53 protein-coding genes (1 of these 53 running past the window's edge) are annotated in these 57,671 nt (G+C 53.9%); 22 read left to right on the top strand and 31 right to left on the bottom strand.

Features of this window, described 5'->3' with window-relative positions:
• The 14 genes from GXP52_02015 to GXP52_01950 form a co-directional block, all read left to right on the top strand.
• Positions 1-1,296 carry the final stretch of an insulinase family protein gene (locus tag GXP52_02015; GenBank protein ID NOY86063.1) on the top strand. The gene continues 1,395 nt to the left of window position 1, outside the view, so 1,296 of the gene's 2,691 nt are visible here — the last part of the coding sequence; the start codon falls outside the window, past its left edge; the stop codon is at positions 1,294-1,296.
• A 116-nt stretch (positions 1,297-1,412) separates the two neighbouring features.
• Entirely contained in the window at positions 1,413-1,790 is a 378-nt protein-coding gene (locus GXP52_02010) for a cytochrome c3 family protein (protein NOY86062.1), read from the top strand.
• 88 nt (positions 1,791-1,878) lie between these two features.
• The gene (locus tag GXP52_02005) at positions 1,879-3,327 is read left to right on the top strand and encodes a cytochrome c biogenesis protein ResB (GenBank protein NOY86061.1); all 1,449 of its coding nucleotides are present in this window, start codon (positions 1,879-1,881) and stop codon (positions 3,325-3,327) included.
• A complete protein-coding gene (gene ccsB / locus GXP52_02000; GenBank protein NOY86060.1) occupies positions 3,324-4,160 on the top strand; it encodes a c-type cytochrome biogenesis protein CcsB in 837 nt (278 codons plus the stop codon). Before GXP52_02005 ends, ccsB begins: the two co-directional genes overlap by 4 nt.
• 502 nt (positions 4,161-4,662) lie before the next feature.
• Entirely contained in the window at positions 4,663-5,961 is a 1,299-nt protein-coding gene (locus GXP52_01995) for a cytochrome C (GenBank protein ID NOY86059.1), read from the top strand.
• 24 nt (positions 5,962-5,985) lie between these two features.
• A complete protein-coding gene (locus GXP52_01990) occupies positions 5,986-7,014 on the top strand; it encodes a tetratricopeptide repeat protein (GenBank protein ID NOY86058.1) in 1,029 nt (342 codons plus the stop codon).
• Positions 7,015-7,201: 187 nt separating this feature from the next.
• Positions 7,202-7,717, top strand: a complete 516-nt coding sequence (locus GXP52_01985; GenBank protein ID NOY86057.1) for a hypothetical protein — start codon at positions 7,202-7,204, stop codon at positions 7,715-7,717.
• A gap of 32 nt (positions 7,718-7,749) precedes the next feature.
• Positions 7,750-8,967, top strand: coding sequence for a redoxin domain-containing protein (locus GXP52_01980; protein ID NOY86056.1), 1,218 nt, complete (start codon positions 7,750-7,752; stop codon positions 8,965-8,967).
• Between the two features lie 420 nt (positions 8,968-9,387).
• Positions 9,388-10,917, top strand: a complete 1,530-nt coding sequence (locus GXP52_01975) for a HAMP domain-containing protein (protein ID NOY86055.1) — start codon at positions 9,388-9,390, stop codon at positions 10,915-10,917.
• 118 nt (positions 10,918-11,035) lie between these two features.
• Positions 11,036-12,388 (top strand): sigma-54-dependent Fis family transcriptional regulator, encoded by a 1,353-nt coding sequence (locus GXP52_01970; protein ID NOY86054.1) that lies wholly within the window; start codon positions 11,036-11,038, stop codon positions 12,386-12,388.
• A gap of 275 nt (positions 12,389-12,663) precedes the next feature.
• Positions 12,664-14,346 (top strand): hypothetical protein, encoded by a 1,683-nt coding sequence (locus GXP52_01965; GenBank protein ID NOY86053.1) that lies wholly within the window; start codon positions 12,664-12,666, stop codon positions 14,344-14,346.
• An 80-nt stretch (positions 14,347-14,426) separates the two neighbouring features.
• Positions 14,427-16,778, top strand: a complete 2,352-nt coding sequence (locus tag GXP52_01960) for a hypothetical protein (GenBank protein ID NOY86052.1) — start codon at positions 14,427-14,429, stop codon at positions 16,776-16,778.
• A 136-nt stretch (positions 16,779-16,914) separates the two neighbouring features.
• Positions 16,915-17,457 (top strand): redoxin domain-containing protein, encoded by a 543-nt coding sequence (locus GXP52_01955; protein ID NOY86051.1) that lies wholly within the window; start codon positions 16,915-16,917, stop codon positions 17,455-17,457.
• Between the two features lie 271 nt (positions 17,458-17,728).
• Positions 17,729-19,360 (top strand): hypothetical protein, encoded by a 1,632-nt coding sequence (locus GXP52_01950; protein NOY86050.1) that lies wholly within the window; start codon positions 17,729-17,731, stop codon positions 19,358-19,360.
• A 16-nt stretch (positions 19,361-19,376) separates the two neighbouring features.
• On the opposite strand, the gene GXP52_01945 is transcribed toward GXP52_01950, so the two are convergent.
• From GXP52_01945 to GXP52_01885, 13 genes are all read right to left on the bottom strand, one after another.
• Positions 19,377-21,071 carry a tetratricopeptide repeat protein gene (locus GXP52_01945; GenBank protein NOY86049.1) on the bottom strand — a complete coding sequence of 565 codons (1,695 nt, stop codon included), beginning with the start codon at positions 21,069-21,071 and terminating at the stop codon, positions 19,377-19,379.
• Between the two features lie 10 nt (positions 21,072-21,081).
• A complete protein-coding gene (locus GXP52_01940) occupies positions 21,082-23,007 on the bottom strand; it encodes a tetratricopeptide repeat protein (protein NOY86048.1) in 1,926 nt (641 codons plus the stop codon).
• A 147-nt stretch (positions 23,008-23,154) separates the two neighbouring features.
• Complete coding sequence (locus GXP52_01935) at positions 23,155-24,198, bottom strand: DUF354 domain-containing protein (protein NOY86047.1); 1,044 nt, start codon at positions 24,196-24,198, stop codon at positions 23,155-23,157.
• Positions 24,195-25,154 (bottom strand): flippase-like domain-containing protein, encoded by a 960-nt coding sequence (locus tag GXP52_01930; protein NOY86046.1) that lies wholly within the window; start codon positions 25,152-25,154, stop codon positions 24,195-24,197. Before GXP52_01930 ends, GXP52_01935 begins: the two co-directional genes overlap by 4 nt.
• Positions 25,151-25,408, bottom strand: a complete 258-nt coding sequence (locus tag GXP52_01925; GenBank protein NOY86045.1) for a hypothetical protein — start codon at positions 25,406-25,408, stop codon at positions 25,151-25,153. The genes GXP52_01930 and GXP52_01925 overlap by 4 nt, the downstream gene beginning before the upstream one ends.
• Positions 25,395-26,591, bottom strand: a complete 1,197-nt coding sequence (locus tag GXP52_01920; protein ID NOY86044.1) for a glycosyltransferase family 4 protein — start codon at positions 26,589-26,591, stop codon at positions 25,395-25,397. Before GXP52_01920 ends, GXP52_01925 begins: the two co-directional genes overlap by 14 nt.
• Positions 26,592-26,606: 15 nt before the next feature.
• Positions 26,607-27,635, bottom strand: coding sequence for an NAD-dependent epimerase/dehydratase family protein (locus GXP52_01915; protein NOY86043.1), 1,029 nt, complete (start codon positions 27,633-27,635; stop codon positions 26,607-26,609).
• Positions 27,632-28,372: an NTP transferase domain-containing protein gene (locus GXP52_01910; GenBank protein ID NOY86042.1), complete on the bottom strand. Its 741-nt coding sequence runs from the start codon at positions 28,370-28,372 to the stop codon at positions 27,632-27,634. Before GXP52_01910 ends, GXP52_01915 begins: the two co-directional genes overlap by 4 nt.
• A gap of 45 nt (positions 28,373-28,417) precedes the next feature.
• Positions 28,418-29,620, bottom strand: coding sequence for a hypothetical protein (locus GXP52_01905; GenBank protein NOY86041.1), 1,203 nt, complete (start codon positions 29,618-29,620; stop codon positions 28,418-28,420).
• Between the two features lie 154 nt (positions 29,621-29,774).
• A complete protein-coding gene (locus GXP52_01900) occupies positions 29,775-30,587 on the bottom strand; it encodes a class I SAM-dependent methyltransferase (GenBank protein NOY86040.1) in 813 nt (270 codons plus the stop codon).
• Complete coding sequence (locus GXP52_01895) at positions 30,584-31,768, bottom strand: hypothetical protein (GenBank protein ID NOY86039.1); 1,185 nt, start codon at positions 31,766-31,768, stop codon at positions 30,584-30,586. Before GXP52_01895 ends, GXP52_01900 begins: the two co-directional genes overlap by 4 nt.
• Positions 31,761-33,671, bottom strand: a complete 1,911-nt coding sequence (asnB, locus tag GXP52_01890) for an asparagine synthase (glutamine-hydrolyzing) (GenBank protein NOY86038.1) — start codon at positions 33,669-33,671, stop codon at positions 31,761-31,763. Before asnB ends, GXP52_01895 begins: the two co-directional genes overlap by 8 nt.
• 101 nt (positions 33,672-33,772) lie before the next feature.
• Positions 33,773-34,348, bottom strand: coding sequence for a winged helix-turn-helix transcriptional regulator (locus GXP52_01885; GenBank protein ID NOY86037.1), 576 nt, complete (start codon positions 34,346-34,348; stop codon positions 33,773-33,775).
• Positions 34,349-34,669: 321 nt separating this feature from the next.
• Here GXP52_01885 and GXP52_01880 point away from each other — a divergent pair, with 321 nt between their 5' ends.
• Positions 34,670-35,590 (top strand): glycosyltransferase, encoded by a 921-nt coding sequence (locus GXP52_01880; GenBank protein ID NOY86036.1) that lies wholly within the window; start codon positions 34,670-34,672, stop codon positions 35,588-35,590.
• Between the two features lie 9 nt (positions 35,591-35,599).
• Here GXP52_01880 and GXP52_01875 read toward each other — a convergent pair whose 3' ends face one another.
• Complete coding sequence (locus tag GXP52_01875; protein ID NOY86035.1) at positions 35,600-36,973, bottom strand: glycosyltransferase family 39 protein; 1,374 nt, start codon at positions 36,971-36,973, stop codon at positions 35,600-35,602.
• Positions 36,970-37,848, bottom strand: coding sequence for a glycosyltransferase family 2 protein (locus GXP52_01870; protein NOY86034.1), 879 nt, complete (start codon positions 37,846-37,848; stop codon positions 36,970-36,972). The genes GXP52_01875 and GXP52_01870 overlap by 4 nt, the downstream gene beginning before the upstream one ends.
• Positions 37,849-38,175: 327 nt before the next feature.
• Between GXP52_01870 and GXP52_01865 the strand changes: the two genes are divergently transcribed.
• The 5 genes from GXP52_01865 to GXP52_01845 all read left to right on the top strand — a co-directional run bounded on the left by GXP52_01865 (position 38,176) and on the right by GXP52_01845 (position 42,775).
• Entirely contained in the window at positions 38,176-38,721 is a 546-nt protein-coding gene (locus GXP52_01865) for a TlpA family protein disulfide reductase (GenBank protein ID NOY86033.1), read from the top strand.
• Positions 38,722-39,014: 293 nt separating this feature from the next.
• A complete protein-coding gene (locus GXP52_01860) occupies positions 39,015-39,608 on the top strand; it encodes a TlpA family protein disulfide reductase (GenBank protein NOY86032.1) in 594 nt (197 codons plus the stop codon).
• Positions 39,609-39,638: 30 nt separating this feature from the next.
• Positions 39,639-40,847: a hypothetical protein gene (locus GXP52_01855; GenBank protein NOY86031.1), complete on the top strand. Its 1,209-nt coding sequence runs from the start codon at positions 39,639-39,641 to the stop codon at positions 40,845-40,847.
• A gap of 74 nt (positions 40,848-40,921) precedes the next feature.
• Entirely contained in the window at positions 40,922-41,479 is a 558-nt protein-coding gene (locus GXP52_01850) for a TlpA family protein disulfide reductase (GenBank protein ID NOY86030.1), read from the top strand.
• Positions 41,480-41,563: 84 nt separating this feature from the next.
• Positions 41,564-42,775, top strand: coding sequence for a hypothetical protein (locus GXP52_01845; GenBank protein ID NOY86029.1), 1,212 nt, complete (start codon positions 41,564-41,566; stop codon positions 42,773-42,775).
• Positions 42,776-42,780: 5 nt separating this feature from the next.
• On the opposite strand, the gene GXP52_01840 is transcribed toward GXP52_01845, so the two are convergent.
• Positions 42,781-43,362 (bottom strand): TlpA family protein disulfide reductase, encoded by a 582-nt coding sequence (locus GXP52_01840; GenBank protein ID NOY86028.1) that lies wholly within the window; start codon positions 43,360-43,362, stop codon positions 42,781-42,783.
• 16 nt (positions 43,363-43,378) lie between these two features.
• A complete protein-coding gene (locus GXP52_01835; protein NOY86027.1) occupies positions 43,379-43,939 on the bottom strand; it encodes a TlpA family protein disulfide reductase in 561 nt (186 codons plus the stop codon).
• Between the two features lie 385 nt (positions 43,940-44,324).
• On the opposite strand from GXP52_01835, the gene GXP52_01830 reads away from it, so the two are divergent.
• Positions 44,325-44,924: a sigma-70 family RNA polymerase sigma factor gene (locus GXP52_01830; GenBank protein ID NOY86026.1), complete on the top strand. Its 600-nt coding sequence runs from the start codon at positions 44,325-44,327 to the stop codon at positions 44,922-44,924.
• Positions 44,925-45,037: 113 nt separating this feature from the next.
• Here the strand turns inward: GXP52_01830 and GXP52_01825 are convergent, their stop codons facing one another.
• Genes GXP52_01825 through GXP52_01760 form a run of 14 tightly spaced genes read right to left on the bottom strand, consistent with a single transcriptional unit; the run spans position 45,038 to position 55,348 of the window.
• Positions 45,038-45,979 (bottom strand): hypothetical protein, encoded by a 942-nt coding sequence (locus GXP52_01825; GenBank protein NOY86025.1) that lies wholly within the window; start codon positions 45,977-45,979, stop codon positions 45,038-45,040.
• Positions 45,954-47,015, bottom strand: coding sequence for a hypothetical protein (locus tag GXP52_01820; GenBank protein ID NOY86024.1), 1,062 nt, complete (start codon positions 47,013-47,015; stop codon positions 45,954-45,956). Before GXP52_01820 ends, GXP52_01825 begins: the two co-directional genes overlap by 26 nt.
• Positions 47,012-47,443, bottom strand: a complete 432-nt coding sequence (locus tag GXP52_01815; GenBank protein NOY86023.1) for a hypothetical protein — start codon at positions 47,441-47,443, stop codon at positions 47,012-47,014. The genes GXP52_01820 and GXP52_01815 overlap by 4 nt, the downstream gene beginning before the upstream one ends.
• Entirely contained in the window at positions 47,437-48,123 is a 687-nt protein-coding gene (locus GXP52_01810; protein ID NOY86022.1) for a hypothetical protein, read from the bottom strand. Before GXP52_01810 ends, GXP52_01815 begins: the two co-directional genes overlap by 7 nt.
• The gene (locus GXP52_01805) at positions 48,123-48,788 is read right to left on the bottom strand and encodes a hypothetical protein (GenBank protein NOY86021.1); all 666 of its coding nucleotides are present in this window, start codon (positions 48,786-48,788) and stop codon (positions 48,123-48,125) included. The genes GXP52_01810 and GXP52_01805 overlap by 1 nt, the downstream gene beginning before the upstream one ends.
• On the bottom strand, positions 48,785-50,383 hold the full coding sequence (gene cpaF, locus GXP52_01800; protein ID NOY86020.1) for a Flp pilus assembly complex ATPase component: 1,599 nt from the start codon (positions 50,381-50,383) through the stop codon (positions 48,785-48,787). The genes GXP52_01805 and cpaF overlap by 4 nt, the downstream gene beginning before the upstream one ends.
• A gap of 53 nt (positions 50,384-50,436) precedes the next feature.
• Entirely contained in the window at positions 50,437-50,748 is a 312-nt protein-coding gene (locus tag GXP52_01795) for a helix-hairpin-helix domain-containing protein (protein NOY86019.1), read from the bottom strand.
• Positions 50,748-51,992, bottom strand: a complete 1,245-nt coding sequence (locus tag GXP52_01790) for a hypothetical protein (GenBank protein ID NOY86018.1) — start codon at positions 51,990-51,992, stop codon at positions 50,748-50,750. The genes GXP52_01795 and GXP52_01790 overlap by 1 nt, the downstream gene beginning before the upstream one ends.
• The gene (gene cpaB / locus GXP52_01785) at positions 51,989-52,660 is read right to left on the bottom strand and encodes a Flp pilus assembly protein CpaB (GenBank protein ID NOY86017.1); all 672 of its coding nucleotides are present in this window, start codon (positions 52,658-52,660) and stop codon (positions 51,989-51,991) included. Before cpaB ends, GXP52_01790 begins: the two co-directional genes overlap by 4 nt.
• A 12-nt stretch (positions 52,661-52,672) precedes the next feature.
• A complete protein-coding gene (locus GXP52_01780; protein ID NOY86016.1) occupies positions 52,673-52,831 on the bottom strand; it encodes a hypothetical protein in 159 nt (52 codons plus the stop codon).
• Positions 52,821-53,432: a hypothetical protein gene (locus tag GXP52_01775; GenBank protein ID NOY86015.1), complete on the bottom strand. Its 612-nt coding sequence runs from the start codon at positions 53,430-53,432 to the stop codon at positions 52,821-52,823. Before GXP52_01775 ends, GXP52_01780 begins: the two co-directional genes overlap by 11 nt.
• Entirely contained in the window at positions 53,429-54,547 is a 1,119-nt protein-coding gene (locus tag GXP52_01770) for a hypothetical protein (GenBank protein NOY86014.1), read from the bottom strand. The genes GXP52_01775 and GXP52_01770 overlap by 4 nt, the downstream gene beginning before the upstream one ends.
• Entirely contained in the window at positions 54,534-55,079 is a 546-nt protein-coding gene (locus GXP52_01765; GenBank protein ID NOY86013.1) for a pilus assembly protein, read from the bottom strand. The genes GXP52_01770 and GXP52_01765 overlap by 14 nt, the downstream gene beginning before the upstream one ends.
• Before the next feature lie 17 nt (positions 55,080-55,096).
• Positions 55,097-55,348 carry a hypothetical protein gene (locus GXP52_01760; protein NOY86012.1) on the bottom strand — a complete coding sequence of 84 codons (252 nt, stop codon included), beginning with the start codon at positions 55,346-55,348 and terminating at the stop codon, positions 55,097-55,099.
• A gap of 566 nt (positions 55,349-55,914) precedes the next feature.
• On the opposite strand from GXP52_01760, the gene GXP52_01755 reads away from it, so the two are divergent.
• The gene (locus GXP52_01755) at positions 55,915-57,471 is read left to right on the top strand and encodes a hypothetical protein (protein ID NOY86011.1); all 1,557 of its coding nucleotides are present in this window, start codon (positions 55,915-55,917) and stop codon (positions 57,469-57,471) included.
• Positions 57,472-57,671: the final 200 nt, after the last annotated feature.

Raw genomic sequence — 57,671 nt, 5'->3', positions numbered from 1 at the left:
AAACTTGCGCCGGCCGCTCACAGAAAAGGAACCGAGAGTGTGCCCGCGGTCTATCGGAGCAACCTGCCCAACGGGCTTACCCTTCTCGTGCGGGAGGACCACCGCCTGCCTCTTGTTGCCGCGCGGGTGGGGGTGCTGGGGGGAGTTCGCTTCGAGACGGAGAGGACCCAGGGGGCCTTCAACCTCATCGCCCACCTGCTCACCAGGGGGACCAGGCAGATGTCGGCGACCGAACTGGCCCTCAAACTCGACGGCATGTCCGCCTCCCTGGACGGATTTTCGGGGCGCAACAGTTTCGGGGTGACCGGGAAGTTTCTCAGCCGGGACATTGGGGAGGGGCTCAAGCTGATGGGACAGGTCCTCACGGATGCCACATTGCCGGCCCATGAGCTTGACCTGGCCAGGGAACGGATGATCAGCGCCATAAAGGCACGAAAGGACAATATGGAAGCCTTTGCAATGGACCTGTTCCGGACGGCCCTGTTCAAGGAGCACCCATACAGGTTCTCCACCCTGGGTACGGAGGAGAGCGTGAGTTCCCTGACCAGAGATGATCTGGTTAAAATCTACCGGAATGAGATCAGGCCGGAAGGGATGGTTTTGTCTCTGACAGGGGATATACGGGTAGAGGATGCCTATCGCCTTGCCGAAAAGACCTTTGGCGGGCTGTCGGGCGGAAAATTCGACCCAGGACCCTTGCCGATGGAGGTTCCCCGCGGTGGAAAACATGTTGTAAGGGAAGTGAGGGGGGACAAGGCACAGACCCACCTCATGCTCGGTTATCTTGGGCCGACCCTTTATTCACCGGACTTGGACAGCCTTGATGTTCTCAATGCCGTCCTGGCCGGACAGGGGGGCCGGCTCTTTACCGAGCTGAGAGATCGGCGGTCTCTGGCCTATAGCGTCTTCTCCTTTGTAGCGCCCGGTATCGATCCAGGTTTTATTGCTTTCGGCATCGGGGTCAGTCCCGCGCGAGAGCAGGAGGCCCTGGACGGAATTCTGGAACAGATCAGGCTTGTCCGGGACCAGCCTGTCAGCCCGGCGGAGATTGAAAGGGCGAAAACCTATCTCATCGGCAGCAAAATGATCGAGCTGCAGGACCTGGGTTCCAGAAACGATGAGGTGTTTTTCCCTGTTCTTTATGGCGAGGACCTTGAAAGGGCGCTGCACTACCCCGAGAGGATCCGTTCCGTGACTCCACGCCAGATACAGGAGGCGGCCCGCAGATATCTTGACCCCGGGAAGTACACCCTTGTGGTCTTGGCCGGAGGGGCGTCTGTAACCGGCCCGGAATGATTTCGTACCATTAGACAGGCGTTCGTGTTGACACTCTCCCGGCTGCTGTGATATTAGGGGCGGGTTGGAAAGAGGTTTGAGAGAGCCACCCGGATTTCAAATGAGGAGGAAAACAGATGAACAGAAAGATCTTGGTTTTTGCCCTGGCACTTTTCGTAACTGCCGCCTTTTCGGCCCCCATGGTTTTCGCGGGCAACCCGCCCACCCAGATTGTGATCAACAAGGTGGCCAAGAAGAAGCCGGGCGTCCCGTTCGACCATGCAGAACATGCCAGCAGGCTCGACTGCCAGACGTGTCACCACGCGGACGTTAAGGGCTCCGAGAGGGACTGTTTTGATTGCCACGGCAAGGATCCGAAGGCCAACGATCCAACCGTTTTCAACACCAAGGTAAACCCCTTCCACATCCGCTGCAGGGGATGTCATCTTGAGCTGAAAAAGGAGAACAAACCGACCGGACCGACCAAATGCGGCGATTGCCATAAGGCGAAGTAACATCCGGATCGTTTTAGAACCATGTTTGCTGTTGGGGGCGGCTGTTGCCGCCCCCATAATATGTTGACTTCAAGGAAATGAAGGCCAAGTGACCTCCGAAAACCAGCAAAAAGTGAAATCCAGGGAAAGTACCGGAAAACCTTCAACCAAAAGCACCGAAAAATCATTCATTAAAGGGATTTACGATTCCCTCGCGTCGGTGACCCTCGCCATTTTTCTCCTCATTATCTTGGCGATGACATCCATCGTGGGAACCGTTGTTCTTCAGAACGGCCGGCCGGAACAGTATTTGAAAGAGTATGGTCCCGGCGCATACAGATTATTCCAGTCCCTGGCTCTGGACGACATGTACCGGTCGTGGTGGTTCCTGACCCTTCTGACCCTTCTTCTGGTCAACATCACCCTCTGTTCCATAAAGAGGTTTCCCCGGACGTGGCGTCTGATGACCCAATCACCTGCCGTTCTGGACGAGAGCCTTTTCAGGCGGATGAAGTTCCGCGGATCAGTCCGGCGGGGTGTTTCTCCCGGGGAGGCCGAAGAAAGAATCCGGGATCTTCTGGCCGACCGTTTCGGTAAGTTCACGGAAAACCGTAACGAGGAGGCTGTCACCTTTTTTGTGGATCGGGGCTGGTATGGCCGCATGGGAGCCTATGTGGTCCACCTGAGCATTTTACTGTTGGCCATTGGCGCTATTTATGGCGGTGCCGTTGGATTCAAGGGGTTCGTGTCCATTGTTGAGGGCCAGACCATTAACAGGGTTCCACTCCGCGGCAGGAACGCGGCCGTCAAACTTCCATTTGACATTCGCTGCGACGATTTTCAGGTGATTTACTATCCTGGCACCCGGCAGCCCAAGGATTACTACAGCGATCTGGTGGTTATCCGGGATGGTAAAGAGGTCCAGAGAAAAAGGATCGAGGTCAACCATCCCCTTATTGTTGACGGCATTTACTTCTATCAGTCGAGCTATGGGGTTGACCAGAGTTCCACAGTAACCTTCGATGTCCTTGATCCTTCCGGGAAGGTGGCGGCGCCATCCGTCACCGTCTCTGTGGGACAGCCCTTTAATGTCATTGGGGATTCCTCAACCTATGGGATACAACAGATCCTGCCGTCCTATATCGGGGGCCGTCCTGCCGTTCAGATGAGCAGGATCACGGCAGGTGGAAGACAGGATTTTTTCATCTCCATGGCCGCACCCGACAGGGATAAACTGCGGGGTGGGCAGGTCTATTTCAGGATCAGGGATGCAAATATTCGAGAATACACGGGTCTCCAGGTTGCGTGGGACCCCGGCGTTCCCCTGGTATGGATCGCATCTTCCGTCATGATAGGGGGCCTGTTTATCGCCTTCTTCGTCCCCCACAGGAGGGTGTGGCTCAGGGTCGAGCTTGACCCTGAAAATACAGCTGTCCTCATGGCCGGGTCCACCAACAGAAATCCCGCGAGTTTTGAAAAGGAATTCGACGGAGCGCTGGTGGCCCTGAAACAGGCGTTGAAGAAAGATCGTGGGAAGGATATAGGAGATAAAGAATGAGCAGCTCCACCCTATTCGGCATAGCTACTTTCGCCTACCTGTTCGCCACTTTTTTCTACGTCGGGTACCTTGCATTCAGGGGCCGGGCTGTGGGGAATGCGGCCACGGGGATGGTCTGGCTGGGTGTCGTTTCCCAGGCCGGCGCCATGATCATGCGGTGGGTCGAATCCTACCGGATGGGCATCGGCCATGCACCTCTATCCAACATGTACGAATCCCTCGGGTTTTTCGGGTGGTGCGTCATGATCGCCTACCTGGTGGTGGAATACCGGTTCAAGCAGAAAGCGGTGGGGGCGTTTGTCTCCCCCCTGGCCTTTGTTATCCTGGCGGCCAACGCCCTGCTGTTTCCCGACGAGATCCAACCCCTGGTACCCGCCCTTCAGAGCAACTGGCTGATCGCGCACGTTGTCACCTCTTTCGTTGCCTACGGATCATTCGCTGTTTCATTCGGTGTGTCGATAATGTATCTGGTCAAGCGCAGGTCGGAAAGGATGGGCAGTGAGGGCTCTCTGGTATCCCTCTTTCCAGAATCAAAGATGCTTGACGAGGTTAACTACAAGTCCATCGCCGTCGGTTTTCCACTCCTTTCCCTGGGGATCATTACCGGGGCAGCGTGGGCCAACTATGCATGGGGGACCTACTGGAGCTGGGATCCCAAGGAGACATGGTCCCTGATCACCTGGTTCATCTACGCTGCTTATCTCCATGCCCGTTTTACGCGTGGCTGGCAGGGCACACGGACTGCGGTCCTCTCCATCGTCGGTTTCTCGGCGGTGATCTTCACCTATTTCGGCGTCAATTTTCTTCTGTCCGGTCTGCACAGCTACTCGTAAAGCCTTAAAGTCAGGGTCTGGGGTCAAGAATTCAGGGTCTAGAATCTGGGTTCTGGGGTCTAGACTTCGATCACACCATCGGCGTGGCTCAGGCCGGGGAAGTAGTTTGTCACTGCGAGGCCTCTCCCTGTGCCGAAGCAGTCTCGGCACGCGAGATTGCTTCACACAGTAATCAGTTCGCAATGACACAAGTGAGGGTCATCGCCATGACATGAATAACTCTCTCCGCGCCACCCCGCCTTCCCCCTCCATACACGTCCCGCCATGGACGCCGGTCACACCCTTTTAGTTGACATGGATTTCCGAACTTAATAATATACTGGGTGATTTCAACCACATTGTGAAAAATATATTTGGTGGGCTCGTAAAAAGTCCATCAGATATGATGTGCGCGGAGCGTGCATCCTGGGGTGAAGAGACTTTTTACGAGGTTGTCATATCTGGAGCCGTTTCAATTTCAGGAAGTTGGGAGCCTGTTTTGCTGAGGCATGGGAGGAGTAAGATGAAACGACTGGCGGCGGTATTTATCTTTGCGGTCTTCCTGTCCCTGGGACTGATCGTGATCAATGGGAATACGGCATACGCTGATAACTGTGTGACTACTAAGTGTCATTCCAGCATGGGGAAGGCTAAATTCGTTCACGGCCCGGTTGGGGTAGGGCAGTGTACGATCTGCCATACCAAGGGAAAAGCCGCACATCCCACCAAATCCAAGGGAAGCGACTTCAAGTTCCCGGCCAAGGGAAAGGCCCTTTGCTACCTGTGTCATGAGCCCAAGGAGACCGGTAAAGTTGTCCATGGCCCCGTCAAAAAGGGGGAATGCACCGCCTGCCATGATCCGCACCAGTCCAACGCCGAGAAACAGCTGAAGAAGGAGACCATAAGCGCGCTGTGTTTTTCCTGCCACGAGAACAACAAGACCAACAAGAAGTTCGTGCATGGGCCCGTTGCTGCCGGAGATTGCAATATCTGCCATAATCCGCACTCGTCCGATTACAAAAACCTGCTGGAGTTGCAGGGGTCGGACCTGTGTTTCCTGTGCCATCTGGACAGGAAGGCGCAGTTTGAACTCAAATACAAACACAAGCCGGCGGCCGAGGATTGCTCCAACTGTCATGATCCCCACTCGAGCGATTTTCGGTACCAGTTGAAAGCCGAAGGCCAGGACCTCTGTTTCAGGTGCCACAAGGATATGGAACAGTATATCCGGGAGTCCGCGGTAAAACACGGTGCACTGAAAGAGAAAAAGTGTACTGTCTGCCACACGCCACACGCCTCCGATTATCCAAGGCAGTTGAGGGCTTCCGCCAAGAAGATCTGCTACACCTGCCACAAGGCCATGGGGCTGAAGGTGAGGAAAGCCAAGTACGTCCATGGCCCGGTTCGGCAGGACGACTGTTATGCCTGTCACAATCCTCATGGGTCCCCCTACACCAAGATCCTCAAGAAACCGTTCCCCGCCGAGTTCTATATGCCGTACAGCACCAAGAATTACGCATTGTGTTTTGACTGTCACAACAAGGATATCGCCCTCGATCGGTACACCACAACTCTGACCGGTTTTAGAAACGGCGACGAGAACCTCCATTTTCTCCACGTCAACCGGGAGAAGGGACGTTCGTGCAAGGCCTGTCACGAGGTACACGCCGGAAATCAGCCAAAACACATCCGAAGGGAGGTCCCTTTCGGAAAGATGTGGATGCTTCCAATCAAGTACACACAGACCAAGAACGGCGGCTCATGTGTGGTTGGCTGTCACAAGCCGAAGGGGTATGACAGGATCAACCCGGTAACCAACTGAGGCAGGTCCGGTAGGGGGGGGACGATGAGAATCAGAATGTCCGGGTACGTGCTCCGCATGGCCGTGGTGATGGTCCTGGCGATTTTCTTTCTTTCACCGCCTGGGATATGCTCAGCGTTCCGGAATCTGAAAAAAGGGGAGACGCCGCCCGATTTTGTGCTGAAGGATCTGGCAGGTATGGACCACTCCCTTTCCGCCGAGAAGGGCAAAGTGGTCATTCTGTGTTTCGTCAAGGGCGTCCAGGACCGATCCATCAAGGCGTTGAACGGGCTGACCAACATCTATGCGAGCCTTAAAGACAGGGGGCTTTCCGTTTACGCGATCTCCGAAAACGAGGAGAGCCTGGGGAGTCTTCAGTCCCTGAAGAAAAAGCTGGACCTGAAATTTCCCGTACTCCTTGACGAGGAGAAAAAAATCTACGGGGAGTACGGGCTCTTCATATTCCCCGCCACGGCCGTCATCGATCAGGAGGGACGCTTCGTCTTTGAATATTCCTCCTACGGAAGCGACTTCGAACGGACACTGATGGACGAGGCCAAGCTCCTTCTGGGCCTGATCAGCGAGGAGGAAATGGCCAAGTCCGAGACGAGGCACGAGATTCAGGAGCTCACCCCTGAGGCCAAGGAAGCCAAGCGGGAAATGCAGATGGCCCGGGTTCTTATCAGCAGGAGGATGGGAAGCAAGGCCCTGCCAAAACTCCTGAAGGCCCTGGAACTTGATCCCTCCCTTCCCGGTGCGAGGCTTCTCGCAGGCCGGTTATACATCGAGGCAGAGAATTTCCAGGCGGCCAGGGCGGAGTTCGAGAAGGTACTGGAATCAGACCCCGGATCCCATGACGCCCATGTTGGATTGGGAACGGTTTACTTATCTGAGGGTAATCTCGATGCGGCCGAGGCTCAACTGCAGAAGGCTGTAGCCCTCAACCCCGATCCGGCTCTGGCACTGTACAGGCTGGGGCAGGTGTACGAGAAAATGGGGGAAACCCGGAAGGCCATGATCACATACCGGGATGCCATTTACAGGCAGCTCAAGAAGGAAGGGAAAATCAAATAGGGGAGATGACATGAGAAGCTTTGTGGGTGGAACGGGTCTGGCTGTTCTGCTTGTTTTTTCCTTTTCGGTTGCGGTCGTCCATGCCGCCGGCGCCAGGTTTCACCTTCTGGCCCCTGCCGAGGAGGTGTTCCTGAAGAGCGGCAAGGTCCTCCTTATTGCCGAGGTTGAGGGGTACTATGAGGCAAAGATGGCGGAGATCTTCGATAATGGGAAGACAATCGGGTTTGTGCCCATCAACAGGAACGTACTTGTCGACGAGTTAAAACTGGTGGATGGGAGGCATGAACTGACGTTGGCCGCTCCGGGCATTGAACGGTTGAAGTTGAAGATTTTCATAGGCAAACAGGAAGGATACCGATATCACATTGAAACGGATACCTCCGCCTGTGATACATGCCATTCGGGTGGGGGAAAAGGAGTTTATTCCATCGCCAGGGAGGATGAAGCTCTTTGTGGGGATTGTCACGATCCCGTTAATAATGGCAAATTCGTCCACGGGCCGGTGGCGGCCGGGTCCTGCACCCCTTGTCACGATCCACATGGATCCCGGAACAAATACTTTCTCAGGGCAACCGGCAAGGAACTCTGCTTAGGCTGCCACAGCCAGGACCTGAGCCGTAATCATATCGAGAAACGTAGAAACGCCGTATGCACCAAGTGTCACGATCCTCACAGTTCGGACAAAAAGTACCATCTGCTGTAATTTAAGTTTCCCCCTCCGGGAGAGATGTGCGTATGTTGAGTGGAAATCTGCGCGGACTTTTTACGCGATCTGTTGTTGCCTCGATCCTGCTTGGGCTTCTCCTGTTTTCAGTGTCTGGAGCCGCGGCCGCTTTCAGGAACCTGAAAGCCGGTGACCAGGCGCTTCCCGTGAAGGTTGAGGACCTGGAAGGAAATCCCCACACCCTTGCGGATTATGGGAAATCTACCGCCATCCTTGTTTTTTTCTGGGCCACATGGAGCGAACATTCCTTAAAGGAGCTGGATGACTTGGCCAAACTGGACCAACAGTACGGGGAAAAGGGTTTGAAAATCCTGGCTGTTAACGTTGAAAACCAGCATATGGATGCCGGTGACCTGGCCAGGATCGAAAAGGTGGTCCATGAAAAAGAGGTTTCCTTTCCCGTCCTGGTGGATAAGGGGCTAAAGACCTTCAACGAGTGGGGTGTCATCGCCACCCCCACCACCGCTCTTATCAACCGGGCGGGAACAATTGTCTTTGACCTGTCCGGTTATCCCACCGCAGGCTACCTGGAGGTCGACACGGCTGTCCGGAAGGAGTTGGGCCTGTACCGGGAAAAGGTGGAGGCTGCTGTCAAGGCGCCGGGGTACAGGCCGAATAAACGGGCGATGCTGTATTTCGGTATGGGGAAGCGTCTGATGGAAAAGGGCTTCCCCTCCAAGGCCGTCCCGGAACTCCAGAAGGCCGCCGAGGCCGATACCCACTTCCCGGACCCGCCCATCTACCTTGGGTACGCCGGCATCAGGGAAGGGAATGCCGAGGCCGCTATGACTTTCCTTCAGGAAGCCTTACGCCTCGATCCCAAGCGGGCCGAGACCCGTCTTCTGATGGCCCATCTCCTTCTTAAGGAAAACAGGCTTGACGACAGTATCGAACTGCTCTCAGGCGCCGGTGCCGATTCCATGGGGGATTCCCCCGCATCCGCCGGCCAGGCGAAATCCATCGCTGGGTCTCGGCAGGAACCACAGGCAGCTTTGGGAGCAACAGGGGAGAAGAACCTCCACGCCGACGAGGTCGCCGTGGAGCCGGTGGTCGATATGGCCGAGGTGCTGCCTCTGAGAGACGGGGGGAAGATAAGCGAGGCCATAGCGGTGTTGACGTCCCTCGTCACCGACAGTCTGAAGCAGTTGGGATTTTCCTTTGAATCGCACAGGAAGCTCGATCCCATGGAGAGGATGAAGCTCATGATGCAAAAACAGGCCACCCAATGAACAGTGTAAAGGATCTGTTGAAAATTATTCTGTTTGCCGCGGGGGGCATTGCCCTTTTTTTGGGCATCGCCCAGGGGCAGTGGGCCGAAACCATGTTCAACGCAACCCTGCTCTGACTGTCATGCATCGGGGTCGGGTGACCCTGTCGAAAAACTGCCTGCCGGAGGGAGCGCCGGAGATCCCCTAACCCGGTCCAGTGTCCAATGTTGATGACTTCGCAAAAAGTCATCAACGCGCCCACGGAAGGGCGCCAAATCAATAACTTGCGTTGCAAGTCATTGATTTGCAAGGAAAGTGAAAATGACATTTTTCGCTTTCCGTGGAGTAAAAAGCCATTAATGGACTTTTTGCGACCCTATCAATGTTGAACGTTGAACATTGAACGTCCTTTAATAAGGATTGAATGAGCAGGGTTCAGGCATGTTTATAAGATCACTGGCATTGAAGGTCAACCTTTTCATCGCCGTAATCCTGGCGGTGGCTCTGGGGACATCCTCCTTCCTCATCAAGAAAAACCTGAGCCATCAGGCCATCGAGGAGGCCATGACCAAGGCCACCATCCTGACGTCTTCCGTCATGAACTCCATCGTTGTGGAGATGAGCGGCTTTTGCCAGAAGGACGTCCAGAAGATTGTCAGTACCGTCGGTGTGGTCCCCGGAATCAGGACGGTGAGGATCTTCGATGAGGATGGCATCATAACCTATTCCGCCGATCCCGATGAGGTTGGCAAAGCTGTGAATGACCTGGACTACTCTGTCTACAAAAACGAGGAGAAGGGCAGGCCCTTCAGGTCCGAGGGAACCGAACAGAGGGCTTTCTGCAGCATCCAGCCTATCGAAAACGGCCTTGAGTGCCGCCGCTGCCACGGGGAGGAGAAGGAACTGCTGGGGGTCCTGGATGTGTGCGTCTCCATGCAGGATACGGAGGAGCGGATCGCCAGGAACAGTAAGTTCCTCTTTGCCACAACCCTCACCACGGTTATCCTGGTGGTCGTTGCTATAAGCATCAGCCTCTGGCTTCTGGTGAATATCCCCGTCAACAGGCTTGTCCGCACCATGGCCAAGGCGCAGAAGGGGGACCTCAAGGCCCGCGTGTCCTTGAAAAGGAAGGATGAGTTGGGCCACTTGGCGGACAGCTTCAACTCCATGATCAGCCAATTGGACAGCTCCGATCAGGAACTGAAGCGCTATCATGCCGAACAGCTCAAGAAGACTGACCGTCTGGCTACCATTGGTGAACTGGCCGCCGGAATCGCCCACGAGATTAAAAACCCTCTGGCCGGGATCGCCGGTGCGACTCAGGTGCTCGCCGGAGAGTTCGGTGAGAACGATCCCCGTTACCCTGTGACCCAGGAGATCCTCAAGCTCATCGAGCGACTGGATTCAACAATCAGAGATCTGCTCGATTTCGCAAGGCCCTCCGTGCCGAAAATCGTGCCCACCGATATCGCGGACCTCGTGCGAAAGACCCTCTTCCTCATTGAGGGGATGCCTGAGATAAAGAATTATGGTATCGATGTGAGGCTGAACATGGATCCCTCAATGCCCATGGTTCCCCTGGATCCCGACCTCATCCAGCAGGTCTTTCTCAATATGGCAGTGAACGCCGTTCAGGCCATGCCGGATGGGGGCACCCTCACCATCGCCGCGTTGCCATCGGCCGACCCCGAACTGGGCGAAGTCCACCCCCCTGAGGATTACGTCGTCATATCCTTTACCGATACGGGAGCGGGTATAGATAATGAGAAACTGAAGAGCATCTTCGCCCCATTCTTCACCACCAAGGTCCATGGCACCGGGCTGGGGCTTCCCATCACCATGAGCCTGGTTGAGCAGCACCACGGCCGTATCACCGTGGACAGCCACGTGGGAAAGGGCTCGGTGTTCAGGGTTTATCTGCCGAAGGAGCAGACTGCAAAAGATACGGAGACAGGGGAACACGAAGAGTAAGGCCATATTCCGAACTCTTCCTTCCCCTTGAGGGTGGGGAAGACCGGAATGGGTGGTGAAATAGTAGGTTCCACGTTTCACGTTCCAGGGACCTTCGATACCTTAAGTGGTGAGAGATATGTCTAAGGGAAGAATTCTCGTAATAGACGACGAATACCTTATCCGCTGGTCCCTCCAGCAGAACCTGGTGGAGCACGGATACGAGGTGTTTATGACGGCCTCTGCCGAGGAAGGGCTGGCCGTCATGGAACGGGAGGATCCGGACCTGGTACTTCTGGACATCCAGCTTCCCGGCATGAGCGGCATGGAGCTACTCCGGGGCATCAAAAAAACCAGGCCCGAGTGCGCCGTGGTGATGATTACGGCCACCTCCGATCTTTCCGTGGCGGTCCGTGCCATGAAGGATGGGGCCTTCGATTATCTTCCCAAGCCTTTCAACCTCGATGAGGTTCGGATAACAGTGGACAAGGCCCTCGAAACCCGGCGTCTGAAGGACGAGGTGACACGCTATCGGGAGAAGGAAAACAGGCAGTACGGTTTCCATAACATCATTTACCGCAGCCGGGAGATGGAGGAGGTCCTCGGCGTCGGGCGCAAAATAGCCCAATCGGATGCAACAACCGTCCTTATTACCGGCGAGAGCGGGACCGGCAAGGACCTTCTGGCTCAGGCCATCCACTACGAGAGCAAGCGAAGGGACATGCCGTTCATGCCGGTGAACTGCACTGCTCTGCCCATAGAGCTTCTCGAAAGTGAACTTATGGGCCACGAGAAGGGCGCGTTCACGGACGCCAAAAGCCTCAAGAAGGGACAGTTCGAGCTGATGGACGGCGGGACCCTTTTCTTAGACGAGATCGGCGACATGCCCATGGCCCTCCAGGCCAAGATCCTGAGGTTTCTCGAGAACTGGACATTCAAACGTGTGGGTGGCACCCGGGATATAACGGTGGACGTCCGGGTTATCGCGGCAACCAATAAGGACCTGGAGGAAAGGATCCGGGAGCAGGCCTTCCGGGAGGACCTGTACTACCGCCTGAACGTTATCCCCATCAACATTCCCCCCCTGAGGGAAAGGCCGGAGGACGTAGCGCCCCTGGCGGAGCACTTCCTTGTCCAGTTCAATCGCGATCTGGGTAAGGAGGTCAAGGAGGTAACCAGGGAGGCGGTGGCCGCCATGGAGGCCTACAGCTGGCCGGGAAACGTCAGGGAGCTCAAGAACGTTATCGAACGGGCCATGATCCTCTCGGCGAAGGATGCCATCGGGGCTGAGGACCTGTCCCTGAGCAAGATCGCCCCCGCCCTATCGGCCCCGGTGATCGAGGGAAAGACGCTTAACCTCGACGAAACGGAAAAGGTTCTCATCGAGAGGGCGCTGGAACAGTCCAGGGAGAACCAGTCCGGAGCCGCTCGGCTCCTAGGTATCAGCCGGGATACTCTGCGTTACCGTATGAAGAAGCACAAGCTTTTGTGATTAACCTCATGTAGTGAAAGATGGATTGATAATTTTATTTCTATACTTCTGCACCTTGCCTTGCTTGACGAATCCGGAACGACATTGGGTTATATGCCCCATGTCCGTGCGGTCAATGCCCCATTGTTCGGAAAACCTGTAAAAGCCAATGGAAAAACTTTTTTTTTGAATCTGTAATCAGTTGAAAATAAATGTAAAACACATACTATAAAACTGCCGCAAGTAGATGTTTTGTGGTATGGAACTTGCGTAACGAACCTGCATAAGGAGATACTATGAACAGAATATCACAAAGCCGAAGGATGAAATTCAAACTACCACCCGTTGTTGTTTCCCTCGTCGTCACGGTCGCCGTGGCGGTCCTGTCGGCGCCCGTTTTCGCCGCTCCGCCGGCCCCCACGTGGCTCCCCGGCCAGCCTTTACTGGCCGGAAACCAGGTCATCGCCATGTGGCTGCCCGTGCCCGGAGCGGTGAAGTACGTCGTTTACCTTGACGGTAAAAAAATCGCAGAGAGCCCTGCCAACCAGTACATGGGCATAGCGCCCTCGGTGGGCGGAAGTTTTTCCTATAAGGTATCCGCTGTTGACGCTGCCGGGGCGGAGGGACCGAAATCCGTTCCGGGCGTTATCAGGATTGTCGTAGTCAATCCCCCAACCGGGCTGGTTTACCGGACCAATGCCGATGACAGAAGCGCCTTCATAAGGTGGGATGCCGCTGCGGGAGCCGTATTCTACAATGTCTATCGTTCCAAAAAGAAGGACGAAGGATATCAGCTCGTTGATTCCGTCCAGAACGACACGATGTACAAGGATTCAGGACTCAAGATGGACGTGAATTACTACTACAGAATATCGTCAAAAGACATGACAGGAAAGGAAAGCGCCAAATCCCAGCCACTGCTGGTAAAGATAAAGGCGCCCTTGGTAAAGGTCAGGGCCAAGGCGAACACCATGGTTGTCGTGCCCTCCAGGGAATTGAGGCGGGTGCGCAGGGTGGCGGGTATGCCGGTGCCGACAATTGTCCAGATGAGCCCAGACCCTGCAGGGATGGTTCTTATTAAACCATTGGACGGTGCTGTTCTTAGAGAGTATGACCCGATAGCCAATGAATTGGTTCGCAAGATAGATCTTAATATGGTCTTTCCCGAAGGAGAAAAGGGGAAATATAACAGGATCCTGGACCTTCAATGGCTGGATGACGATAATATCGTCGTAACGAATATGGGCGAGCCTATGATCTCGGTTCTGGATGTCAGCGGGGAGAAACCTGAGCTTGTGTGGAAGGCCGATCCGGCGCGTCCCCCGAAGGACAGGAAGGATATCTGGGATGACATCCGCCCCGATTTTGACAGGATCATGCAGCGGCCGGGGAAAATTTACATTCGTGATACCGACACCCTTTGGGTGGCGGAGGCCATGACCGACATGGTCTACATAATCGATGCCGGGAACGGGGATACGCTCGACTGGTTTACCCGCTACACTTTTCCGGGGACTCCCGGGAAATTTGTTAAAACCGGTGGAACCGGTCAGTTTTTTCCGGTTTCCGATGGCCTTGTGTGGGTCGCTCAACCCATCCTTCACAGAATTATCGCTGTCAAGCCGGAATCCAGGGAAATAGCATATACCATGGGTATCGGGGTGAAAGGCTACATTGGTGGGTTTCTCGGCCTGAACGGTATTACCTCTATTCCGAATCAGGAAAATGCCTTTCTCGTTGCCGACGGCGGGGTTGGGTCGCTCCAGGTATTCAGCGGAGCGGACGGGAAGTATCTCTATCATATTGGAGGAGAAAAGGCGGTAGTTGACCCAGGCAACTCGGGAAAGCCGAAGATGAATATCGGCAACTGCAATTCACCGTTTTTCGACAGCGCGGGTAACCTTTGGGTACTCGATGGATTTGGAAAGATTATTTCAGTACGCCAGGTTAACTGGGATCAGAAGGAGGTGATGAAATAGGGGAAAAGGGTTGGTCGTGAAAGTTCTTTATTAAGGAGCTTTTTATTAACGGAAAGAATTAAAGACAAAGGAGCTTACGAATGAGATCAAAACTTGTTATCCTGCTGGCTGTGGTAGCCGCCGTTGCCCTGATGGCCCCACCGGGCTGGGCGGCTATTACAGGTAGCCCCCACGATCTTAGCGGAGCGGCTTCCGGCATTGCGGAGTCCGGTGTCTGCTCTCCGTGCCATATCCCGCACGGCGGAGGTGCGAACCGGTTGTGGCCCGTTCAGGCATCCACCCTTGGGGGCGCCGGTACCGTTGGAAATCTCTGTGCGTCCTGCCACTATAGCTCCGGCGCATATGCCGGTGACACTGCGGTCTCCGACGCGCTTTCCAATAACTACGTCTTCGGCGGTTCGAGCCACGGGCTTCTTATGGACCCCACCATAATCCCTGACCAGGATCCGGACTACCTTGACGCCAGCGGCCTGCCCTACATCGACAATAATTCAGGGACTCTTGCCGATAAGACGATGGAGTGCACTTCCTGCCACAATGTCCATGACAACAACACCAACCAGCCTTTCCTGCGGCTGCCCATGGAAAGCCTGTGTTCCGACTGCCATAACAACAGGCATTTTGTAAGCGGCACAAATGTGCAGGGCGGCGCGGCCGGCAAGAACTGGGTCCAGACCAACACCAGGGCCAACAATCCCGGTTCCCATCCCGTGGGCGCTGACGTGACGGCGGCGTGGAACGGTACATGGACGAGCATTACAATCAACACCATCTTTGAAAATGCCTTCGGTACATCCGTCCAGGCCGCAGGGGTCGGCGACTGGGTATTGGGTGGGCACCTTTCCGACGGTAGCCTCACCGGCGGCGTGACCTGCGTTACGTGCCATGCCGTTCACGGGCAGAAGTCCGATAATAACAACAGCGGGCAGAACCCTCCGGCGAACCTCCCCCCCTACACGAACTTCCTCGTCATCGATCAACAAACAGAAAACGTCACTGTCTCACCGGGGGCCATCAGCGGACGGTCCATCGCCAACGGAGCAGGTCTTGCCAATCCCCTGTGTACGGCGTGTCACAATGGTTCCCTGAGTGGTGATTACGCCTCGGCTCTGGCCGGCTCAGCCTACGACCCAGGGGCGACCGGGTACACCCATCCTCTCATGGGTATTATCCCCCAAGGCGAATGGGTTTCAGCCTTCCCAACCTTCTGGCCCACCGGAAGCTCCACGACCTATAACACCGGTAATACCCCGGTGGCCATCTGCGAGTCGTGCCACACGCCTCATCCACTGGCCAACCAGAACGCAATCGTCCAGAGAGATGACATTGTGGCTATCGGCGCCACCAACTATGGATTTATCACCAGGGACGCCACCGCTGACCTCTGCGCCAACTGCCATCTGGCGGGCGGCAACACCGCCCACCATCCTGTTGGCGGCACCTATGACAGTTCCGGCGTTGACGGCTCCAGCACCAGCCCACTTATAAACGTTACTGGCAAAGCCAATGACGTTCTCAGTTGCTCCACCTGCCATGCCAGCAGCGGCGCGCACAACTGGGGCGGTATCGCCAAGGTCGGGCTCGATCCCAACTGGGTACCACTCGACAACGCCAGATCCACAACACCGGCTACGGATGCTGTAGCGGACTCCATCAGCGAGACCTGTATGAACTGCCATATAAGCATGGATGGCGATCCCACCAACTTCTCGCCGACGATGCACGCAACAATCGGCACCGAGCCCCAGTACCAGATTATCGGTAATGGGACGCACTATCTGGGGTGGATGCTTAACAGCGCGACAGTCATGTCTTCGAACCTTCAGCCCAGGATCAGCAGTGTCTACACTGTCCCAGGCTACGAATGGACCAATACCACAGACTATCCCGGCGCTAACGGTGGATGGCCGCGATTCCGTCCCGACACCACCAAAGGTCTGGGATTGGTCTGCGAGTCCTGCCATGAACTTCAGCCGGCGAAGAACAACGGCGCCGGCGGTCATCTCCTGCTGGCCAACTTTGTCGAAGGCCAGGACGGTAATAACTCGAGCGGTCAGGACGGCCTTTGTGTCGCATGCCACCAGCCTCCCGGAACGCATCCCACCACTGGATCTATCGTCAGCCGTACAGGTGCCGTGCTCAACATCGATACAGCAAAGGCCTGGCTGACCACCTATGTGTCGGGAAGCAAAGACGCCACGTGGAATATTGCAGCCGACCGGATGTCGTGCGATAGCTGCCATCAGATCCATGATGCCAACACCCAGTCGGCGAACTACATCCTCGATGCTCTGAATGCAGACGTTACGTTAGGTGGTGATTATGTTCCTCCAGCCAGTATCCCCGATGGGACGAGTTTTGTGCCTTACTATCCTGACGGCACGAAGCCTGGTGACTATGCGACTTTCTGTGCATATTGCCATCCCTACTAATAATAGGTCAGGCTTTCGTTCTTGCTGAAGCAATGCGGTGACGGGAGGCTCCGATCGTTTATGGCTGCGGTGTTTTTCCACCGCAGCCATAAATTTCGTTTTGTATGTTGTCCCATGAGATGGGAAGGAGGGTCTAATGGGCTTAAAGAAAAGGTCGATATTGGTGTTATCCATCTTTATTGTTCTCGCATTTTTCCTGACGGCCACTGGTTCGTCGGCTCTGGCCGATGGCGACAATGCCCCAGTGAAAGTCTACAAGGTCGGCGACAAAGTTGAGGCCATCAATGTCCAAAGCCTCGACGGCAAGACGGTCAACCTGATTAAGGAGTTAAAGAAGCCTACCATCATACAGTTCATGAACACGGCCTGCTCGGCCTGCAAGGCGGAGCTCGGGTCCCTCGTTGGTCTTAAGGACGACCTGAATGGGAAATTTGATGTTTTCTCTGTTTCGGTTGATCTTGGCGGCGCAGCTTCAGTGAAGCGCTACGAGGATAAGTGGCATTTTGGGGTCGATTACTTCCTTGACCCATCCTTTACCGCCGCCCCCGTTTTTGGCTTCTCCTTTACCCCCGCGTTTGTCGTGCTGGATAAAAGCGGGACTATCCTCATGTCACAGAAAGGATTCATGGTTTCCAAAGAACAGCAGGTGATTGACGGTATCACAGCAGTACTGAAGTAGATTTCCTGGGGGGGGGGATGATCCCCCCTTCATTTTCACTTTCCTCACTAATCTTCGATTTGCGCGCCCTTCAACAGGCGCCTTGATGACTTTTTGCAAAAGTCATCAAGTTTGAATCCCCGTTTTCTTGGAGCTGAATGTTACCGAATTGGAGAAATGCAATTTGAAAAGATTACGTCTGGATTTATCAGTTTTCCTTTTAGTCATAGTCCTGGCCTTTTTGTTGTCATCCTGCTCTGCAGGGAAAAAAGGGGGCGAGAGTGGCCGGCAAATGCCGGGAGAAACTGGAAAGGCTTCGTCCGAGGCCGTTTTTTTTATTGACGGCAACCCCGTTACCAGGGATGACCTTGCCATCTTCAAGAAGATATTTTCCCGAGCTATGTCCTCAAGGCATGGTCAGAGCGGGGAAGATCTGGAGGTCTTGGACCTCGTTCAGCCCTATGTGAACTACTACTCTGTTGTTCAGAAGGCCAGACAGGAGGGCTATGACAGGAAGCCCGGCCTTGAATTTTCCAATGAAGCCGTCCGGCTTGCCATATCCGGCCCTGAATTCATGAAGTGGTTCGTGAACAATGCCGAGTTTTCTCCGGCGGAGATAAAAAGCATGATACCTTCTCAATGGGTCATGATGAACTTTGCATTGAAGGCCTTTAATTCGGAAGGGGCGGCTCAGATTGCCAGGCAGGCCATGAAAAACCCCGAGGACTTCCTGGCCGCCGCAGGCAACCTCAAAGTGTCTGAAAGGAAGAACCCTGATACAGGGCTGATTTTTCCGGGATCCGGATTTTTCGGGGCATATGATGATAAGGTCCTGTTTGATCTGCAAGAGGGGCAGATCAGTCAACCGGTTGAATCCGGGGTAGGTTGGATTATCTGTCTTGTCAAGGAGCGCAAGGAGTTGAACGAAGGGGAGCGCTCAAACTACCTCAGGAGAAAACGTAGGGACTGGTCTTTTAGAAGGGCCCAGAATAATCTTAACCGGTACGTGCAGGAGAAGGGGATTCAGGTAAAAAGAGAAAACCTCAAGGAGGCAATCCAGAGGGAATATCTGGGACTTGGGTTTTCCGACCTTCCCGTTCTTTCGGTGGGTGGAAAGGACCTGACATATCGAACCTTCAGATACCTTGTAAAGACCAACTATAAGAACATTTTCGATTCCATTCCCGCGAACAGGTGGTTGGGAATGATCCAGAGCGATCTTGAGGTCGTTGGGAAGAAAATCCTGGCCGGGCGGAAAGGTGAGGAGGAAATCCCTGAATCTGCGAGGGAGAGGCTTATTCCGGAAAGCCTCGAGAAAGTTATCCGGTTATCCCAAGGGGCGATACTCTATTCCAACTACATTCAGGACTATAAACACAACACATCGGTGAACGTTTCCAGGAATGATGCCCGGAAATATTATAATGAGAATAAAAACCGTTTCCGCACTCCCGCTTCCGCGAGGATTCGTTATCTCCTCAGCCCTTACAAAAAGGACCGGGCGATGTTTGAGAGGATTGTCAGCCAGGGGGGAGGCCTTGATGACATCCTTCAGGCCATGAGCGGAGGTGTCGACACCCTTCACGGAAAAAATTCAATCAAGATATATTATTTGAGGAAAGGCCAGAAGGGATTTGATTCCGCACAGGAAGCAGTGTTTGGGACCATGGCCGAGGGCGACGTCAGGGTGGTTGGCGCCGATACGGGTGGCGTCATGGCAATTGAGGTTCTCGAAAAGAGTGATTTTGGGACCTATCCGTTCAGCAGTGTTCAGGAAACCATCAGGGCCTGGCTTCGGGACCAGAAGACGGCCCCGCTTGTGATGGAACACCTCAAGGAGTTGGTTGAATCCCACAAAGTGGTGATGAACAAAGAATTACTCCCCCAGAAACTCCCAGATCTGAAAAATCCTGAAACCGGTTGAGGTGAAAATCACGATTTCAGGGGATACCGGTTCCTGACAGTTTTCTGAGTTCCGACATCGCCAGACTGTGTCTGGGGTTCAACAGGAGGGTTTGCCGGTATTCTGTCAGCGCTGCACCCCTGTCCCCCATGAAACGATAAAGCCTGGCAAGGTTGAAGTGGACATCGGGGTCATTGGGGGAGAGGCGTACGGCCGTTTTCAACTCCTCCAAGGCTGCCTGTGTTTTGCCCAAATCCTTGAGGACTGCTGCCATATTTATATGGGTTTCCGGTTTCTCAGGTCCCAACGCAAGCGCCTTTTTAAAGAAGATGTAGCTTTCTCGCAATCGCCAATCCTGCCAATAGAAGTAGCCCAATGCCTGGTTTGCCCTGAGTGAATCCGGGTTGTTTTTCAATACATCTTTCCACAACGTTTCATCCGTGGCGAACACCATGTTCCGATGGAACGTGTTCGTTCCCAGGAGTATGAGAATTGCCAGGCAAATAGCGTAAAAAACCTTGATTATGGCACCATTTTCTGACCTGTTTTTTCTAAACAGAAAACTTGGAACCTGGGTGGCAACCAGCACCGCTCCCAGGCTTCCGAGGTAGAGTCGATGATCGTTCATCGCGACGTTGAGACGGAAAAGGGATGTGGGGAGAAGGGCGGTGAAGAACCAGAGGGTTCCAAAGGTGACCAAGGGATGTTTCTTTCGTATCCCAATCGCAACCGCGATAATTACCGATAGGATAATCAGGGAAAGGATGACCGTGGGGTCGGAAAAATGCCGGCTCACTGTCAAGGACTTGTCTATGCTCAAAGAAGTGGGCCAGAGAATCTCACGAATATAGATAACCCAGACTTTCGCCTGTGTTGCCAACTGCGAGGTGAAATCGGGCGCGGCGGCAGAACCGCCCCTGGATGTCAAAGTAGCGTATAGATTTTCGCCCAGCACGATATGACGAATCCACAGGTAGCTCCCACTGGCCAGCAGGAAGGGAAGAAGCCGGCCCATGAGGATCTTGATAACCTCCAGTGGGGGCTGCGCCTTCATCCAGGCCCGGTTAAGGAGCAATTCGTAGTAGAGAATCAACACGGGAAGAACTATAACGATCTCTTTGGTCATAAGACCGCAAAGATAGAGAAAAGCCGACATGACCAGCGGTGTAAATCGGACGGGAGTACGTGCCGTCTCCCGGGCATATATGTAGAAAGCGAAGAAAGCGAACATCGTGGCCAGGCCTGAGGATCGGGCGGAGATGTATACCACCGTCTCGGCATTCACCGGGTGGAGGCCAAACAGGAGTCCACTGAATATCGCTGCCGGAAGTGGATTGATGGTCGTATTCCTTTGAAGAAGAAAAAAGACAATCAGGAAGACTCCCATGGTCGCCAGGAGATGAAACAGAAAGTTAAGGATGTGATATTCGGATACGGCGTAACCGTCCCCGGAAATTATTTGCGCTAACTGATAATTGACCGCGTACGATGCCATTAGCAGAGGCCGATACATCCTGGCTGATGGGTCCCCGCTGAATGTAGATGGATCATAAAAAAACAGAGGCAGGTTTGATATTTTTCGGACGCTCAAGTTCTGTTTTATATGGTGAAAATCGTCGTAATGCCAGCTTCCGGTAAAACTGTTGGAATAAACGGCCGACACGATAATGACAATGGCGAGGATGGCCATGAATGGATAATGAGATGAGGTCTTGACCGAGCCGCGTTTCATCAGTGGGATTTTATTGTCTTCTCTGGAGATTTGATATCCTTTTCCTGGAGATGCGTATGTATCTTTGATCACCCAGCCAGTATCGCATGAATTTTTCATAGCTCTTGATGGCTTCTCTTTTTTGCCCCAGGTTCTCCTGGGCAAGTCCTGTATTGTAATACGCCATGGCGAAAGTCGGATCGATGGCGAGTGCCTTCCCGTAGAAATAAATGGCTTCCTTATACTTCCTTTCCTTGAAGTAGATATTGGCCATGTTGTTGGCTGCTTCGATATAGCGTGGGTTGAGTTTCAGCGCGTGCCTGTAGGCGAATATGGCTTCTCCCGTTTTTCCGGCCTCCCGGAGGATGTTGCCCAGGTTATAGGTTGCCAGGGCTGATTTGGGGTTGAGCTGAATAGCCCGCTTCATGAATCTTTCAGCCCTCTCAAAATCCTTTTTCTTGTCGTACACGTTCCCGATGTTGATATAGGGGTTGGGGAACATGGGGGCAAGCTGGATGGTCTTGTTATAGAATTTCAGCGCCTTGTCGAGATCCTTGTGCTGTTCGTAATAGATACCCAGGTTGTTGTACCCGCGGACGGATTTCCTGTCCTTCAGGATCACATCCTTCCACATGGTTTCCTCGGTGGCAAAGGCCATGTTCCGTTTGAATGTCCCGATGCCCATGAAGAGGAGGGTAGCGACGCAGATAGCCGTAAACGCCTTGAAAAGGGCACGGTTGTCGGTCCTGAACCGGACGAAAAGCCTTGCGGCCACGTAGGTGAAAACCAGGGTTGCCCCGAGCCCGGGGAGGTAGAGCCTGTGATCGTTCATCACAACGTTGAGGCGGAATACAGAGGTGGGGAGGAGGGCGGTGAAGAACCAGAGGGTCCCGAAGGTGACGAGGGGATATTTCTTCCTCACCGCAACCACGGCGGCGAGAATCGCCGCCAGGATAATCAGGGAGATGATGACCTTGGGATCGGAGAAATGCCGACTGACCGTAAAAGGCTTGTCTATGCTCAGCGAAGTAGGCCAGAGCCACTCCCGGATGTAGTAGATCCAAACCCGGGACTGGGTGGCGAGCTGGGACGACAGGTTGGGGGCGGCAGCCGTACCCCCTTTGGATGTGAGCACTTTGAGGAGATTTTCCCCCTTGGTGAGGTGGCGGGCGGTCAGGTAGAGAAACGCCCCGATGCCATAGGGCATCATTCGAGTTGTAAGTGATGCGATGATCCTGGAAAATCGCTCTCCTTTCATCCATTCATTGTTGAGCAGGAATTCGTAATAGATGAGCATGGCCGGCAGGGTTATCGCTATCTCTTTGGACATAAGCCCACAGGTGTAAAGAATCCCGGAAAAAACAAGAGGCCATGTTTTTGCCGTCCCCTCCTCAGTACCCGTAAGATACAGATAGAAGGCCCAAAAAACGAACATGGCCGACATCCCCGAGGAGCGGGATGATACGTAAACGACAGTCTCGGTGTTAATGGTGTGCAGGCCGAAAAGGAGTGCGGCAAAGGTCGCGATCAGAATGGGATTGGCCCCCGTCAGAGGAATTCTCTTCCTGAATAGAAACAGGACAATGAAGAATAAGGCGAAGGATGCCAGAACGTGGAACAGGAAGTTGGTGACATGGTACCAGACCACATCATACCCGTTGCGGGAAGTCAGAAGGCCCAGCTGGTAGTCGATGGCATGGGTGGTCATTAAAAGAGGGCGATACATGTTGGTCTGTGGGTTCCGGCTGAATGTCGATGGGTCTTTGAAGAAAACCGGGATATTGGAGATTTTGCGGATGTTGATGTTCTCCCTGATGTGGTGAAAGTCATCGTAATGCCAATCGGCGTTGAAGCTGTTGGAGTAGAATATCATCAGCGACGCGGTTATCAGGAGGAGGGAAAAAAAGACTGGTTTTCGGTTGAAACCGGACTGGATGGTCTTAGCGAGCTTATTCATAAGTAGTGGTTTCGCATCCCTTCCTGTGTCGTTTCCCGGGGACTCGAGAAGGCTGAATCACAGGCTTCAACACGTGGGTTTTCTCCTGGGTTTCCAGTGGGTCAAGGTAACCTTTTTATCCTTGTTTTTCAATACGTTTACCGTCAATCACTCGCGGGCCGAATTTTCTCCAAGGAGCTTACCCACGATGAATTTTGTGACGTCAATTTTCTCATCCAGCATTCGGGCAACCGCTTTATAGAGCCTGGGATTATTTTTCATGTTGCCTGACAACACCTCCTCCGCCTTTGAAATAGCATCCGGCGCTTCCCACGGGCGGAAATTGAAACCCAGCCCGTAACGGTTATCCTGTTCGTTGGTATACCCCCGGCCCACCTTGTCCAGATAGATGAATGGTGTCCCTAGGATACAGCTTTCGGATGCCATGGTCGCGCTCTCACCGATGAAAAGCCTGGCGAAGGCCAGAAGGTGGTGAACCTGGTGAGGCGGTATGGGAAGTCTGAAGCGATCGAACTCCTCCGGCAGGGGCGATTCGCTTGTGATATAGACCTTGCCATACTTTTCCAGAACCCTGGTCAGGCGCACTTTTTCTTCGACCGAGAACCCTTTCGCCTTCACATCGTGAAGGGCTTTCCAGGATACGAAGCGAACGACCGAATAGGGTTCACCTGGGTTCACGCCGTGTTCAAGGAGAATGGCCGGGTTCGCTTTGAACCGGTCGGGATGCAGATAGGCAAGTTCATGGTAGCCGGGATAGGTTGTGTGGTGACCCCTGACCTTTCCTTGGTAGCATTCGGGGGTTACAACCTCTGTGGCGAATGGATAGGAGATAAGATTGGATAATGTCGCGTTCTCCGTATCGTAAAAGATGTAGTTTCGTGTCCTGGTGAGGAACCCAGCCTGGGCAGTGGAAATCCCGCCGATGCTGGCTATTACGTCCGGTTTTCCCCTGCGGATGATCCTCGCCATTTTCCAGTTCCTGGAGATAAGTTCCTTTGCAAGGCCGGTCTTTGTGCCGGCCTCGCTGCTGATGCAGTTATAGGTGATCCTGTAAAGGTCCAGCAGCCGCAGGGTAAGATCCTTGTCACGGGCGGTAACGATGACCTCATGGCCGCCCGATTCCAGTTCGCTGATAGCGTTCCGGAAAAAATGGACGTGGGCGGGGTGGAGGATATCGAGCAGAACTTTCACGACGGATCTCCATGGGGATCCGGGGCTTTGCCCATGATGTTTATCCCCGCCGGTCTTAGAAGCCAGAACCAGCAGGCCGGAGTGAGCAGAAACACAACCGCCACCTGCCCTCCCCGTATGAGCGCTGCAGCCAGGAGACTTTCGTTAAGGCCGAGCCCGGTTATCATGCCAAGGTACCCGATAGCGGCCTCCTGGAGTCCAAGGTTGTTGGGTGTGATGGAAAGGTAACCGGACATGGCGTTGAAAACGCCGATGATAAAGGCCGGCAGTAAAGGGATACTGATTCCCATCGCGTGGTAAGCGGCGTAAATGACAAATGCGGCGACAATGTACTGAAGGAGGATAGATAAAATGACTTCCGTGAGGCCCAGGTGCTGGGATCTGATGGTGTCGAGTCCTGTCGCGGCGAGCCGGAACATGTTGTAAATTCGCCCCTCTCGCTTGAAGGATGGTAAACGCACGATTTTGGCGGCGACGGCAAATCCGGTAAAGATCAGACAGGCCAGAACCAGTTCCGGGGATATCAACCCGTAGTAGTAATAGCCCGCCAGAAGCAGACTAAGCCCCGTGATCCCCGAGACGAAGAACAGGATCAGGGAGTTCGCTACCATGACGCCGGCGTAGGCAGAGATGGGGAGTCCCTTGACCATCCTGAGGTATGTGGCTCGGACTGCGGCCCCGGCCCTTAACGGGCCGAAATAGTTGGCAAAGGTGGTGAGAAAAGACAGGCTGGAGTACTCGAAGGTGGTAAGCCGCACACCGAGGATCTTGACGAGAAGGGCGTTGGTAAGCCCCGTTGTAACCACCATGACAAAGGAGGCTGTCAACAGGAGCCACAGGCGGCTGATCCTGACATTTTTCAGGAGTTGGGTCTGGTCCCTGAATAACAGGATGTAGAGCAGGGTCGCTCCGCAGATAATCACAAAGCCGACGATCTGGACCCATCGACGGTTCATCTGTGTAGGCTTTCCCGCCGCCGGATCATTCCGGGCATCCGTAACGGACGGTCTGAAGGAGGGATCATACCCCTCTCGATGGCATAGTGCCATAGTTTTGTGCCAGGGTAGGGGACGGGCAGGAACACCTGGACCTTGTTGAGCGGTGTGGTCCGGATGAATTCGAAAGTTTCCAGGATCTCCACCGAGGTGTAGTAGTTGCACGGGGAGTTGAGGATGACCTTGATCATGATGCTGTTTTCAAACCTTACCATGGGAAATGGATTCAGCGAGATTCACGAAACGGGTCGCGAACCGTTCCCAGGTGAACCGGGCGGCAATTTCAAGAGAGTGTTTCTTCATGCCGCTCAAAGTCTCCGAGGATTTCAGGATATTTCCGATCCTTTTGGCGATCTCCTGGTCGTTTTCATCCGGAGGGATGAGGAAGCCGTTTTTCCCGTCCTCGATGATGTCAAGTGGACCTCCGGCTTTGAACGCCATAGCGGGTACTCCGCTGGAGTTGGCCTCTACAAGGCACAGACCGAAGGAGATGTTCTGTTCGAGAATAACGAAAAGGTCGGCCACATCATAATAGGAAAACACTTCTCCAGGCCCGACGTAGCCCGGGAACAGGATATTGTCTGAAAGGTCCATCCTTGCAACCTGTTCCTTCAGTGCGCCCAGGGAGGGGCCGTTTCCTACGACAAGGCACGCGATATCCGGAAACTTTCTTCGGAGGAGTCCGGTGATGTTGATGAGCCTGTCCACGTTCTTCCAAGGGGTCAACTTTCCGGTAAAACAGAGGACCGGCCCTTTTCCCTCAAGTGCTTTAGCGATGGCAGGAGGCAGGGGAGGAACCTTTTCCGGCCGCTGGATGCCTGGTGGTATCACTTTCACCCCCTCGATTCCGTAGATTCTCTCGATCCATTTGCCGTAGCCGGTGGAAAAGGTGAAGACCGAGTGGGTCTTTTTCACTGCGGCCCTGTCGAAGGGTCGGTAAACGGCCGCGAACAGGGGTACCAGGCGCCCCACCAGTCCCCCCGACCGGGAGGTTTCTGCGCCGGTGTCGTAGGCGAAGCGCGGCGGCTGGTAGCAAAAGTAGATGGCCGGCTGCCGCCGCCGCAGGACCTTGTAAAGGGCGAGAGCCGGAACCACCGTTTCGGTGTGAAAACACACGACATCAGTCTGTCTGGGAAAGAAAAAGGGAAGGATCGCTGTAGAGGTCAGGTTGGCAAAGGCGGCAAGGAGCACGTTTTTAAAAGAGGGAGTGAGGGCGCGTGGAGGGGTTACCAACTCCACCCTATAGTCCAGCTGCTCTCCCAGGGAGTCCGGAAAACCGCCGGTGACGAGGGTGTTCTTGATCCCCTGATCGCCAAGGCACCGGAGCAGGTTGAAGATCACCGGCTCGGCTCCGCCGTGAACCTCCTTGAATTTGGGGAAGACGTGGGTGATGTGCATGAAGCGCCTTTTGTATCAGGCTCCGAAAACCCGCCGGTTTTCCACCGCCCAGTCGTAAAGAGCCTTGATCCCGTCCCTCGGTTCCGTCTGCGCCTCCCACCCGAGGGTTTTTTTGGCCTTGGAAGAGTTGCATACGAAGTAGTAAAGGTCGCCGAAACGCTCCCCTCCGAAGTGGACCTCGACAGGCCCGCCGGCAAGTTCCCCAAGGTACTCGATGCACTCGATAAGGGAAATCATGGTCTTCTCGCCGCCGCCGATGTTGTACGTCCCGGGCACGGGGTTTTCGTAAAAGGAATGAAAAGCGTGGCAGACATCCGGGGCGAACAGGATGTCGCGAAGCTGCTTGCCTGTGTTAAAGACCGTCACGGGTCGTCCGATGGCGGCTTTGATTGTGAAGTTGGCCACCCACCCGTGGTCTTCGCCGCCGAACTGCCTGGTTCCGTAAAGACCCGTCAGGCGAAATGTCGCGGCTCTGACCCCGAAAGTGTCGGTGAACATCCTGACATAGTGTTCCGCCGCCATCTTGGAGGCGTGCAAGGGGGTGATATTCCCCGTCATGAGTTCATGATCCTCCGCGATCCCGGCGGGAGTCCGGATGTATCGTGTTTCCTCTTCCCTTATGGTTTCGTTGATGCCCGTTCCGTAGACATGGATGGAGCTGCAGTTCACCACAGGGACCTTGATCTGCCGTGCTGTTTCCAGGACGTTGTAGGTGCCGATCAGGTTCGTCGTGAGGTCCAGCCATGGCTCTTCCATGGACAGGGTCATGGCCGGTTGGGCTGCCGTATGAACAATGAAATCGCAGCCGTCCGCCTCTGCCAGGAGGTCGTCGAGGTCCCGTATGTCCTTTTTGACCCTCTTGACCCCGATCTTTTCCAGGTAATCCCAGTTGAAGTTCCTGACCAGATCGAGGTCGTAACCGGTTTTGCTAAGTTCGAACTTGGTCATGCTGTCGTAAGAAACCACATCCCATTCCATGTTTCTGTAAAACTCGCACACATGGGATCCGATGAAGCCGCACCCTCCTGTCACAAGAACTTTCATGATTCTCTCCTTCCAGCATCCCGGAGAAGCTTTTCGAACCTCTCGATATCTTCCTCGATGTTGATGTTGAAGTACTCCGATCCGATGTTGAATGTCTTGACCGTCTGTCCGTCGTCGATGGCGCACTGGATCATATCCACCAGTTCCTTTTCGCCGCGTTTCTGGCTGATGGGGGTCTCTTCTATATAGTCGAAGATGGCGTTGCGAAAGATACAGTTACCGGTTCCCTGGGTGCTGTTTAAGGGCCGCCTGGGCTTTTCTATGAGTCGGAACACGGTGTCGCCGTCATCCTGGATGACGGCGTAGGTCCTGGATATCTCCGATGTGTCCTTTGCATGGATAACCCCGCAGGTCACAAAACACCCTTCCGTTCCGAAGTACCTGATCATCTCCGAGTGTCGAGGGCCCACCATGACCTCGTCTCCAAGGAAGGTCATGAAATCGTGCCCATCGATGGCCTCCCGCGCAGTTTCGATAGCGTGGACGAGACCTTTGCGCTCATGTTGAATGGCGTATCGGATACGGGTGCCGTTATATTCATTGCCGAACTCGTTGATGATATCTTCGGCACGGTAGCCTACCACGATGACGATTTCACTTACACCTGCCCGGACGGCGTTGTTCAGACTGTAGGAAATAAGGGGCCGTCCGTTCATGGGCAGCATGCACTTGTTGAGATCCGAAGATCTCTCGTTGAGCCTCTTCCCTCTTCCTCCAGCCAGGATAAGCGCCTTTATCTTCTGTTCCATGGGACTGTACCTCCTCTTGCCGACCGTGTTTCCTTAATCCATATCCACATCTTCGTATCGCCACTTCATGTTCTCACCCATGTGGCCGTCGCAAAACTCCCTGAGCGTCATGACTTTGTCCGTCCGGGTGTCGATGATCCCGAACTTTTTCTCCCTCGGCAGGGTGTTGAAGATCCGGCAGCCGGCACACTGCATCGGGATAGGCCTGTCCGGTTTGTTGATGGTGTATCTGAGGGTCTTATAGGAATTGCTGTACCAGATATCCCGGAACTTTTCTTTCAGGACGTTTCCGTGGGAATGATCACGGATGAAATCTCTGTTGTTGGAAATGAACACGGCGCAGCACTGGGAGACGTAACCGTCCATCATGATATATGGCTCCATCCAGGCCATGCAGCAGGAAGGATCGGGTAGCTCCTCACGGACATTGGTACCGGTGAAATTAACCAGTATTCCATGTTTATCCGCTCTTCTGTAGGCTTCATCAATGATATCCCGGGGAATGTCCTCCATCTGCAGGTGAAGGATCTGCTTGAAGGCGAGAAGGCGGATGATGCCGATTCTCGAACCGGCCCCGAACTCCTCCCGGTTGCCGATACTTCCGACCAGATCGACGAAATCGGGGATCTCGTGGACGTTGTTCTTCATGGCGATGTAGACGAACATGATCTCGGGGAAAGGAGAACCTTTGCGTTTTTTCATCTCGACCATCTTTTTCAGGTTTTCGATGGTCCGCTCATGCTTACAGCCAACCTTAATTGCTTCGTAGGTCTCTTTGCTGGCGCCATCGAAGGACAGAACGATCCCTTCCATGTCGTTGTCAACGATATACTCGATCAGTTCATCGTCATAATCACACATATGATCGGGAATATAGGACATGATATTATGGTCTCGGAGGTACCTGATGAAACGCTTCATTTCCTTGTGCTCAAAAGAACTGCCTTCGCCCACCAGACTTGCCCACCGCAATCCCGGGAACTGCTCGAGTATGCTGATCACTTCATCATAGGACATTTGCTTGATCGATTGGGATTCCTTGGACCAGTAGGTATGTTCGCAATGAATGCATTTTTTCGCACATGTTGTCGTTATCTCCAGTTCGAGTTGCTTGGGCATACCGTAAAGTTGGGGGAAACGGCGGATGAACCACCCGGTGAAAAACCACCAGATGCCCGCTCCACCCGGTCCCACGGGAGTGAAAAGTTTGACGCTGACGAATTTCCAGGCCGCCATGGGGCCCCTTCTCCAAAGTAAATACCATACAACGGATATATAGCTGAGCCCGATTTCAAACAGCATTTTGAATAGTTTGATCAAACCTATCCGTTTGGCACTGATCAGTAATGGGGCCGGCAGGATCAAATTGTAAATTTTGTCTTTTAGCTGATCAGACATCTTCGATCTCCTTGGTTATGTTGTAGTAGCTTGATCTTTTTTTGCAGATCATAAAGATGCCCGCCCCAAGATCTTGAGGCCTGGAGTATCTGCCGAGCCAGCTGATAAGGTTCAACAAGGGAAACGCAATCGCATAGATTTCTTTATTCTTTTTCCGCGCCTTTGTGATTACATAGCTGATGTTGTTTGCCAGTGTCTCAAGGAATCCGTAGGTGTATCCATAGTCCAACACCTCAAAATCGGTCTCTCGGGCCATCCTCGAGATAGCATCAAGTTGATAACCACGGCGGACATGTGTAGGAACATCCAGGTTCAGGCTTCTTCGGAAAACCGGATATCTCCTGTATTTCGAGGGAACATGGAGCAGAAGCACCCCCCCTGGATTAAGGGCGCCATGGAGTTTTTTAAGGGCATGTGCGTCGTCCTCGATATGTTCCAGGATATCGACGCACACCACAAGATCAAACCTGTTCTCATAAGAAAAGTTCTGGATGTCGGCAACCTCGAAATCTGTGTTCTGCATGACCGCGGCGCCGGCTATCTTCCGGCACGCCTCGATCTCCCCGGGAACCGTGTCTATCCCAAGTATCTTTGCTTCCGGGTACTTTTTAGCCAGGAGGAAGGTTATGACTCCCGGCCCGCTTCCCGCATCCAACACGCTTGTCGGATTCAAGTCAGGGGGAAGAAGGTTCATGATGTTACGGGCGCGTATCCTGAGTCCCACCACCGGAACCCCGAGAAGAGATATGTAGGCCTTTTCCAGCGCCGAATAAGATGGGTGGAAGCGCTGTTCACGCCCGATCATGGCGCTGCCCTCCTCTCTGTCTGTGCCAGGGCGAGGGAACTCAGGGCATAACTCATCCAACCCTGGGCCCAGCGCATGGGGGTGTAGTTCAGAGTTTGATTGCGCCGTTTCTGGTAGTAAAAGCGGCCATCCCTTTCGTTCCACATATCCTCAATAGCGGCATTGGCAACCCTGCCTGCGAAAACCAGGTCACCGGCCATGGTAAAGGTGATGATCCCCTGGGAGTAGCCGTGAATGTCGTGGGGGTATTCTCTATCGTTCATCCATTTCGGACGGGCTTCGGAAGTGAACAGGTTTTCACGATAATATCCCAGACCGGTTTGGTAAGTGTCCTGGAAACCGGTGTCCCCGGAGTACTGTTCATATTCCAGGATCGAGTCCACGATCTCTCCCGTGTGGTAGTTGTCGTGGGTAATATGACTGTCGTCCGGCGGATCAGTGTAGAACCATGCCCCATAGTCCGACTGCTTGTCCGCCACCCAGTTTATGAGCCTGAATGCCTCGTCCCCCAGGTCCTGCCGTCCGGTGTGCTTCCCGACCATGGCGCAAAGGGCCCCGCACAGGGCGGGGACGTCCATCACCGCCATGGAGATATCGGGAGAGGGGACGTAGCTCAGGCATTTCATGGAGTCGTCCTCGTACAGAATTTTTGGCTCTTTGAGGACGAATTCCACCGCTCGCTGGGCGGCGTCGAGGTATTTCCGGTCATCCAGCACTTCCCATGCGTGGATCAGGGCTCTGCCGACAAAATAGGTGACGATTCTGTTGGGAAAGCCGGGGGGAGCATAGAACCCCAGGTCCTGCCATGGGTAGGGATAGCCCCAGGACAGGCCGGTGAAACCCTTGGCCGGGTTGTCAAGAAGCCATTGGAGGATGAGCTTCGCCTCGTCACGGTAGCGTTCGTTTCCCGTCAGCCTGTAAAGGTTCAGGTAGGCCCGGGCGAAAAGGGCGGCGCCCTTGGGGTTCCTGTGTTTCCTTACCCCCAGGAGCGGCCGTATGTTCACGGGCGCCCGCATGATCCCTTGAGTGAGGAAGATGCGGGGCCACTTTCGCCCGAGGGAAAGGACCCTGAGCATGGGGCTGTTGAGCGCGTCGTGCTTCTCCCAGCCTGTGTAATTCTGTTCCCTGGCCCAATCAAGGGCCCTTTCGCAGACGCAAAGGATGTCGGTGGTGTTAGTCATAGCAATCTTCCGGCTTCTTTCCACGGACGAACAGGTCCTCCCACACTTTGGTGCCCAGGATCAGCCAGAGCAGGAAGTAATGCCATCTCATCCACCGGTGAGGCGGGTGTTCCAGAATTCCCCGGATGAAACTGTAGTTGAAGATCCCCTGGTCTCGGATGAAGTTCCCGGTCAATTCCCTCCCGGCCAATTCACGTAGATCCTTCTGGAACTGGTAGTAGGAATCAAAGGTGAATCCCCACTTGGGCTTGACCAGGGTTTTCTCCGGCAGGATGTCCGCCATGGCCTCCTTCAGGACGGTTTTGAGCCCCCCTGCGAATTTTACCGATGCGGGGATGGAGAAGGCAAACTCCACAAGGTCCTTGTCCAGGAATGGAACCCGCACTTCCAGGGAGTTGGCCATGGATGTCCTGTCCTCGTTAAGAAGGAAGTCATCCACCATCTTGAATCGGAACTCGGCACGGAGGACGTCCTCACGGGAATCCAGACCGTTGCTTTTAAAATAAGGGGTGAAGAAAGATTCGACGCCCCTTTCAATCTGTTTTCTCGCCTCCGGTGTGTAGACGGCTTTAAATAGCCTGTTGTCATGTTCCCACATATTCCTCAGGATCAGGTAGCCGCGTTCGGACACACCGGCGGACAGCACGAAATCCAGCCCCCTTTTCGCGAAATCGTACTTCATGGAGCCGAGATTACCGACAATAAGGTTCAGGAGATTCCTCATGGGCCAGAGAAGGGCCGAATTCAGCCTTCGTCCCGCCAACCGCTCCGGGAGCACCATGGGCCTGAGGTAGTCGAAGATCCGGTAGCCCCCGAAAAGCTCGTCTCCCCCCAGGCCGGAAAGGGCGACCTTGACATGCCGGGAAGCGTACCTGGACAGGAGATAGAGCTGGATGGCGTTTTCCTTCGGTTCCTCCACGTGCCATGTTACCTTGGGGAAAACGGACAGGGCGTCGAAAGAGATGGTCGTCTCGTGATGGTCGGTGTCGAAGGTCTCCGCGACCAGCCTTGAGTCGGAAAGCTCATCCGTGGGTTCCCCGAAACCAAGTGAGTATGTCTTCACCATCTCCGGGGATGTGCTGGCAGCCATGGCCACCAGTGAGGAAGAGTCTATCCCCCCCGAGAGGTAAAGTCCGAGGGGAACGTCGCTGACGAGCTGTTTGCTTACGGCGGCCCTGAGGAGGCGGCGGGTTTCCTCGACGCAATCTGCGGGGGTCCTTATCCTCCGGTCCGGCCCGGGGGATAGTTCCCAGTATTTTTTCTCCCTGACCTTGCCCCTCTGCCACACGAGGGTCGTGGCAGGGAGAAGCTTCCTTACGCCTTTAAACAGGGTTTTCTCTCCCGGAATGAAGCGGATATTGAGGAGGAAGTGGAGGGAGTCCAGCTCCCGTTCGGCATCGAACCGCCCTGTCTTCAGCAGGGCCTTGACCTCGGACGCGAAAGCGAGACACTGGCGGTCTTCCCAGACGTATAAAGGCTTGATGCCCATCTGGTCCCGAATAAGGAGCAGTTTTCTCGAAGCCGAATCCCACAGGGCTATTGCGAACATCCCGTCCAGATGGCGGGGGAATTCCTCACCGTATTCCTCGTAAAGATGCGGGATGACCTCGCTGTCGGTCCGGCTGCGGAAATTGTGGCCTCTCCCTTCCAACTCCTTCCGCAGATCCAGGAAGTTATAGATCTCGCCGTTCTGGACGGCGGTGATTTTCCAGTCCTCCGAAAAAACCGGTTGTTTGCCCCCCTCGACGTCGATGATGCTCAATCGCCGATTGGCCAGAAACAGCGGAGGATCATTGCTCTCGAAAAAGCCCTCCTCGTCCGGACCCCTGTGGATCATGGCATGGGCCATATTCCGTATCATGTCGGGATCGCCGAATCCCGCTGTTCCGCATATTCCGCACATGAATTCAGTCCAGAGCCCAGCCTTCGTCGGGCTCAGGCCGGGGGAGTCCGGTGTCCAGAGAAATGCAACCTGCGAATCGAGAGTTAACGGTGTTTATATTATTATGTTTCCGTTCCATATTTCCAATTTCCAAGCTTTTTGTGAGTTTTTTTATCCCACAGTTTCATGACAGGACCGAGGCTTCCTTTTTCGAGTAGTAAATCAAACTCTTTTTTATCCAGAATCAGGGGACGTATTTTTCTGCCGATGTAGCGCTCGGTCTTTACGATGACGTCATCGAGCTTTTCTCTGTCTATACTACCGATGAGAATGACGTCGATAATTCCAGTGTCCTTGCCCTCCGCGTAATCTCCTGTGAGGTAGGCTGTTTCGAGGTTCCCCAACCGATCGATCACGGAATGGGCGAGTTCATCGATCCCTGTTATCTTCCTCACCATGGAGGACAGCTCCGGGAAGAGGGGGTGTTCCGTGTTTGCCCGGTAATAGACGTTTCTCCCCTCCTTCTTTGAAACCAGGACCCCGTTCTTCGTAAGGTTGTTCAGTTCGGTCCGCACCGAATTGGTGGAGACTTTGAATTCGGAGGCCAGTTCTCGCAGATATGCCTTCATGGCCGGGTTGAGGAAGAGCTTGACCAGGATGTTTATCTTGGTTTTGGATGTTATGACGCCCGAAAGCATTTCCAGCGCTCCTCCGAGTTATTAATGAGTAATATTGTTACTCGTTAATAACAGGGCTGGTGGTTCGTGTCAAGAGGGTAAAGTGTCTCCATAATCGTTCATTCAAGAATCAATCACGATTATGGGGACATTCGGACAGTTATGTGTTCCCTTTTTTCCTTTATATTTTTTACGAAACTGGCTAACTTTACCTCCTGCATATTTTTGTTCTGTCTAATGTAAATTAACTTGGGTAAAAACACGTTGGCGAAAATATTGGTGTGACGCAATTTACAGGGAAAAAGCGAGATAGCACAATCTTGGGCAAACAAGGGTGGAGATATGGAAGACAGGGTTATTGCGGTTCTCATCCCATGTTTTAACGAGGAGAATACGGTTCGGAAGGTTGTGGAAGATTTTCGTCGAGAGCTTCCCAAAGCATTAATCTATGTTTATGACAACAATTCCACTGACGGGACCGCCAAGGCCGCGGAGGCCGCCGGAGCCATCGTACATAAGGAACCTCGCCAGGGAAAGGGGAATGTCGTTCGCTCAATGTTCAGGGAAATTGAGGCCGATATTTACATCATGGTGGATGGCGATGATACCTATCCTGCGTCCTCAGTGAGAGAACTCATCAAGCCGGTTTTGAATGGAGAGGCTGACATGGTTATCGGAACCCGGCTTTCCCGTTTCACCGGCCGATCGTTCCGCAAGTTCCACCTTTTTGGAAACAATGTTGTCGTCCGCCTGATAAACCTGCTGTTCCGTTCGAAACTAACGGATGCCCTGTCCGGGTACAGGGCGTTTGGAAGGCTATTCGTAAAGACGACCCCGGTGATCAGCATGGGATTTGAGGTTGAGACGGAGATGACAATCCACGCCCTGGACAAGGGATTCATCGTCCAGGAAGTGCCGGTCGACTATGGTGAAAGACCGGATGGCAGTGTGTCAAAATTAGATACCTTTGCAGACGGTTTGCTGATTATAAGGACTACTTTCCACATATTCAAGGATTACAGACCGTTGATGTTCTTCAGTGGAATTGCAGTTCTGTTTTTCCTTGCAGGAGCGGTTTCTGGAGTGCCTGTTATTGTCGAGTATTTTCATTCGGGGCTCGTTCCCAGGTTTCCGACGGCCATCCTCGCTTCAGCTCTGGTGAGCCTTTCGTTTTTGTTCTTTTCAGTTGGCCTTATTCTGGACACCATTGCCCGCCAGCATAGGGAGAACTATGAACTGTGGGTAAAAAGCATTTATGAATGATTCAGACATTCAGGATAGGTTCTCGTTGTTTGATACCCGTTCAGTCGATGGGCTGGAGTTCCAATGTTTCCACCTTTCCCAAATGTCGGATAGTGCGAACATACCCAGGATGAAAAGGTAGGGTCGAAGCGGTACAGAATACCTGGGGAAGGGTGCGAGTATCGTGTGAATACCGGCAAAATAGAGAAGAAGGGCAAGGCAGACCATCAGCCCGAAATATTCAGGGTCTTTCCATTTTCTGCCGATGGCGAATAATACCATTCCTAGCAGCCCCAGGAGGAGTGACGGTAGGTAGGATATTTTTGCAATGATTCTGTCCAAGCGAAGAATTGCCACATCCCTAAAACCGCTTTTGACAAAAGGGTAGACGTAAATATCTCCTGTTCCCCCGGCCCGGTTATCCCATTGCCACAGGGCGAGGATTTTACCTCCCAGGTACCATTTAAGATACGACCATGGGGCCTTGACAAACCGGGTTTTCAATACCCCGAATGTATTTTTCCAATTTTTCATCATGAAAGAAATCTGGGGATCTTCTCTATATGGATAACCATAATACCGGGCAGTCTTATAGGTAAAGTTCGGATAAGAACCATGAATGAAGCTGGTGAGAGCCGGATTGAATTTCCTGTTTTCAGGGATTTTCAGGCGCATGTTTCTGAGGGACCAAGGTAGCAATAATATCAGGAAACCCACAAGGAAGATGGAGACCAACTTAAGGTTTCTTTTCCGTATGCCCGATGCAATGAAAAACATGCAAAATGCTACGACGAGTGGAAAGAGAACGAGTGCCGATCGGGTAAGTGTCGCCGCGGCAAACAGTATTCCTGATACGAGATAAAAAAGAGGTTTCTGCTTTTTTACTGCCAGAGTGGAAAATAGAATCCCGAAAAGCAGTAGAAATGAATAAAGGGTTTCGCTCAGTAAATAGCCGGTCATGACGATTAAATGGGGACTGATGCCTGTTAGAATTGCCGCGGCAATAGCGGCCCAGAAGGGAAGAAACCTGCATGCGATGAGAAAGGTTCCAAGGACTGTCAGTGTGTCCAAAATACACTGCGTGTTAAGAACGGTATTAAAAAAGTTAGGAAAATTACGCGTCATTGCAAAAATAGCTGCAAGAAAAAATGGATATCCGGGAGGCCTTTTCTTGTCTGGAACCGGAGGTACTGCTTTCATGACCACGCTGCTATATATGTGATGCCTGGCAAGGTTATACCCTGTGGAAACATAGTCCCTGGCGTCAGCCCGAACCGGGTTGTCCACCTTTGTGTTGTAAATGTAAGCAACCCTCATGCCCCATGAGGCGAGAACGATGATCATGACTACAAGGACCTGATAAAGTTTAATGTTGGTTTTTATGAACTTTTTTCTGATATTCACTGAAATTCTCTCTCCGTTCTGTCCATCCTCAGCTGGCTGATCTGTTCCGAAACCAGGCCCAGCATGAAGATGATCAGGGAGGAGGAGAACAGCAGCATGGACATGTTGGAAAACCGATGTGCTGTCAGGAAGGTGTAGAGGTAATATCCCGCTCCCGTAAAAAACAGGGCCGCGCTCAAGGGCAGGAAGACCCTGAAAGGGGAGTATAAGGTCGCTATTTTGGTGATGATAAGGAAAAAGCGGGTCCCATCGGCGAAAAGCCGGATTTTGCTCCTGGACCCCTTTCCTCTGGGCGGCGCGTCGATGGGGACATATTTCAATCTGAGCCCTGACCGCAGGTAGGACATGGTCATGGTCGTCGGGTAGGAGAACGTGTTGGGAAGGAGATACAGGTAGCGCTGGGCGGTTTTTCTCCTTGTTGCCCTGAACCCCGAGGTCAGGTCGAGTATCTTGAACTTCGTTACGTAGGATGCCATCCAGTTGTAGATGGTATTGGCCGCGAGCCGGTGGGTGCCCGCGTGACTTCCGGTCGACCTGGCGGCGACTACAAGATCGTAATCGTCCAGTTCCTTCAGCAGCTGTGGTATTACCTCGGGTCGGTGCTGACCGTCACCGTCCATGAGAACTATCTTCTCCCCCGTGGCCTGCCGTATCCCCGTTTTCACTGCGGCGCCGTTGCCGATGTTGTAGGAGTGGGAAACAACCTTCGCACCGGCCTTTTCCGCGAATTCGGCCGTATCGTCGGTGGAGGCATCGTCGACAACGATGATCTCGTATGTCCCGGCCCTGTCGGACATCACCTCACGGATTGTTGCAATGAGACCCGGGAGGTTCTGTTCCTCGTTATATGCGGGAATGATGATGCTCAGGTCCATAGGGACCTCAAATTACATGGTTTCAGAGTCCAAGTAAAGGGGAGGCCCCTGTGTGGGGGTATGGAAGTATCGAGGTGTGGAAGTGGGCAATAGGCAATGGTGAATTAGCTTTTGACTTTGTTTCACTCCGCGAAACTCTGCCGGCATTCCATGATTTTATTGACACTTACAGTTCGTTTAGCTTAAAAAGGACCGTTGCCGGAAAATATTTCACAAGCTGATGAATCTTGATGACTTCGTAAAAAGTCATCAAGGCGCCCGGGGAGGGCGCGGAGTAAAAAGCCGCGAATGGACTTTTTACGACTCTATCAATCTCGGTAAGGGGGGATGATGGGAAGGTATCGGCTGAGCGTCGGAAGTGCGGGTTTCATTGGGCTGTTGGGCTTATTTATCGTTGCAGCCGGGTGCGTGGGTTCCAGGGGCGACGTAAAGGAATCCGGCTTTCCCAAGGCCCCATCCGTAACCTTTACGGATATCGACGGAGGCAATACGAGCCTTGCCGGCTACCTTGGAAAATCGGTGGTCCTAGTAAATTTCTGGGGGCTTCGCTGTCAGAACTGCATCGAGGAAATACCCTTTCTTGAGCGTCTGAATAACAAGTATGGAAGCAAAGGTCTGGTAATCCTGGGCGTCAATACGGATGGTGTCGACGGTAAAACCCTTAAGAGGTTCATGCCTCAGCTTTCGGCGAAATTCACCTACCCCGTGATTGTTGACCCCGAGTTCAAGGTGGTCGACGTCTTCCAGATGATGGCCGCGCCCCTGTCGATCATTATTGCCAGGGACGGAACCGTTCGGTTCCGCCACGAGGGGTACACCCCGGAGATCGAAGGGGAGTATGTTACGCTGATCGAGAAGCTTCTGGCCGAATAAGCCGGGAAAAATGATGCGGGCCGGCGCCCGCATTTTTTTGTAACGCAGGTTTGCCGGCTTCGCAGTGCTGTCCCTGACGGGACGTGTTTGGCAGTAAGGGCGTAAGGGCGTAGGGGCGTATGGGGGTATCGAAGTGCCGAAGTATCTGGAACTTAGGGTCCAACGGAGTGAGGCAGTCCAGAGTCCAGAGAAGACCGTTTTGAGCGATGTCATTGCGAGGAGTCATGCCGACAGCGTGACGATGCGGCAATCCCGCATACCGAGACTGCTTCGGCTCGGGGAGCAACGTCGCTATGTTTAAAGACCCCAGACCCTGTAAATATCGACCTTGGGTGCTCATAGCTACCCTTCTGCTTCTGATGATTTCCCTTCAGATGGCCGCGGCGGGTATTCTCAACGCCGATCCGAGTGAGCAGAAGAGGAAGGAGATGGCGGAGCTCGTCATCGGCGAGGACCCTGTGGGCAAGCCTTTGAAGGATTTTTCAGGGGTTACCGTCGATGGACAAAATGTTTCTTCCACAGACATGCGGGGCAAGGTTCTCCTCATAGATCTGTGGGGCGTTAACTGCGGTTCCTGCCTTGATGAGATGAAAGCCCTGGAGGGTATCTACCATGATTTCCGTGATCTGGGCCTTGTTGTCTGGGCCGTTAACACCGAGCAGCATGATGGTGAGGAGATACGCGGGGGGTTGCAGCTAAAACAGATGTCCATTTCCTATACTCTCCTGGTGGATCCGGAGCTGGAGATAACGAGGATTTTCACAAGTTGGTTCATTCCTGTAACCGTTATCGTTGACAGGAAAGGGATCGTCCAATATTATAAAATAGGTTTCAGCGATTCCGATTCGGCCGAAGTCAGGGGGATATTAGGGGAACTATTGAAGTAGTTTCCCCTTTCTTTTGGCCTGGGGGGTGCTGTGAAAAAACCTTCAATAAGAAAAGACCTCCGCCATATCCACCCGTCCCGGTGGAGACTGGTTGCCATAGCCTTCCTGGGTCTGCTGCTCGGAACCGCGCCTTTCGCCGGCGCGGCCGGGAATCGGATCAGCGGAACTTATGTAGGGATGACGATCTCCCGCGATGCCCCCGGCGGAAACCGCTACCTGGGTTCTAAAGCCTGTGCCCGGTGTCATGAGGATAAGTACGCGGGCTGGAAGGAAACGTTTCACAGCACGGTGGTCCAGGACGTCAAGGCTAACCCATCCGCCATCCTTGCGGATTTCAGCCTGGAGGACCTGCCGTTCACCAGGGATGAAGTGGAATACACCATCGGGTCCCATTGGGATCAGAGGTACATGAAAAAGATCGGGGAGGAGTACTATGTTCTTCCCCGGCTCTGGGCCGTTCAGTCAAAGGAGTGGCGCCCCTACTCCGTCTGGTCCTGGAAGAGGAAGCCCTACTCCAAATACTGCGCCGGCTGCCATACGACACACTACAATCCCAAGGAGAAGACCATCGCGGATGAGGGTGTGTCCTGCGAGGAATGCCATGGCCCGGGGGGGCTTCATGTGGCCGGCGGGGGGGATGTGGAAAAGATAGTCAATCCTTCCAGATTGACTGATGAACGAAGGAAAATGATCTGCGCATCCTGCCATGTCAGGGGGACCGACAAGTCCGGTGAGTATTTTTTCCCGGTCGGGTACACGCCCGGGGAAGATCTGGCGGATTATTACATCCCCCTGGAGATGAAGGAGGGGGAATCGGCTAAAGAGGCCATAAGCCGTATTTACGGTGAGTGGGAGAACGAGATGACGCACTCCTCCAGGGCCAAGTGCGAAGTGTGCGGGATAAGTGGAAGGCAGACCAACGGAAAGAAGGATCCGGACACCATGGACTTCTGCTTCAGCTGCCATGAGTTCAGGGCAAAGATGCAGCTTCACACTCGCCACCCCGACACGGTAAAGCTGGTCTGCAACGACTGTCACGTCAAACGGGGTAAGGACCTGAACGAGGGGCTTTCGGGGAATATACACTCCTACAGCTACTTTCTGGTCCATACACAGAACTGTTACGACCCCAGGATTCAGAAGGCGTGCGCAAAATGCCATACGGATAAACCGGACCCTGAGAACTGGGCGCTGGATATGATCAATAGCTGGAAAAAACCCGTTATTGTGGGTCACTAGGAGCATGAAAGATAAACTCGGCAGGCTGCTGTCGGGAGGTCTGAAGGAGTTACGAATCGCGCAGGGGGTTTGAGATGAAGAGAGGAAAATTGTTTCTTGTCGTACTGGTGTTTTTCCTGGTTGTTCCCGGTATTACCCTGTGTTTTCAAGGGGTGTCGGAGGCCCAAGGTACGGCCATGAAGGTAAAGATCGGGCAGAAGGCCCCGGACTTTACCCTGAAATCCCTGGATGGGGAGGAGATCACCCTTTCCAGGTATTTCGGCAAGAAGGTCGTGATGCTTGAATTCTGGGCGACGTGGTGCGACATCTGCAAGAAGGAAATCCCGACCCTGATCAAGGATTACAACAAATACAAGGACAAGGGATTCGAACTTCTCGCCATTGCCCTGGAAACCGGAGATGCCGCGAAGGTCAGAAAAATGGTCGAGGAAAAGGGAATACCCTACCCGGTACTCATTGACAGTGACCTGAAGGTGGCCACCAAGATCTACAGGCTGGCTGGGCCCATACCCCTGAAAGTCATCATTGGCGTTGACGGCACCGTGAAATACACCCATGTCGGGGACTACCCTCCCGGCGAGAACGAGGTCCCCTTTGTCCTCGACGATCTTGTGAAGGAGGTGCCGGAATAGAAAGTCGAAATGGACTTTTTACGACCCTGCCAACAGTTGGGGGAATCGATGGTAATAGGAAATCGATGGTAATAAGGGGATGTTGTGATTTCGAATCGTAAGGTTCTGTTAAGCCTGTTTATTATTCTTTTTTCTTTTCAGTATATTTTTCCTGTTTTTTCCAGGGCGGTGGGGTTGGAGAACTACGTGACCTCCACCGCATGCAAAGAGTGCCATGAGAAGATCTATAACCAGTGGAAAAAAACTCCCCACGCCAGAATGCTCCGCAACGCTTTCAAGGACCCAAGCGCTATTGAAGCGACAGGCTTTGGTCCGGACATCCCTTTCAAGAAGAGCGATATCTACTTCACCATCGGGAGTCACTGGATTCAGAAATACCTCACCCTCCTGGGAGGGCAATTCTACGTTCTTCCCAAGTACTGGAACATAGCCGAGGCCAAGTGGGAACCCTATTCCATATGGAACTGGAAGCAGAACCCGTACCCCATTACATGCAATGGCTGCCACGCCGTCGGATTTGACCCGCAAACGCGTTCTTACGCGGAGGAATCCATCACCTGCGAAGCGTGCCATGGCCCGGGCAGCAAGCACGTTGAGGCAGGTGGAGACCCTGCGCTGATTGTCAACCCGGCAAAGCTGGACAAGCGGCACCGGGACATGATCTGCGAAGCATGTCACACGGACGGCAAGGACAAAAAAACCCGGAGCTTTCCCTTCCCCGTGGGTTTCAAACCCGGTGACGACCTGACCGATTACTATACGGACTTCTTTATGCCTAAACCAAAATCCAAGGGCTGGTACTGGGGTGATATGTCGTACAAGGAGCGTCACAGGATGTTCATGTACTGGCAGACAAAGTTCTATGCAACAGACCGGGCGTGCGATATATGCGGATTCGACCGTGGGATAACGGTTTCAGAGCATCGAATGATGTCGAGGAGCGAGTACTGCGGCACATGCCACCGGAAGATCTATCCAGCCTACGAGGAACACTCCATGCACACTGAAGCCCAGGCCGAATGCGCGGATTGCCACGTGCCGACTGTGACGGACAACGGTGATCGCTACAGCATCCACGACCACAAGTTCGATTTCAGCCGTCCTGCTATGCCCTGTATCGAGTGCCACGACTCGGACATGGATGGACAGAATCCCCCCTCCGGTTCCCATAATTTCAATATCAATGAAGTTTCAATAAAGGAAAATCTGACTGTCCCCCAGGCCTGCGCCCGGTGTCATGAGGACAAGGATGAAGCGTGGATCAGCGCCGGGATTAAAACAATTAAAGCGCGATAGGCGAGTCAGCTTCCCGCCAATATACCCTCCAGGACCCCTTTCAACTCGTCAGGCTCGACCCTGCCCACCGCGGAAAACGCGATATTTCCTTTCAGGTCGATAATGTAGACGGTTGGCGTTCCGGCGATTCCATAGGGATCGGCCACCTTGTAGTCTACCCCGACCAGTTCATCGAAAAGAGGCACGAACTCCATTTTCGAACTTGCCAGGAACTTCTCGATGGCTTTACTCAAGCCCTTCCCGTCCAGGTTTACCCCGACAAATTCCAGACGATCCTTTCCAAGTTCAGAGTAGATCTTCTGGAAAGATGGCATTTCCTCCCTGCATGGGCCGCAGAAGAACGACCAGAAGAAGAGAAGAATGGGTTTTCGACCAATGTGATCCTGAAGATGGTAAGGTTTTCCATCGATGGTCTGGATTTCGAAATCAGGCGCTTTAGTTCCTGCCTTCAGGATCCGGCTTTCAGCAACTTTATCGGTCTCGTCGGAGGCGAAGGCGGCGCTGCTCAGTAAAAGGGCGAGAGAAAGCAGTATGAACATTGCCGAAAAGAGGTGTGTTCTGCCCGGCGGTTGAATCATTTTCATCATTTTTGAAACATCCTGTTTATTTCAGCAGTTTTTTAATCAGGTCATCAAATTCATTTTCATTGCCGGGTTTGTAGCCGATATGGAAGAGTTTGACTTTACCGTCTTTCCCAATGAATATGGTTGTCGGCAGCACCCCCACCTTGTAGGCGCCGGCGATCTCTCTCTTACGGTCCACGATAATGGGATAGGAGACATCGTAATCGAGGCCGGCGACAAACCGCTTTACGCGCCGGATGCTGAAAGAGTCAAGATTGATCCCGAAGGCCACGAAACCCCGGTCCCTGTATTTCCTGTGAAGTTCCACCAGTTTGGGCATCTCCTGAACGCAGGAAACGCAGTAGATGGACCAGAAGTCCAGCATGATGACATCTTTGCCAATGTGATCCTGGAGGTTACGGGAAATTCCCTTCAGGTCCTGCCCGGTGAAAACCGGAGCGACATCTCCCTCCTTAATGGAGGCCCCCATGGTCACGTGAGGGGAAAAAGCGGTTGCGAGAATGGCCAGCAGCACAAGTAATGCTGCAAGACCAGGCCTTCCGAGTACAATTAGCGCCCTGATTTTCCGGGGAGAAACCATCCGGAGGATCCTCCATGATCCATTGAGAGAGGTCTCGTATGATTGGTAAAAATTTAACAAATCCAGGAGAAGCTATCAATCCTGCGGTCAAGTTGTCAACCTAAAACAGTAGAGAATATGTTTGCAGCCAACGGCCAGTGTCCAACGTCCCACTATCGACTCGGATCATCTCATACCGGGCGAAGCTACCACTTCATATACCGAGAACAACCTGATAAACTACCAGTCCTGTCATTTGCCCCCGAGGCCGCTCTGTCAGGCGGCGTTTATATGTTGAAGATTATCAGAGGGATTAACACAGACCCGCAGGCTATCCATCCGCAGGTGGATTTTACGGCTTTGTGCCGCTCGTGCCATCCGGTCGCCGCTTATTAAGGACTTACTTGTGTTATCCGATCCGGACAGAAATGATAGAGACCTTGCGGTAAGGATTCAAAAGGGGGATAGGAACGCCTTCACGGAACTTGTATCCGCCTACCAGAACAGGATATTCAACTTTACATATCAATTTTTCAGGAACGAGGACCTGGCGGCCGAACTGACCCAGGAGACGTTCCTGAGGGTGTTTCGATTCCTCAGGCGGTACGATCCGAAGAAGAAGTTCTCCACCTGGATCTACAGCATTGCGAAAAACATCTGCATAGACGAATACCGCAGATTGAAAAGAGGTAAAATCGTATCGATGCATGAAATTCCCCCCGGCGCCATCGTCGGAGATAGTGACGCCCGGCATCTGAAGGACCCCTCCTACATATCCATGCAGATGGAGGAGAGGATGTTCATCGAAGAATCCATCGCCCTTCTCCCCGAGAAATACAGGATGGCCATTATCCTCTGCTACTTTCAGGATCTTTCCTACCGGGAAATCGGGGACATTCTCGGGATCAGCCTGAACCTTGTCAAGGTGAGGATTTTCCGTGCAAAAAAGAGGCTCCTGGAGATTATGAAAGCCAGGTCGGAACCGGATGGAATAGCCGCCCCTTAAAGTTCGGTTCATCCGGTTAATGCGTACCTTATATTATTATTTTGCTGTCATTGCGAGGAGCATCGAGGGAGACGAGAGTGACGCGGCAATCCCTGGCGGAGCTGAAAAGGTCGTCACGGCGCCCTCCGGTCGTCCACGGGATCGTTCCCTTCGGCTTTCCGAACACCAGGCAGTATCTCAAGACCGCTTAGTGCCAGTTCCCGCATCATCCCGTCACTCTCTTTCCTGCGAAACGGTCGCAGTATATAGGCCTTCTGGAAAATCTCCTCCGCGTAAGGATTCAGGGCCATGACTGCCGTGTCGCGCTGCCCTGGCGACAACAGGGGTAAAAGGGGAGTGATCAGCTTTCCCGCACCGGCTGCATCGTATTTGGACAACCGTTTTTTCGCCTGTTTGAGTATCCTGGAGAAGGTGGCCTCCTCCACATACCCCGGGTGACTGCGGTGGCTGTATTTTGCTTTGACAGGGGTACTCCTCGGCCGGTTTGCCGCATTCCCCTCAACATGTTCCACCGCCTTATTCTCATCCCTGGGTTTATCCGCCGTGAATTCTTCCCGATGCCCGATGTTAAAGGGCACCGTTATAGTCATTCGATCATGATCTTCGATTCCTGTGCGTTGATAAAAGCCGGCGGCGGAAACCGTGAAAACCATCACGACAGCCGCCAGAATATGTATCGGTTTCAGATGCCCCATGATTTTCAGGTTTTTCAGGAAAGTTCTGTTGCGATTACGGAATACCTCCCCCTCTTCCAGGAGAAAAAGTTTATATGGAGGAAGTGGGATGGGGCGGCCGGGTCTCATCAATTTCAACCGGCTTTTACCCTGTCCCCGTGCCGGGGTGCGAAAAAGCGGAGTCGGCCTGAGGATGACCTCGCCGGCGAAGCGTGGAAAGTGGGGGTCGTTCACCCGGATTTTGCTGCTTGACGACCGGCCCAAAGAGATGCTGTTTTCTTCAGGCCTATGGACCGAGACCACCCATCCGGCCCGGGTCAGCAGTATGAGAAAATGGGCGGGCTTCGGTGCCGTGTCAGTCGAACATGCTTTCCGCTTCATCGAGTTCCCTTTTTCCATCCATCCATGTCCCGGGGACCCAGGCCTTGAGGTCGTCCATTTCCTCCCTGGCCTTGGAAATTTGCCCGGATGCAATTAGAGATCTGCTTTCAATCACCGTCTTTCGTAAAAGGGCCTGCATCTTTTCCTCGACTGCGGTTTTCATCGACTCAAGCTTTTTCCCCGAATCCCTGTCTCCGGCATCCCGGATACCGTCTCTTACTATAAGATAACATCGGGAGATTTCCCGGCCTCCCGCCATGGGATCTTCGAGGATGGATCGGACCTTCTCCATTTTATCCCTTATCGCGTCCCCTCCCTTTTCTTCCGGCAATCGGGTTTGGATCCGGACATTTTTGATCCCCCAGGATCTCACCGGCCCGGTATTCTCTGAAGGCCGGATTACCATGTCGTGAGGTGCCTGAAGGGAAAGGAGGGTTGGGATGGGAACCGAGACCTCTTTGCCCCAGCCGCGGGGGACCGCTATCCGCCGCGGTGTTGGGTGCCCGTCTATTTCAATGAACAGGGTCAATCCATCCCCCAACCCACCAGGCGTGAAATTCAGCCGGCCCCGACCATCGCGCGGCAGGGAAAAGGTGAAGCGGACTCCCCTGGGGTGAGCCCGGTCCTGCTTGAGATTGCCGTAAGGACCGTTTGAAGGCAGGGCAATCCCGGCCCAGTCCTGTCTGATTTTATCTCCTTTGGAAGGGGTGAGAAAAAGTCCGACAAGCCAAAGACCCCCAAAGATAATGGCTATGGGGAGGAAGAATTTAAGCTGCAGGCATGTCATGCTGATACTTGTGTTCCCCAGAAAAATCCTTCGGGGATTCAAACCACCGGATATTTTTCTCTCATTTCCAACATCGGATGCCCCATGGACTACCTTTCCGTCAGCAACCTTTATGCTCCTGTCAAAAACCTCCGGATGACAAATTATCAGATCATCCTCTTTTTTTATTCCGATGGAAAAGGAGCCGGTTAAAAAGAAAAAGCGCCGCCGTTTCTTCCCCTTCCGGATGGTTGCGATGCACGGGGTCATGGTCGATCCTCCCCTTCAGCTCTTAGCTTTTCGGGCGAAGCGCTCACCGGGATAGTATTGCCACACTCCAGGTGTGCCCTGATGACTATGGACAGCCGATCTCCCAGCGCCATCTTCAATGGAGGGCTGCCGGGTGTGTGCGGGACCTCCAGGATGTGCCGGCAGCCTCCAGGCGAGGACGGGAGCCGGAAGGGGCCTACAGCCCGGGTTGAGCCGAGAAGCCCCCAGGATGCATCGAAAAAGTATAGATCCAGGTAAAACCTCATCCAGGCCGTGTGTACGCGTCCCGTGTGCAGAAGCAGAATGGCGGATCCGTTCCCAGGCCGCCTGCTGAACATGAAGCCTCTCAGTCTGCCCCTGAAGCTGCATCGGATGGCAAGGTTCCGGATAACAATATTGCCGGACCGTGTGTTGACAGCCTCTACCACGGTTGTCTCTCCATCAGGGTTACGATTATAGGACTGAGGATGACGAGAAAAGACGCAGGAAAGATGAAGAGAAGCAGGGGGATCAGAAGCTTGACGGACAGGGTGTTTGCAAACTGTTCCCCCTCCAGGATCAGGCTCTCTCTGATTCTTCCCGACTGTTCTTTAAGTGTCCGTCCAATGGGGGTGCCCAGCGAAAGCGCCTGGGAGATAGCCCCCAAGGCCGCGTCAGCCGTGGACAGTCCCAGGCGTTCACGCATCCTGTCGAGGGCCTCCGGGTGGGATGCTCCAAGTTCGACGTCGTATCTGAGCCGGTTGATCTCAGCCGTCAGTGGGCTTTTCCCGCCCAGGATTTCGGAGGTTCCCAGAAGGGCAGGTATCAACGGGTGGCCCGCCTCGACTCCCAGGACAAGTGAATCGAGCATGGTCGGCAGATCTCGCCGAAGCAGCTCTTTCTTACGATATTGACGGGATTTTTTCGTGGCGAAATAAAGAAGAAACAGGAAAGGGGGAATGAATATAATGGCATTTTTACCGTGGGGGATTGCCCATACCATTGCCGGGACCAGAGGTGCCAGTAGAATTGGGCCGAGCAGGCGATTTTTTGCCTTGAAGGCGATGAAGGCGAGCATGCCTGCCCCCGCGGCCACGGCGAATGCGGCCGTTAGATCTTGAGGATGCATCAGAAAGTCTCCCTGTGGACCATTTTGAAGATAAATGCGGCCCCGATAGCCTGCAGGGCAAGGGAAAGCAGAAGAATCTTCCGGCCGAGGGGACTTCGCAGGACTGGGAACAGGCTTTGCGGACTGACCAGGAACAGCCCGCCGAGAAAGAGCAGCGGGACCATGCACAGGACGATGCCCTGAAGCCGGCCCTGGGCGGACATGGCGGCGATTTTACCGCGCAGCGCTTCCCTGTCCCGAGAGATCCGGGCCAGGAGGTGGAGGGACTCAACGAGATTCGCCCCCGACCGATGGGCGGCTGCCATACTGTGCAGGGCGAGAGGAATTGATCGTCTTTGAAATAGCCCGGCAACGTTTACCAGGGCTTCATCCAGGGATTGTCCAGCCTTCATCCGGGTAAGGACCTGGGAGAAGATCGGGGCCAGGGGGTGATCGGCCGGTCGCGTTACGGATTCCAGGGATTGCTGTAGACTGTGTCCCGCGGAAAGACCGGAGGCTATCCTTTCAAGCATTTCCGGAAGCCTGCGCTCCAGCCGTTTTTCCTTGAAACGGTTGAAATGTCCAAAATCCCTTCCCCTTGGTTTGACCCCGGCAAGGAGCATAGCCGCCGAAATACCCAGTGAGATTCCGCAGACCAGGGAGACTGCAAGATCGGCAACGGTCATTTGACAATCCTCCCGACTCCCTCCAATGAAGCGCGCTGATCGTCATTTACAAGGGGAAAAGAGGGGATCATTCCGGTTGACCGCAGTTCGTTGAATCCACAACCCTTGCGGAATGTAAAAAGTTCCTGGGTAAGGATCTGGTCACCCTCGAGACGGTCCACCTCGGTTATGCTGCTTACTACCCTCCGCCCTTCCGGGGATCGGCTGATCTGAATGACCAGTTGAATAGCGGAGGTGACCTGCTCCCGGATGGCGTGGTAGGGGATGTCCAACCCGGCCATCAGGGCCATTATCTCGATCCTCTTGAGGGCATCCCTTGGGGAATTGGCGTGGCAGGTGGTCATGGATCCGTCATGGCCGGTATTCATGGCCTGGAGCATATCCATGGCCTCCCTTCCCCGGCATTCGCCCACGATGATCCTGTCGGGCCTCATGCGAAGGCTGTTTTTTACGAGGTCTCTGGCTGCTATTTCCCCCAGACCCTCCACGTTTGGGGGGCGTGTTTCCAAACGGATAACGTGGTCCTGGTGGAGGTCTAGTTCCGCTGTATCCTCAATGGTGATAATGCGTTCACCTTCCGGTATGAAGGAGGCCAGGCAATTGAGCAGGGTGGTCTTGCCGGTTCCGGTTCCCCCGGATATCAGGATGTTTATCCGGGAGCGTACAGCTGCCGCGAGCATCTCCGCCGCCTCTGGCGTCAGTGATCCCAATTCAACCAGACTTTCAATGTCAAGCCTCTCGGATGGGAATTTCCTTATTGTAAGAACGGGGCCCATGAGAGAGACGGGGGGGATGATAACGTTGATCCGGGAGCCGTCAGGGAGCCTGCCGTCCATATATGGTGTGAATTCATCCACTCTGCGCCCCAGTGGCGCGAGGATTCTCTCTATAACCCGCATCAACGAATGTTCATCGGAAAAAACCGTGTCCCTCCTGGTGAGCTTTCCCGCGGTTTCCAGATAGACGCCTTCCAGGCCGTTCACCATGATCTCGTCTATGGAAGGATCATTTAACCAGTCATGAAGCGGGCCAAGACCCATGGCGTGTGTCAGGGCTTTTTTTGTCAGGTCATCCGCCATTTTCGGATCGGCATGAGGAGGAAGGAGTCCGAGAATCCTGGGATAAAGATGCCTTTCCGCGCGCAAGGCCAGCGCCTTGTCGTCATCCCCGTCTTTTCTGGTGTCGGAATCAAGTATTTTTGGGAGGGAATTCAGGGCCTCCATCATTATTTTTCTCTCGCTTTCACACGTCAAACCCTCAACAGGGACCTTTTCTTTCTCGGGAGGAGATGTCTCCGGCGAATGGCATATCCGGAAGCGGAAGGGACCGATTCTCACCTCCTGATCGCCGTGAAGAATTGCCGCATCATCAATCACCATGCCGTCCACATATGTTCCGTTGGCGCTTCCACGATCTTTCAGGGAAAAGAAGGTTTTACCCTCCACGAGGCTGATGCAGGCGTGTTTTCTCGATATGGAAGGGTGATCCAGGCGCAGATCCGAATCGGAATCCCGCCCGATCTCGACCCGGTCCCCGGTGGTCCGAACTATTCTGTTCTCCCTTATGGGTGTCTGAAAGGTGGCAATAAGGTTCATTTCAGCTCCTCCCCTGAGGGGGGGCAGGGTTATCCCCGCCCCCCAAGGCATGTTTAATTGGGGTTGACTGTAACCATTTCTCTGAGCCTGTCCGCAAGTTTGGTCCCGATTCCCGGTGCCAGGACAAGGTCATCGGCGGAGGTGAAAGGACCGTGCTCGGTTCTGAAATCTACGATGGATTGGGCTTTAATGGTTCCGATGCCCGGAAGCGCAGTAAGTTGTTCCACGGAAGCGGTATTGATATTCAATCGGGACCCATCCGGGGATGCGGCCGTGACGACCGCGGGCGAGGCGAGGATTGCCATGAAGGCCAGTAACAGTAGAGCGGTTGTGACGGCTTTCGTTCCAGTTATTGATCTTTTCATCACTTTCTCCTTTCATCATCGGAAGGCATCGAGCCCCCGGAGAGGTCGGCAGCCTGTCCGCCGCCCATCCCGTGAGGGCCTGCATTTCCGGCCAACTGGGGTGTCAGGAAGACGACCAGTTCCGTCTCCCTTTTCTGAAAACTCTTTGATTTGAACAGTTCACCGAGGATCGGTATATCTCCGAGAAGCGGAGTCTTTCTGACCTTGATGGCGTCATCGGTGTTGACCAGCCCTGAAAGGACGACAGTCTGGCCTTCCGCGAGGCTCAGCGATGTGGAGATCTTTCTTGTGAGGATCCCCGGTATGCCTTCCACCGAGTTAGCCTGATCAATGGTGCTGACCTCCGAGGTTACAAGTACATTGATGCGCCCATCAGCGGAGATCTCCGGAGCAACCTCAAGAATTATCCCATAGCGTTTCCATGTTACAGACACGTTGCCATCGGCATCGGTCCTGGGGATGGGGATCTCACCGCCGGCCAGGAACGACGCTTTCTCACCTGATCTGCAGACAAGCCGCGGTTTGGAGATGATGCGCGCTTTACCCTGCTCCACAAAGAGATTGATGGTCAATTCCATGGCGCTGTTCGGCAGCAACCGGTCCAGCCTGAATCCCGACGGATCTCTGAAGGAAAAGGACGATGGCCACTTGACCCCGAGTTCCTTTAACGCAGTGCGGTTGATCTCGGTGAAACTGACCTCAAAGGTGATCATTTCCGGGTTGATCACCCCTTTGCGGGTTCCGTCGATGAATGGAAGATTGTATGCCTGGCAGATTTTCCCGACCCGCGCCACGTCATCGGAGGAGGACGGCGTGCCGCTGAGGAACAGATTTTTACCGACAACAGTCATGTCCAGGCCCTTAATCCCTATGGCTGCCATGGCGGACCTGATGAATTTCGCGGCTACCTGGAGGGCGTCCCGGCGCATGGTACACAGGTTGATTATCCCGTTAATGGACCTCGACACCTCCTGAACGCGGCGAAGATCCTCTGGAGAAAGCAGTTCTCCCTGAAGGACGGCGCCGCCGGGGAAGCTGGTGATCCTGAGATTCTCGATATCCCGAAGGGAATGGAGGGCCTGCGAGGGATTGGTCTGCCCTCCCCTCGGGGTCCGGTCACCGACAGTGTCCTGTCCGAAGATCATCTCACCATCCGGGTTTTCGACCACTGCTCTTCCCATACCCGGTGACGCCAGCAAGGCGCCTATGGTCATTACGGCCAGGATGCGGCACGATCGGTTCACCGGTAGTCTCCCCGCGCCCTGGCGATGAGGGTTATCTGACCGCTCTGCATGGCCGAAGACACCTTCAGTGCCAGTTTCTGGTCGACCATAAGAGTGATGGAGGAGGGAAAATTATTCCCCCGCCGGCCCGGCGCCTCCGGACGGATCCAACTGCCCACGGCAAGTATGGGAATCGCTTCCCCCAGAATGGTGCTGGCAGGTTGAGCTGATCCGTCCACGAAGCGGGTCCACACCATGTCGACCCTGTCTCCGGGCGAAAGAAGATGCGCCAAGGTCTGGACCTCGCTGGCGGGAAGAGCCATGGCACGGACCCCGGATGGGATCTTTTCGGTGGGGTAGTGGATCCTGGGCCCCTCGGGCAGGTCCGTCCAGAGAATCGGGTCTCCTTGCGGGACAGGATGGATGAGGGTTCTTCCCTTTATGAGTTCCATGTCCTCGGCGAGAATCGCTCTTCTCGGAAGATGAGCCTTGGGAAACTCGGTTGCAGAAACATTGTCCCCGCTCAAGGCATCCCCGATGGAGAGGGATTTTCTCGTGGTGAGGACCTGTATGGTTTCCTGAATGCCGGTGATCCGGGTCCTGATGGCCTGAATTTTCATCATGTATCCCGTCCCGACCATGATGCCGATCATGCCCGAAATGATAATGACGGATGTCCTGCGCTTCATTCTTTCCTCCATTCAGGGGATGGGTGATGATATGAGGGTGATAATGGTCCGCAGGGATTTTTCAAAAACACCTGATATGCCCGTGGACAGGGCAACTATTCCCATGGCAACGAGGGTTGTGACGACAATGGTTTCCACCAGGGACTGCCCCGTTTTGCGATTAATTGACATGGTTGTCCCCGGTTGATTCGGGCGGGGTGGGCAGGGCGTCAAGATTCAGATGAACCGGGTCGATACCGATGTGGCGAAGTGCGCGGATCAAAGCTCCGGTTCTAATACCCCCCAAAACTATTTTCTCCAGCATCCCTTTGACGTCTCCATCCTCATATGTAGGCGATGACAGGTATGTAAGGCCCCGGTGCGAAGGTGTGGGGTCAGAGGGAAGAAGTCCCGAAAACGGCACGCTCTCTCGAATCATCCGGGCGGGGTCGAGAACCAGTTGTGCCCTGAAAAACCTTCCCGGATAAAGGGTGGAAAGGGGCGGGGGAAACTTTATCGGATTGCTTATATCTGTTTTCCAATGGAAATCCTCCCTGGAAGGGTAGGGTGGGATCATGGAATTTTCATGGGCATCGGTGAGTTCCCTGTAAACCTGCGTGCCGTTGGGGATGGACATCTCGAGCCCCAGAAACTCATCCATCCATACCGGAAAAGCCTGGTACGCCAGCAGGGTCCAGGATGCGGCCACCAGAAGAAGGAGCACCGGGATGACGACGATGAATTCGATGATGGCCTGCCCCCTCTGGCGTGTGCGGGACGTACGGTAATTCAATGCCTTACCTCCTTTAGAAGAGGTCTCGGGATCAGGCGACGGGCCGTGGTTTCCTTGGACACCGGTATCAGGCGGGACCTCCAGAATGGATTGAAAAGATTAGGCGCCTCATCCGGTTTTTCCGGGCGCTCGTAATAGATCTCTCCTGAACTGACGGCGTAGAGCTTGTTTTCGTAGCCGGAAAGCCCCTCTGAAAAACGAGGCGGCCGGGATTCCATCAGCAGCGTCAGGCCGGGAGTGAATTTTCCGTCGGAAATATTAAGGGTCCTGCCATGGGAACGGTAGCCGAACCTGGATGACCGGCTGGCTGTGGACAGAACCGTTTTCCATGTCCAGTGAAAGCGTCTGAAGGTCCTGACCTTGAGTTTATCGAAGGCCGTAAAGTCGTTCGGAAGTACGGAACCTCCTCCCCTCTTCTTGATGGGAAGTGATATGGCTCCAAAACCGATCCTCCAGTTTCTTCTCAGGGTGTGGGAGTTTAAGGTCGATCGTATTATCCGCGTCGTGTCGGTGCCGGGCGGGGGGGCCATGGAGGATGACACCGATCGGGCCTGCCTCAACAAAAGCGCCTGGGAAATGGATGGGATTAAAGCCCCGGGGAAGTTCTCCGAGACGGACTTCCCGGCCGCTTTCAGGGACACGAAGGGGAGGGATGCGCGGATCATCCGTTGCTCGGAACCTATAATGGTCCGGTGTATTCGTGCGGCCGGGATCAGTATCCGCGCCCCCTTCCTGGCCAGGGCTTCCATGGCCCTTCCACCTCTGCCCAGAACTGCCGAGAAGGCCAGACCGCCACCGGGGATAAATCGAATGATTCGGCTAAAGCCGTCAAGGAGCCTGCGGTAGAAGGTCGTTTCGCTCACGAGAGCGTTGACCTGGGCCGACAGGGCATCGTCCGAAAGCATGGCCCTGTTTGCCAGGGCTATGGCATTCAGTCCGTTCGCCTCCACGTTAAGGGCCGATTTGAGGGCCAGGTCGGCGGAAAGCTGCAGCCGGATCTTGTCCCTTACGGCCAGCGAAAGGCGGAATAGCCCCAGAAGCAGGATGACCCCGATAGAAAGGAAAACGATCCCAAGGACCATGGCCTGGCCGGTCCGGCCCTCATGAGTGAGCATGCCCGTTTCCTCTTGCGTCCCTGGGCATCCGGACCGGTTCCATCGGAAGGCTCCATGTGGCCGTCAGGGGAAGTGAGGGACGCGTCATCGCCGATGTCAGGGCGCCTTGGTTAAGCAGGCGGCCGGCCAATGGGACCATCAGCGGGTAGTTCCATGTCACCCGAACCCTTAATAGCCTGTCCGTATCTTGTGTGTCGGCATCGGATTTCCGGGACTGATCCCCGGCTGCTTCCGATGAAATGATTTCCACCTTGAAAGGATGTTTACCGGTGAACACCCGCCCGGTCACGGGCAGCAGAACCCTGCCCGCCGCGGCCGTCATCTGATCCATGTCGCCATTCCATACCGCCCCCGTCCGCGCCGCGCTGAATGCCGCGTATTGAACGGTGACCTGCGCCATGCACAGCAAAGCGCTCTGGAAGAGGACCGTGATCAGGATGAGAAAGACAGGGAGGGTGAGGATCGCCTCAACCGCTCCCTGTCCCTGTTCCGAGGGGTTCGGCCCTTCCTGTGGGATAATATGGATCGCCATCAGACCGGTAACCACTTTTAATGGGCCGAGGGCGAGAAGTCGCCCAGCCCCCTCTGGTTCTTTTCCCTTTCCGCCTTTCTGGCGAACTTGCCCGTATCACTGTGGGATGAACTTCCCGCCAGGGCGGCCGTCATGTTGTAGAACTGGTTCCTCACAACGTCTCCGAAATAGCCCACCACGGCTATTGCGGCGATCGCTACCAGGGCGACGATAATGATGTATTCTGTCATTCCCTGGCCTTTTTCAGATTTTCCTCGTATTAGTGTCATCTTCTCCTCCTTTCTTTGCCTCACATAGGGCAATGGGCGTGCCATCCATGGGTTTCGTTCGCAACTAACTGAAATTAAAGATAAAATATGTTTTAAAGTTCGGAAAGGTTGAGTCTCCGGCAAATCAGATGAGGCCAAAAACCCGGGAATTTGTCCGGATACCGGACAGCCTGTCCGGGGAAAGAACGTCCAACGGGAAAAACAGGCTGGAGGCTGTAAGCTATAGGCTATAGGCAAAGGATAAAGGTAATCCCGAAGGTCAAAAGCTGACTCATCACATCTGTGGTGTGACCTGTAAGTGGTCACGCTGTGTTAAATCAGCTTTTGACCTTGGTTAACTATGCGTTCTCTCCTGTCCTTATCCCCTCCATCCCCTTCATCCCTGTTAGAAAGATACAGGTTTGAATGTATTGAATTTTTCTGTGAACCTTGCCTTAATGCTTTTGAAGATTGTTGAATTAATACTGGCGTAGATTTCAAAAATGTATTCCTTGTTTCCAACGGGTTGATATGGTAGGAATTAAGTGGGTGTTGGTGTGTTCTTATCAGGAGAAAGGGCGATTAAATTGGACCGACCGACGGTTCCCGCTATATATTTTGTAATGCTCCTGGCCATTGGCGCTCTCCTTGGAGCATGCGGCACCTACGTAGACACAACGCCCCCCACCTCGACCCTCACGGACCCCCCCAACTACATCTTCATGAACGGCTCCGGGGAAACCGTCACGTTCCGCGGGACTGCCTCGGACGACACTGTCGGGATCAAGGTGGAGATCTCCTTCGACAACAAGGCCAACTGGACGACGGCTGCTGACAAACCCCTCCTCTCGAGGTTTGACTGGTCATACGCGGCCACGGCGGGGGAGCTGCCCTCCGGTGGTCCCGTCATCTGGACCCGGGCCACCGACAACGACGGCAACGCGGAGGACCCGCAGCTTTGGTCCACCGCCACAGTGTCGATTTCTTCATCTCCGACGGTTCTTAAGAATTTCTATGCCGCCGCCGGAACGGTGCTCTACCGCTCCGGATCCGGGGGAGCCTACGGGACCAGTGCCGCAGGCCCTGTGCTGGCCAACACAAAGGACCTCATGGTTGTCGGCAGCGGGTACGGCACAGCCCTGACCGCGGACGGGTTCTCAGCAGTCGATGCTACCCCTCAGACCGCGCTCGCCACGTCGAGCGGGTCTTCATACATCTTCAGCATAGGGTCTGATCTTACCCTCAAGGATCTCCGGATCAGCGGCGGGGGCATTGGAGTCAAGGCATCCACGGCCACCGCTCTTGAATTGACAGTTCAGGACTCGGTGTTTACGGGGCAGCTGCAGTGGGCTGTGAGCGCCATGGACGCGGGGGGATCAACCGGCGACGTCAACGTCAACCTTTACGGCACCATGGTAGACGCCTCATCAGGGACCGGATCCAATCACGGCGGAGTCTACCTGAAAGGTGCGGTTTACGACATATACGATTCCATGATCAGGGGAAATGAACTTCCGTCGGGGTCCGGCGGGGGTATGTTCGCCGAGTCGGGAAGCGGGGTTATCGACAGCACCGTTTTCTTCGAGAACGCACCGGCGATCTGGATCAGCGGCGCTTCTTCCGTCATTTCCGGCAATGTCATCAACGGGAATCTCGCGAGCAACACCAGGGGAATCAACATTACCACCGGGGGCGGTTCTCCAGAGACACCCGACATCCGTTTCAACGACATCTTCGACAACGCCGGATACGGCGTTCGTATCGAGGGAGGAACAGCTCCCGTTTTTTTCCATAACGTCATTACCGGGAATACGGGGTCAGGTTTTATCCTGGACGGCGACTTCAACCAAACGCCGCTTCCTGATTTAGGCAATTACCTAGTTCCAAATTCTTCAGGGTTTAACAGCATTATTGGTAATTCTTTTTTGGACCAGTCGCTCTCGACAAATAATGTGTTCGTAACAGGCGGGTCTTCGCCGGGAACCATTACTATCCCCGCGCAGAATAATTTCTGGGAATATTTCACTGAGAGTTCCATTAAGGCATTTATAATTGACGGCGATGATACGGCATTTGGTTTCAACCGGCCGATAATAAATGTTTTCTCCCCGGAAGGAAGCAACCCGAACCCGGGTCGCCCATAATTAAAATTAAGGTTTATTCGGGGACTGAGTACCTGGATGAAAATCGGACTTGGAGAAAAACGGATTTATCACAGCCTATGAGGGGCTGCACTGTGTTAAATTAGCTTTGGACCTTCGGGATTGCTTCACTCGGTGATCGGTTCGCAATGACAGCAAAATAATAAAAGTACGCATTAAAGCCGGAAGATCCTAAAATGGAA

The sequence above is a fragment of the Deltaproteobacteria bacterium genome (assembly GCA_013151915.1).
Taxonomy (GTDB): domain Bacteria; phylum BMS3Abin14; class BMS3Abin14; order BMS3Abin14; family BMS3Abin14; genus BMS3ABIN14.
The sequence above is the reverse complement of the archived record's forward strand: the minus strand, read 5'-3'. Positions and strand labels throughout refer to the sequence as shown.

Excerpts from the sequence above, each read along its gene's own strand:
- ccsB (NOY86060.1), top strand. The coding sequence starts at position 3,324 with ATGAGCAGCTCCACCCTATTCGGCATAGCTACTTTCGCCTACCTGTTC.
- GXP52_01810 (NOY86022.1), bottom strand. The coding sequence starts at position 48,123 with ATGCATCCTCAAGATCTAACGGCCGCATTCGCCGTGGCCGCGGGGGCA.
- GXP52_01970 (NOY86054.1), top strand. The coding sequence starts at position 11,036 with ATGTCTAAGGGAAGAATTCTCGTAATAGACGACGAATACCTTATCCGC.
- GXP52_01765 (NOY86013.1), bottom strand. The coding sequence starts at position 55,079 with ATGGCGATCCATATTATCCCACAGGAAGGGCCGAACCCCTCGGAACAG.
- cpaB (NOY86017.1), bottom strand. The coding sequence starts at position 52,660 with ATGAAGCGCAGGACATCCGTCATTATCATTTCGGGCATGATCGGCATC.
- GXP52_01985 (NOY86057.1), top strand. The coding sequence starts at position 7,202 with ATGGCGGAGATCTTCGATAATGGGAAGACAATCGGGTTTGTGCCCATC.
- GXP52_01940 (NOY86048.1), bottom strand. The coding sequence starts at position 23,007 with ATGAATAAGCTCGCTAAGACCATCCAGTCCGGTTTCAACCGAAAACCA.
- GXP52_01865 (NOY86033.1), top strand. The coding sequence starts at position 38,176 with ATGATGGGAAGGTATCGGCTGAGCGTCGGAAGTGCGGGTTTCATTGGG.
- GXP52_01780 (NOY86016.1), bottom strand. The coding sequence starts at position 52,831 with ATGTCAATTAATCGCAAAACGGGGCAGTCCCTGGTGGAAACCATTGTC.
- GXP52_01795 (NOY86019.1), bottom strand. The coding sequence starts at position 50,748 with ATGAAAAGATCAATAACTGGAACGAAAGCCGTCACAACCGCTCTACTG.
- GXP52_01895 (NOY86039.1), bottom strand. The coding sequence starts at position 31,768 with ATGACTAACACCACCGACATCCTTTGCGTCTGCGAAAGGGCCCTTGAT.
- GXP52_01945 (NOY86049.1), bottom strand. The coding sequence starts at position 21,071 with ATGAAACGCGGCTCGGTCAAGACCTCATCTCATTATCCATTCATGGCC.
- GXP52_01820 (NOY86024.1), bottom strand. The coding sequence starts at position 47,015 with ATGACCCCGTGCATCGCAACCATCCGGAAGGGGAAGAAACGGCGGCGC.
- GXP52_01885 (NOY86037.1), bottom strand. The coding sequence starts at position 34,348 with ATGCTTTCGGGCGTCATAACATCCAAAACCAAGATAAACATCCTGGTC.
- GXP52_01905 (NOY86041.1), bottom strand. The coding sequence starts at position 29,620 with ATGGCGGCCTGGAAATTCGTCAGCGTCAAACTTTTCACTCCCGTGGGA.
- cpaF (NOY86020.1), bottom strand. The coding sequence starts at position 50,383 with ATGAACCTTATTGCCACCTTTCAGACACCCATAAGGGAGAACAGAATA.
- asnB (NOY86038.1), bottom strand. The coding sequence starts at position 33,671 with ATGTGCGGAATATGCGGAACAGCGGGATTCGGCGATCCCGACATGATA.
- GXP52_01995 (NOY86059.1), top strand. The coding sequence starts at position 4,663 with ATGAAACGACTGGCGGCGGTATTTATCTTTGCGGTCTTCCTGTCCCTG.
- GXP52_01920 (NOY86044.1), bottom strand. The coding sequence starts at position 26,591 with ATGCACATCACCCACGTCTTCCCCAAATTCAAGGAGGTTCACGGCGGA.
- GXP52_01980 (NOY86056.1), top strand. The coding sequence starts at position 7,750 with ATGTTGAGTGGAAATCTGCGCGGACTTTTTACGCGATCTGTTGTTGCC.
- GXP52_02010 (NOY86062.1), top strand. The coding sequence starts at position 1,413 with ATGAACAGAAAGATCTTGGTTTTTGCCCTGGCACTTTTCGTAACTGCC.
- GXP52_01960 (NOY86052.1), top strand. The coding sequence starts at position 14,427 with ATGAGATCAAAACTTGTTATCCTGCTGGCTGTGGTAGCCGCCGTTGCC.
- GXP52_01770 (NOY86014.1), bottom strand. The coding sequence starts at position 54,547 with ATGCTCACTCATGAGGGCCGGACCGGCCAGGCCATGGTCCTTGGGATC.
- GXP52_01850 (NOY86030.1), top strand. The coding sequence starts at position 40,922 with ATGAAGAGAGGAAAATTGTTTCTTGTCGTACTGGTGTTTTTCCTGGTT.
- GXP52_01840 (NOY86028.1), bottom strand. The coding sequence starts at position 43,362 with ATGATGAAAATGATTCAACCGCCGGGCAGAACACACCTCTTTTCGGCA.
- GXP52_01950 (NOY86050.1), top strand. The coding sequence starts at position 17,729 with ATGCCGGGAGAAACTGGAAAGGCTTCGTCCGAGGCCGTTTTTTTTATT.
- GXP52_01915 (NOY86043.1), bottom strand. The coding sequence starts at position 27,635 with ATGAAAGTTCTTGTGACAGGAGGGTGCGGCTTCATCGGATCCCATGTG.
- GXP52_01805 (NOY86021.1), bottom strand. The coding sequence starts at position 48,788 with ATGACCGTTGCCGATCTTGCAGTCTCCCTGGTCTGCGGAATCTCACTG.
- GXP52_01955 (NOY86051.1), top strand. The coding sequence starts at position 16,915 with ATGGGCTTAAAGAAAAGGTCGATATTGGTGTTATCCATCTTTATTGTT.
- GXP52_01965 (NOY86053.1), top strand. The coding sequence starts at position 12,664 with ATGAACAGAATATCACAAAGCCGAAGGATGAAATTCAAACTACCACCC.
- GXP52_01990 (NOY86058.1), top strand. The coding sequence starts at position 5,986 with ATGAGAATCAGAATGTCCGGGTACGTGCTCCGCATGGCCGTGGTGATG.
- GXP52_01860 (NOY86032.1), top strand. The coding sequence starts at position 39,015 with ATGTTTAAAGACCCCAGACCCTGTAAATATCGACCTTGGGTGCTCATA.
- GXP52_01975 (NOY86055.1), top strand. The coding sequence starts at position 9,388 with ATGTTTATAAGATCACTGGCATTGAAGGTCAACCTTTTCATCGCCGTA.
- GXP52_01930 (NOY86046.1), bottom strand. The coding sequence starts at position 25,154 with ATGAACCGTCGATGGGTCCAGATCGTCGGCTTTGTGATTATCTGCGGA.
- GXP52_01835 (NOY86027.1), bottom strand. The coding sequence starts at position 43,939 with ATGGTTTCTCCCCGGAAAATCAGGGCGCTAATTGTACTCGGAAGGCCT.
- GXP52_01925 (NOY86045.1), bottom strand. The coding sequence starts at position 25,408 with ATGGTAAGGTTTGAAAACAGCATCATGATCAAGGTCATCCTCAACTCC.
- GXP52_01900 (NOY86040.1), bottom strand. The coding sequence starts at position 30,587 with ATGATCGGGCGTGAACAGCGCTTCCACCCATCTTATTCGGCGCTGGAA.
- GXP52_01870 (NOY86034.1), bottom strand. The coding sequence starts at position 37,848 with ATGGACCTGAGCATCATCATTCCCGCATATAACGAGGAACAGAACCTC.
- GXP52_01880 (NOY86036.1), top strand. The coding sequence starts at position 34,670 with ATGGAAGACAGGGTTATTGCGGTTCTCATCCCATGTTTTAACGAGGAG.
- GXP52_01825 (NOY86025.1), bottom strand. The coding sequence starts at position 45,979 with ATGAAGCGGAAAGCATGTTCGACTGACACGGCACCGAAGCCCGCCCAT.
- GXP52_01760 (NOY86012.1), bottom strand. The coding sequence starts at position 55,348 with ATGACACTAATACGAGGAAAATCTGAAAAAGGCCAGGGAATGACAGAA.